This is a genomic window from Burkholderia sp. Bp9016 (assembly GCF_003857765.1).
GTDB lineage: Bacteria > Pseudomonadota > Gammaproteobacteria > Burkholderiales > Burkholderiaceae > Burkholderia.
Genome location: NZ_QTPY01000016.1, coordinates 113,730 through 170,953 on the forward strand (window position 1 = coordinate 113,730; position 57,224 = coordinate 170,953).

General features: G+C 66.5%; 46 protein-coding genes, 1 tRNA gene, 1 pseudogene and 2 riboswitches (2 of these 50 cut by a window edge). Of the genes and pseudogenes, 22 read left to right on the forward strand and 26 right to left on the reverse strand.

Annotation, left to right across the window (positions count from 1 at the left end; genetic code table 11):
* On the reverse strand, positions 1 to 237 hold the 5' portion of the coding sequence (locus tag DIE13_RS20530; RefSeq protein WP_244097724.1) for a PepSY-associated TM helix domain-containing protein. It extends 1,077 nt beyond the left edge of the window; only the first 237 of its 1,314 coding nucleotides appear in the window; the start codon lies at positions 235 to 237; its stop codon lies beyond the left edge, outside the window.
* 228 nt (positions 238 to 465) lie between these two features.
* Here DIE13_RS20530 and DIE13_RS20535 point away from each other — a divergent pair, with 228 nt between their 5' ends.
* On the forward strand, positions 466 to 2,589 hold the full coding sequence (locus tag DIE13_RS20535) for a TonB-dependent siderophore receptor (protein ID WP_124828800.1): 2,124 nt from the start codon (positions 466 to 468) through the stop codon (positions 2,587 to 2,589).
* A 121-nt stretch (positions 2,590 to 2,710) separates the two neighbouring features.
* Here DIE13_RS20535 and rpsU read toward each other — a convergent pair whose 3' ends face one another.
* Together rpsU and DIE13_RS20545 are read right to left on the reverse strand one after the other, a co-directional pair.
* The gene (gene rpsU, locus DIE13_RS20540) at positions 2,711 to 2,923 is read right to left on the reverse strand and encodes a 30S ribosomal protein S21 (protein WP_006401410.1); all 213 of its coding nucleotides are present in this window, start codon (positions 2,921 to 2,923) and stop codon (positions 2,711 to 2,713) included.
* Positions 2,924 to 3,158: 235 nt separating this feature from the next.
* Entirely contained in the window at positions 3,159 to 3,443 is a 285-nt protein-coding gene (locus DIE13_RS20545; protein ID WP_124828801.1) for a hypothetical protein, read from the reverse strand.
* Here DIE13_RS20545 and DIE13_RS20550 point away from each other — a divergent pair.
* From DIE13_RS20550 to DIE13_RS20560, 3 genes are all read left to right on the forward strand, one after another.
* Complete coding sequence (locus DIE13_RS20550) at positions 3,442 to 4,983, forward strand: flagellin (RefSeq protein ID WP_124828802.1); 1,542 nt, start codon at positions 3,442 to 3,444, stop codon at positions 4,981 to 4,983. The two genes, DIE13_RS20545 and DIE13_RS20550, sit on opposite strands and share 2 nt — an antisense overlap.
* A gap of 170 nt (positions 4,984 to 5,153) precedes the next feature.
* Positions 5,154 to 6,656 carry a flagellar filament capping protein FliD gene (gene fliD, locus DIE13_RS20555; protein ID WP_124828803.1) on the forward strand — a complete coding sequence of 501 codons (1,503 nt, stop codon included), beginning with the start codon at positions 5,154 to 5,156 and terminating at the stop codon, positions 6,654 to 6,656.
* Positions 6,657 to 6,678: 22 nt separating this feature from the next.
* Positions 6,679 to 6,978 (forward strand): flagellar protein FliT, encoded by a 300-nt coding sequence (locus DIE13_RS20560; RefSeq protein ID WP_124828804.1) that lies wholly within the window; start codon positions 6,679 to 6,681, stop codon positions 6,976 to 6,978.
* 148 nt (positions 6,979 to 7,126) lie between these two features.
* Here the strand turns inward: DIE13_RS20560 and DIE13_RS20565 are convergent, their stop codons facing one another.
* On the reverse strand, positions 7,127 to 8,716 hold the full coding sequence (locus tag DIE13_RS20565) for a TIGR04222 domain-containing membrane protein (RefSeq protein WP_124828805.1): 1,590 nt from the start codon (positions 8,714 to 8,716) through the stop codon (positions 7,127 to 7,129).
* Between the two features lie 246 nt (positions 8,717 to 8,962).
* Positions 8,963 to 9,038 (reverse strand) — tRNA-Arg (locus DIE13_RS20570).
* Positions 9,039 to 9,288: 250 nt separating this feature from the next.
* On the opposite strand from DIE13_RS20570, the gene DIE13_RS20575 reads away from it, so the two are divergent.
* On the forward strand, positions 9,289 to 10,188 hold the full coding sequence (locus DIE13_RS20575; protein WP_124828806.1) for a cytochrome c5 family protein: 900 nt from the start codon (positions 9,289 to 9,291) through the stop codon (positions 10,186 to 10,188).
* Between the two features lie 108 nt (positions 10,189 to 10,296).
* Here DIE13_RS20575 and DIE13_RS20580 read toward each other — a convergent pair whose 3' ends face one another.
* On the reverse strand, positions 10,297 to 12,384 hold the full coding sequence (locus DIE13_RS20580) for a UvrD-helicase domain-containing protein (RefSeq protein ID WP_124828807.1): 2,088 nt from the start codon (positions 12,382 to 12,384) through the stop codon (positions 10,297 to 10,299).
* Positions 12,385 to 12,661: 277 nt separating this feature from the next.
* Here DIE13_RS20580 and DIE13_RS20585 point away from each other — a divergent pair, with 277 nt between their 5' ends.
* From DIE13_RS20585 to DIE13_RS20620, 8 genes are all read left to right on the forward strand, one after another.
* Positions 12,662 to 13,372 carry an SGNH/GDSL hydrolase family protein gene (locus tag DIE13_RS20585; RefSeq protein WP_124828808.1) on the forward strand — a complete coding sequence of 237 codons (711 nt, stop codon included), beginning with the start codon at positions 12,662 to 12,664 and terminating at the stop codon, positions 13,370 to 13,372.
* Between the two features lie 214 nt (positions 13,373 to 13,586).
* Positions 13,587 to 14,639: an oxidoreductase gene (locus DIE13_RS20590; protein WP_124828809.1), complete on the forward strand. Its 1,053-nt coding sequence runs from the start codon at positions 13,587 to 13,589 to the stop codon at positions 14,637 to 14,639.
* Positions 14,640 to 14,852: 213 nt separating this feature from the next.
* Positions 14,853 to 15,218: a hypothetical protein gene (locus DIE13_RS20595; RefSeq protein ID WP_124828810.1), complete on the forward strand. Its 366-nt coding sequence runs from the start codon at positions 14,853 to 14,855 to the stop codon at positions 15,216 to 15,218.
* 111 nt (positions 15,219 to 15,329) lie between these two features.
* Positions 15,330 to 15,433: riboswitch (glycine riboswitch) on the forward strand.
* 31 nt (positions 15,434 to 15,464) lie between these two features.
* Positions 15,465 to 15,596, forward strand: a riboswitch (glycine riboswitch).
* Between the two features lie 85 nt (positions 15,597 to 15,681).
* On the forward strand, positions 15,682 to 16,800 hold the full coding sequence (gcvT, locus tag DIE13_RS20600) for a glycine cleavage system aminomethyltransferase GcvT (protein WP_124828811.1): 1,119 nt from the start codon (positions 15,682 to 15,684) through the stop codon (positions 16,798 to 16,800).
* Between the two features lie 114 nt (positions 16,801 to 16,914).
* Entirely contained in the window at positions 16,915 to 17,295 is a 381-nt protein-coding gene (gene gcvH / locus DIE13_RS20605) for a glycine cleavage system protein GcvH (RefSeq protein WP_124828812.1), read from the forward strand.
* Between the two features lie 61 nt (positions 17,296 to 17,356).
* Positions 17,357 to 20,284 carry an aminomethyl-transferring glycine dehydrogenase gene (gene gcvP, locus DIE13_RS20610; RefSeq protein WP_124828813.1) on the forward strand — a complete coding sequence of 976 codons (2,928 nt, stop codon included), beginning with the start codon at positions 17,357 to 17,359 and terminating at the stop codon, positions 20,282 to 20,284.
* Positions 20,285 to 20,436: 152 nt separating this feature from the next.
* Complete coding sequence (locus DIE13_RS20615; RefSeq protein WP_124828814.1) at positions 20,437 to 21,573, forward strand: alginate lyase family protein; 1,137 nt, start codon at positions 20,437 to 20,439, stop codon at positions 21,571 to 21,573.
* Between the two features lie 27 nt (positions 21,574 to 21,600).
* The gene (locus DIE13_RS20620; RefSeq protein ID WP_124828815.1) at positions 21,601 to 22,989 is read left to right on the forward strand and encodes an L-serine ammonia-lyase; all 1,389 of its coding nucleotides are present in this window, start codon (positions 21,601 to 21,603) and stop codon (positions 22,987 to 22,989) included.
* Positions 22,990 to 23,056: 67 nt separating this feature from the next.
* Here DIE13_RS20620 and DIE13_RS20625 read toward each other — a convergent pair whose 3' ends face one another.
* Both DIE13_RS20625 and vapB read right to left on the reverse strand, forming a co-directional pair.
* Complete coding sequence (locus tag DIE13_RS20625) at positions 23,057 to 23,458, reverse strand: type II toxin-antitoxin system VapC family toxin (RefSeq protein WP_124828816.1); 402 nt, start codon at positions 23,456 to 23,458, stop codon at positions 23,057 to 23,059.
* On the reverse strand, positions 23,458 to 23,694 hold the full coding sequence (gene vapB / locus DIE13_RS20630) for a type II toxin-antitoxin system VapB family antitoxin (protein ID WP_124828855.1): 237 nt from the start codon (positions 23,692 to 23,694) through the stop codon (positions 23,458 to 23,460). The genes DIE13_RS20625 and vapB overlap by 1 nt, the downstream gene beginning before the upstream one ends.
* Before the next feature lie 304 nt (positions 23,695 to 23,998).
* Here vapB and DIE13_RS20640 point away from each other — a divergent pair, with 304 nt between their 5' ends.
* Positions 23,999 to 25,702 carry a thiamine pyrophosphate-binding protein gene (locus tag DIE13_RS20640; protein WP_124828818.1) on the forward strand — a complete coding sequence of 568 codons (1,704 nt, stop codon included), beginning with the start codon at positions 23,999 to 24,001 and terminating at the stop codon, positions 25,700 to 25,702.
* A complete protein-coding gene (locus tag DIE13_RS20645; protein WP_124828819.1) occupies positions 25,699 to 26,790 on the forward strand; it encodes a glycosyltransferase family 9 protein in 1,092 nt (363 codons plus the stop codon). The genes DIE13_RS20640 and DIE13_RS20645 overlap by 4 nt, the downstream gene beginning before the upstream one ends.
* 49 nt (positions 26,791 to 26,839) lie before the next feature.
* Here the strand turns inward: DIE13_RS20645 and DIE13_RS20650 are convergent, their stop codons facing one another.
* The 3 genes from DIE13_RS20650 to DIE13_RS20660 form a co-directional block, all read right to left on the reverse strand.
* On the reverse strand, positions 26,840 to 27,874 hold the full coding sequence (locus DIE13_RS20650; protein WP_124828820.1) for a helix-turn-helix domain-containing protein: 1,035 nt from the start codon (positions 27,872 to 27,874) through the stop codon (positions 26,840 to 26,842).
* A 206-nt stretch (positions 27,875 to 28,080) separates the two neighbouring features.
* Complete coding sequence (locus tag DIE13_RS20655) at positions 28,081 to 28,620, reverse strand: hypothetical protein (protein ID WP_124828821.1); 540 nt, start codon at positions 28,618 to 28,620, stop codon at positions 28,081 to 28,083.
* A gap of 324 nt (positions 28,621 to 28,944) precedes the next feature.
* Entirely contained in the window at positions 28,945 to 30,471 is a 1,527-nt protein-coding gene (locus DIE13_RS20660; protein WP_124828822.1) for an aldehyde dehydrogenase family protein, read from the reverse strand.
* A gap of 322 nt (positions 30,472 to 30,793) precedes the next feature.
* Between DIE13_RS20660 and DIE13_RS20670 the strand changes: the two genes are divergently transcribed.
* On the forward strand, positions 30,794 to 31,222 hold the full coding sequence (locus tag DIE13_RS20670) for a pyridoxamine 5'-phosphate oxidase family protein (protein WP_124828824.1): 429 nt from the start codon (positions 30,794 to 30,796) through the stop codon (positions 31,220 to 31,222).
* A 244-nt stretch (positions 31,223 to 31,466) separates the two neighbouring features.
* On the opposite strand, the gene DIE13_RS20675 is transcribed toward DIE13_RS20670, so the two are convergent.
* A complete protein-coding gene (locus tag DIE13_RS20675; RefSeq protein ID WP_124828825.1) occupies positions 31,467 to 33,089 on the reverse strand; it encodes an MFS transporter in 1,623 nt (540 codons plus the stop codon).
* 146 nt (positions 33,090 to 33,235) lie between these two features.
* On the opposite strand from DIE13_RS20675, the gene DIE13_RS20680 reads away from it, so the two are divergent.
* Complete coding sequence (locus DIE13_RS20680) at positions 33,236 to 34,120, forward strand: LysR family transcriptional regulator (protein WP_124828826.1); 885 nt, start codon at positions 33,236 to 33,238, stop codon at positions 34,118 to 34,120.
* 42 nt (positions 34,121 to 34,162) lie between these two features.
* On the opposite strand, the gene DIE13_RS20685 is transcribed toward DIE13_RS20680, so the two are convergent.
* The 9 genes from DIE13_RS20685 to DIE13_RS20720 form a co-directional block, all read right to left on the reverse strand.
* Complete coding sequence (locus tag DIE13_RS20685) at positions 34,163 to 34,603, reverse strand: hypothetical protein (RefSeq protein WP_124828827.1); 441 nt, start codon at positions 34,601 to 34,603, stop codon at positions 34,163 to 34,165.
* Between the two features lie 179 nt (positions 34,604 to 34,782).
* Positions 34,783 to 35,070, reverse strand: a complete 288-nt coding sequence (locus DIE13_RS20690) for a PAAR domain-containing protein (RefSeq protein WP_124828828.1) — start codon at positions 35,068 to 35,070, stop codon at positions 34,783 to 34,785.
* 1 nt (position 35,071) lies between these two features.
* Complete coding sequence (locus DIE13_RS20695; RefSeq protein ID WP_124828829.1) at positions 35,072 to 36,454, reverse strand: hypothetical protein; 1,383 nt, start codon at positions 36,452 to 36,454, stop codon at positions 35,072 to 35,074.
* A 130-nt stretch (positions 36,455 to 36,584) separates the two neighbouring features.
* Positions 36,585 to 40,142 carry a type VI secretion system Vgr family protein gene (locus DIE13_RS20700; RefSeq protein WP_124828830.1) on the reverse strand — a complete coding sequence of 1,186 codons (3,558 nt, stop codon included), beginning with the start codon at positions 40,140 to 40,142 and terminating at the stop codon, positions 36,585 to 36,587.
* Between the two features lie 133 nt (positions 40,143 to 40,275).
* The gene (locus DIE13_RS33460; protein WP_260435085.1) at positions 40,276 to 40,398 is read right to left on the reverse strand and encodes a hypothetical protein; all 123 of its coding nucleotides are present in this window, start codon (positions 40,396 to 40,398) and stop codon (positions 40,276 to 40,278) included.
* 378 nt (positions 40,399 to 40,776) lie between these two features.
* A complete protein-coding gene (eutC, locus tag DIE13_RS20705; protein ID WP_124828831.1) occupies positions 40,777 to 41,568 on the reverse strand; it encodes an ethanolamine ammonia-lyase subunit EutC in 792 nt (263 codons plus the stop codon).
* Complete coding sequence (locus DIE13_RS20710) at positions 41,565 to 42,962, reverse strand: ethanolamine ammonia-lyase subunit EutB (protein ID WP_124828832.1); 1,398 nt, start codon at positions 42,960 to 42,962, stop codon at positions 41,565 to 41,567. Before DIE13_RS20710 ends, eutC begins: the two co-directional genes overlap by 4 nt.
* Positions 42,963 to 43,054: 92 nt before the next feature.
* The gene (eat, locus tag DIE13_RS20715) at positions 43,055 to 44,467 is read right to left on the reverse strand and encodes an ethanolamine permease (RefSeq protein WP_124828833.1); all 1,413 of its coding nucleotides are present in this window, start codon (positions 44,465 to 44,467) and stop codon (positions 43,055 to 43,057) included.
* Between the two features lie 188 nt (positions 44,468 to 44,655).
* Positions 44,656 to 46,119 carry a mechanosensitive ion channel gene (locus tag DIE13_RS20720; protein ID WP_124828834.1) on the reverse strand — a complete coding sequence of 488 codons (1,464 nt, stop codon included), beginning with the start codon at positions 46,117 to 46,119 and terminating at the stop codon, positions 44,656 to 44,658.
* Positions 46,120 to 46,452: 333 nt separating this feature from the next.
* Here DIE13_RS20720 and DIE13_RS20725 point away from each other — a divergent pair.
* A pseudogene (locus DIE13_RS20725) lies at positions 46,453 to 47,013 on the forward strand (GyrI-like domain-containing protein); the annotation flags it as partial.
* A gap of 83 nt (positions 47,014 to 47,096) precedes the next feature.
* Here DIE13_RS20725 and DIE13_RS20730 read toward each other — a convergent pair.
* Together DIE13_RS20730 and DIE13_RS20735 are read right to left on the reverse strand one after the other, a co-directional pair.
* Positions 47,097 to 47,444: a zinc ribbon domain-containing protein gene (locus DIE13_RS20730; protein ID WP_124828836.1), complete on the reverse strand. Its 348-nt coding sequence runs from the start codon at positions 47,442 to 47,444 to the stop codon at positions 47,097 to 47,099.
* 10 nt (positions 47,445 to 47,454) lie between these two features.
* Positions 47,455 to 50,034, reverse strand: a complete 2,580-nt coding sequence (locus DIE13_RS20735) for a heavy metal translocating P-type ATPase (protein WP_124828837.1) — start codon at positions 50,032 to 50,034, stop codon at positions 47,455 to 47,457.
* Between the two features lie 81 nt (positions 50,035 to 50,115).
* Here DIE13_RS20735 and cadR point away from each other — a divergent pair, with 81 nt between their 5' ends.
* Positions 50,116 to 50,547 (forward strand): Cd(II)/Pb(II)-responsive transcriptional regulator, encoded by a 432-nt coding sequence (gene cadR / locus DIE13_RS20740; protein WP_124828838.1) that lies wholly within the window; start codon positions 50,116 to 50,118, stop codon positions 50,545 to 50,547.
* A gap of 68 nt (positions 50,548 to 50,615) precedes the next feature.
* Complete coding sequence (locus DIE13_RS20745) at positions 50,616 to 51,188, forward strand: PadR family transcriptional regulator (RefSeq protein ID WP_124828839.1); 573 nt, start codon at positions 50,616 to 50,618, stop codon at positions 51,186 to 51,188.
* 81 nt (positions 51,189 to 51,269) lie between these two features.
* On the opposite strand, the gene DIE13_RS20750 is transcribed toward DIE13_RS20745, so the two are convergent.
* The 3 genes from DIE13_RS20750 to DIE13_RS20760 form a co-directional block, all read right to left on the reverse strand.
* Positions 51,270 to 52,058, reverse strand: coding sequence for an ABC transporter substrate-binding protein (locus DIE13_RS20750; RefSeq protein ID WP_124828840.1), 789 nt, complete (start codon positions 52,056 to 52,058; stop codon positions 51,270 to 51,272).
* A 112-nt stretch (positions 52,059 to 52,170) separates the two neighbouring features.
* Positions 52,171 to 53,325: a pyridoxal phosphate-dependent aminotransferase gene (locus DIE13_RS20755; RefSeq protein WP_124828841.1), complete on the reverse strand. Its 1,155-nt coding sequence runs from the start codon at positions 53,323 to 53,325 to the stop codon at positions 52,171 to 52,173.
* Between the two features lie 212 nt (positions 53,326 to 53,537).
* On the reverse strand, positions 53,538 to 54,218 hold the full coding sequence (locus tag DIE13_RS20760; protein WP_124828842.1) for a TetR/AcrR family transcriptional regulator: 681 nt from the start codon (positions 54,216 to 54,218) through the stop codon (positions 53,538 to 53,540).
* A 119-nt stretch (positions 54,219 to 54,337) separates the two neighbouring features.
* Here DIE13_RS20760 and DIE13_RS20765 point away from each other — a divergent pair, with 119 nt between their 5' ends.
* Both DIE13_RS20765 and DIE13_RS20770 read left to right on the forward strand, forming a co-directional pair.
* A complete protein-coding gene (locus DIE13_RS20765; RefSeq protein WP_124828843.1) occupies positions 54,338 to 55,990 on the forward strand; it encodes an acyl-CoA dehydrogenase family protein in 1,653 nt (550 codons plus the stop codon).
* A gap of 43 nt (positions 55,991 to 56,033) precedes the next feature.
* Positions 56,034 to 57,224 carry the 5' portion of a class I adenylate-forming enzyme family protein gene (locus DIE13_RS20770; protein WP_124828844.1) on the forward strand. Its footprint extends 327 nt past the window's final position, so the window shows 1,191 of its 1,518 coding nt (coding positions 1-1,191); it begins with the start codon at positions 56,034 to 56,036; its stop codon lies beyond the right edge, outside the window.

The window sequence follows — 57,224 nt, forward strand, 5'->3', positions numbered from 1 at the left end:
CAGGTAGGTCACCTGGACGCGCGGATCGGCAGCTTCGATGCGCGCCGCGAGCGCGAGCGGCGTCAGCGGTGCGACATCGCTGCGCGCGACGTAGAAATCCGGGTTCAGCGCGGCGTCGAGTTCGTGATCCCAGGCGATCAGCGCACCGGTGAGGCCCGCGACGCACAGGAGCAGCGCGATCGCCAGGCCGAACCAGCGGTGCAGGCGAACGAGGAACGGTCGCAGGAGCGCATTCATCGCGCGCTCCGCGAAAGAAAGGCGGGCCGGCGCGAACGGCGGCTCCGAATCGACGTGATGCAGGTCATTGGCTGTAAGGCGCCGCGACAACCGTCCCGCCGTGACGATGCGTGGCCGGAAGTCCTTGCGTGCGGTATGGAATTGTTGCGCGTGACGCGAGTTTTGATACGATGCGCGACATTTTAACGCAACGCGAATGATTCTTAATCGCATTTTTATTAACTTCCCATGACCGCCTGCCTCGCCTGCCCTCCCGTTCGCCCGCGCCGCATGGCGGCCGTCCTCGCCTGCTTCGCCGCGTCGCTCGCGCACGCGGACGATTCGCCCGGAGATGCCGCGCTGCTGCCGGCCCTCAACATCACGGCCGCACACGATTCGCCTCAGCACCTGACCGACGAGCTGTCGGCCGGCGCGCTGGGCGCGCGCCGCCAGCTCGACACGCCGTTCTCGACGACCATCGTGACGTCCGAAGAACTCGAGGCACGTCAGCCGTACAAGCTCGGCGACGTGTTCGCGAACGATGCGGCCGTGTCCGACAACAGCGGTGCATACAGCGCGTGGGCCAACTACGTGACCGTGCGCGGGATGCAGCTCGACTGGCAGAACGGCTACAAGATCGACGGGCTGCCGTTCATCTCGTACGGCGTCACGATGCCGTACGAGCAACTCGAGCGCGTCGAACTGCTGAAAGGGCTCGGCGGCTTCCTCTATGGCTTCGTGACGCCTGGCGGCGTCGTCAACTACGTGACGAAGCAGCCCACCGCCGAACCCGTGCGCAGCATCGATGTCGGCTATCGCAGCACCGCCGTATGGACCGAGCACGTCGATCTCGGCCAGCGCTTCGGGCCGGACAACATGTTCGGCGCACGGCTGAACGCAACGCACGAGGAAGGCAAGACGTACAACGACGGCAACATTCGCCGCGACAGCGTGTCGCTCGCGCTGCAGGCGAACCTCACGCGCGACCTGTCGGTAACGTTCGGCGCGCTGTATCAGGAGCGCCGCGCGTCGGGCCAAACGCCGTCGATCTTCGTCGGCGGCTATCCGGGCGGCGCGCTGCCCGCGACGATCAGCGGCGGCACGCCGAATCTCGGCGGCAAGGACCAGTACCTGAACACGAACCTGCAGCTCTACACGGCCGGGCTGCAGTACCAGCTTGCGCCCGACTGGCAGCTCGACGTCGCGTACAGCTACAGCCGGTCGACGCGTGACCGCAACGAAAGCACGCTGTCCCTGGAGAATGCGGCCGGCGACTACTCGGACAGCCGTTATGCCGGGCTGGAGGACAACCGCTTCAGCCAGTGGCGCGCGATGGTCGAGGGCAAGGTACGCACCGGCCCGTTCAGCCATCAGATCGTGCTCGGCGCGTCATGGCAGAAACAGACGAACGACTATTCGGCAAACAGCGTGTACGTGCCGCTCGGCACGGGCAATCTCTACTCGCCGAACCCGTACCGCTACGAGAGCCCGCACGGCTTCGTCCAGTACCGCACGAGCGAGATCACGCAAAAATCGCTGTTCGCGAGCGACACCGTGCAACTCACCGAGCGCTGGTCGGTACTCGCCGGCGTGCGCTACATGAACTACGAGCAGCGCTCGTTCGAGTCGAGCGGTGCCGAGGATCCCGGCTACAGCCAGAACGGCGTCATGACGCCCACCTTCGCGGTGATGGTCAAGCTCGCGCCGACCACTACCGCATACGCGAGCTACGCCGAATCGCTCGAGCCCGGCAGCCGCGTGAACGACGTTTACGCCAACGCCGGCCAGACTCTCAAGCCGCTGCGCAGCAAGCAGTACGAACTGGGGATCAAGAGCGAGCATGCGCGCTGGAGCGCGACGGCCGCGCTGTTCCGCGTCGAGCGCAGCGCCGAATATGCGAACGCCGCGAACGTGTACGTGCAGGATGGAGAATCGGTGATCCAGGGGATCGAATTCGGCGCGCGCGCGAAACTCGGCGCGCGCTGGCACGCCGGCGTCGACGCGATGCTGCTCGACGCGTGGTATGCGAACGGGATCGGCAACAACGGCAACCGCGTCGCGGGCGCACCGCGCTTCGTGCTCGCGGGCGACCTCGGATATGCAGTGCCGGGCGTTCCGGGCCTGACGCTCGGCATCGACGCGAAATTCACCGGCGCGACGCCGCTACGCGCGGCGGGCGGGCTCGACGCGCCCGGCTTCCTCGTCGTCAACGCAGGCGCGCGCTACCTGACGCGCATCGGCCGCCACGACGTGACGCTGCGCGCATCGATCGACAACGCGTTGAACCGCCGCTACTGGGAATACCAGTACGCCGATTATGTGAAGCCGGGCGATCCGCGCACGGTGAGCCTGAACGCGAAAATCGACTTCTGAGCGAGGCGACCGGCGGCCCGGACCGCCGGTCGAAACCGCCAAACCGGCGCCAAAAAGCAAAACGGCGGAGCGGCTTCTTTCGAAGCACACTCCGCCGTTTCGCGGCGAACCGGAGACGCTCTTAGTGGAGCTTCTTCGGCAGCATCTGGCTGCGCAGGCGCTTGTGCAGGCGCTTGACGGCTGCTGCCTTCTTGCGCTTGCGGACTGCGGTCGGCTTTTCGTAGGACTGGCGTTCGCGCAGTTCAGCGATCAGGCCATTTTTTTCGATAGCACGGCGAAAGCGGCGAATCGCCACTTCGAACGGCTCGTTTTCTTTCAGAAGAATCGTCGTCATGTCGTTCCTAAATTGCTTAAACGGTCAAAAACGTAGCGGCCAAGCGCCACGCACCGGCCATCCGGGCGTTCCCACAACAGGCGAAACGAGCGGAAATACGGCCTCGGAGGCCGGAAATGAGAGGCGGAAAGCACCGCGAGTACGCTTCACAAGCCGCGTGCAGCGCCGCGTTTGACTGCCAGCAGGAATGCCGTAACGGCATAGGCGTGACAGAAAATCTCAATTCAGCCCGCCATCATAGCAGGGAATCACAGACAAAACCATCCTTTTGTCGATTGCACGTGCGCATCCGCGCCACATCGTAGCCGAGCCATTCCGCCCCCGTTTTTATCCGGCGCCGTGTCGGGTCCGGTCGAAATGACAAAGAACGACAAAAAATCGGGCCGAATGACAACGGTGCCCTCAAGTTTTGTTTTGGGCCGCCGAAATCCTGCTCTGAGGCGGCCAGCAATGAACGAGTGCTTCCGCCGATGCCAAAACGGCTTTCCAGGGCTTTCGGCTTAAACAGGAGAATTTCCATGCTCGGAATCAATAGCAACATCAACTCGCTGGTTGCACAGCAGAACCTCAACGGCTCGCAAAACGCCCTGTCGCAGGCAATCACCCGCCTGTCCTCGGGCAAGCGCATCAACAGCGCGGCCGACGACGCGGCAGGCCTCGCAATCGCGACCCGCATGCAAACGCAGATCAACGGCCTGAACCAGGGCGTGTCGAACGCGAACGACGGCGTGTCGATGATCCAGACCGCATCGAGCGGCCTGTCGCAGATCACGTCGAGCCTGCAGCGTATCCGCCAGCTGGCGGTGCAATCCTCGAGCGGCTCGCTGTCGCAAAGCGACCAGCAGGCACTGCAGACCGAAGTCGCACAGCAGATCTCGGAAGTGAACCGTATCGCTTCGCAGACGAACTACAACGGCAAGAACCTGCTCGACGGTTCGGCCGGCAACATCAGCTTCCAGGTCGGCGCGAACGTTGGCCAGACGATCAACCTGAACCTGTCGCAAAGCCTGTCGGCTGCGTCGCTCGGCAGCGGCGTCGCGACCCAAGGCTCGACGCTGGGATCGTACACCGGCATCGCTCTGAACAGCGACGGCACCGCTTATACCGGCTCGGGCACGGCAGCGATCACCCAGATCAACGTGATCGCCGACGGCAACGGTGGCTTCCAGTTCACGGATCAAAACAATCAGGCACTGAAGAGCGGCGCCGTCTCGAACCTGTTCGGCGCGAGCACGACCGGCAATGCGACTACGCCGGCACCGCTGACGCTGTCGCCGCAAGGTGCCCTCGCAGCAACGTCGAACACGCAGTCTCAGGCTGCAAGCCTTGCAGGCGCGACGCAGAACATTGCTGCACTGAGCGCAACGAGCAAGGCAACCGCGACGGCGGATCTCGCGACGAGCGGCACGAAGCTCGGCGAACTGACCGGCCTGAGCCTGAACGCAGACGGCACGGCCTACACCGGCAGCGGCACGCCGGCCATCACGTCGCTGCAAATCTACGCGGACGGCAACGGCGGCTTCCTGATCGGCTCGAATGGCGCGGACATCTCGCAAGAGGCCACGCCTGCCAAGGCCGGCGACGCGACCGGCATTGGTTCGCTGTTCACGGAATCCGCCAACGCCGGCTTCGGTGACACGCTGGGACTCGCTAACGCGCTGACTGGCGGCACCGCCTATGCCGTTCCGTCGAACCTGGCAAGCGTCACCGGCACCACCGCCTCGATCAACGCAGCGAACAAGCCGGGCACGGTCGCAAGCATCGACATCAGCTCGACCGCAGGCGCAAACCTCGCGATGGAGTCGATCGACAACGCGCTGGCAGCCGTCAACAACCTGCAGGCAAACCTCGGCGCCGCGCAAAACCGCTTCACCGCGATCAGCACGACGCAGCAAACGCAGTCGACCAACCTGTCGCAAGCCCAATCGCAAATCCAGGACGCGAACTTCGCGCAGGAAACCGCGAACCTGAGCAAGGCACAGGTGCTGCAGCAGGCCGGTATCTCGGTGCTCGCGCAAGCGAACTCGCTGCCGCAGCAGGTCCTGAAGCTCCTGCAGTAATATCGCTTTCCGCTGTCACGCCCGGGGCCTCGCGCAAAGCAACGCGCGGCGCCCCGGGCGCTTTGGCCTGTACGGGCCGGAATCAACCGAATCGCAACACCGCAGGCCTTCTCGCACTACGCGTTCGATAACCACATACGCATCGCTCATCCGGGGCACGGAGCCATCATATGTCCACCGTCAACACCAGTACGTCCAGCGCCAGCGCGGACAGCGCGCTTCAGCAAGCCGCGCAGTCGATCATCAGCGGCTCGACCGGCAACACGACGATGGACGTCAACTCCCTCGTGACGGCGCTCGTGAACGCGAAAACGGCAGGCCAGACATCCGCGCTGACCACGCAGCAAACCTCCGACAACACCCAGATTTCCGCGTACGGCACGCTGTCGGCCGCATTGAGCGCGCTGCAGGCCGGCCTCGCGACGCTCACCAACGGCACGCTGCAGAGCACCTTCACCGCGACGCCAAGCGGCAACGGCCTCACCGCGACGGCCGGCCAGGGCGCGGTCGCCGGCACCTACACCGTGAACGTGAGCCGGGTCGCATCCGCGCAGGCACTGTCGTCGGTCGGCTTCACCGACCCGACCAAGGGCCTCGGCAGCGGCACGCTGGCCCTGTCGCTCGGCAACCAGTCGTTTTCCGTCAACATCGACAGCTCGAACAACACGGTGGCCGGCATCGCGGCGGCGATCAACGGCGCATCGGGCAACCCCGGCATCACCGCCACGGTCGTCACCGGCACCGACGGCGCCCACCTGGTGCTGAGTTCGGCGTCGACCGGCGCGGCCAACACGATCAGCGTCGCAGTCAGCAATCTGAGCGGGGACGCCGGACTGTCGAATCTCGGCGTCACGTCCGCCCCCGGCCAGAACGGCGGTCCGTCGACCTACACGTCCGCCAACACCAATGCCGCATGGTCACAGAGCACGCCCGGGCAGGATGCCGCATTCTCGATCAACGGCATCGGCGCAACGAGCGCGACCAACACGGTCAATACCGCGATCGCCGGCGTCACGCTGAACCTGACGTCCGCCGCGGTCGGCGACGCGCAGGCGCAGACCCTGACGATCGCGCCCGACACGAAGTCACAAGCCACGGCGATCAACAATTTCGTGAGCCTGTACAACACCCTCGTCACGACGATGGGCACGCTCACCCAGTTCACGTCCGGCGCGACTACGCAGGGCCCGCTACTCGGCGACTCGACGTTGAACACGATCAAGAACACGCTCGCATCGCTCGTCACGACCGGCGTGAAGAGCGGCAACTCGACGCTGACGCTGTCGTCGATCGGCATCACGCTGCAGGCCGACGGCACGCTGCAGGCCGACAGCACCAAGCTCAATACCGCGCTGCAGAACAACGCGGCGGGCGTCGCCGCACTGTTCAACTCGACAAACGGCATCGGCGCGCAAATGTCGACGGCCATCACCCAATTCACCCAGACGGGCGGCCTGATCGACGTGCGGACCTCCGCGCTCAACGCCGACCTGAAGAGCATCGCGCAACAGCAGTCGAATCTGGCGGACTACACGACTCAGCTGACGAACCAGTACCAGGCGCAATTCACCGCGCTGAACACGCTGATGGCGACGATGAACAACAATTCGCAATACCTGACGCAGTTGTTCGGCGGCACGAACAGCGCCGGCGCATTGTCGAACAACAAGTAAGCAGCGCGTACGAGGCGGACAAATGGAACAGCACGAACTGATCGGGCGGCTGAACGCGCTCACCAACGCCATCGAACACGCAGCGTCGATGGCCGACTGGGCGGAAGCCGCGCGTCTCGCGGAAGTCCGCTCGCCGCTGCTCATGGCGATGACGGCGAACCAGCCGCCGGAAGGTCTCGCCGCGATGCGCCGCATTCAGGCCAGCAACGAGCGCATTTTTGCCGAAGCCCATCTCGCGCAGCGCGAACTCGCCGACGAATATCACGCGGCCATGGGACGTGTGCAGGCCGTCAGCGAATATCACCACATGGCGCGCCTGTAACGGCGCCCGCGAAGCCGTACCCACGGACAACAAGCACTACACGCCGAAGTGAGGGCGTGCTCGTTCGACTCATGCCCGCGTTCGCGCGGGCATTTTTTTGTCCGTCGATCCAGTACACGCCGATGGCACGGCGCAACGCGAAGCGCGTTCAACTACTCGACGAACACCCGCCGCAACTGCTCGAACTGCACGAGCTCGAGCTGCATGAACTCGACGACGAGCAACTCGACCCGAAGTCGCTCGAGCCGCTGCCGACCGACGCCCCGGTCGATCCGCCCATGCGCGCCGCCGCGACCATCATCGGCGGCGGCTCCATCAACGCGCTCGCATGCATCGCCCACGCGGTGCCGGCCAGCGCGCCCGCACCGAACAGCGCGGTGGCCCACAGCAGGTCGTCCGGCGTATTGCGCTCGTCTCGGCGATCATTCCGGTGCGCGGCGAGCGTCGCCTGCCCACCGACCGACAAGCCGCCGCGCCCGAAACCCGTCATGCGCCGCGCGATAACGCGATAGGCGATCGCGAACACAGCCATGCTGATGCCGAGCAGCAAAACCGGTCGCCCGCGACTGAGCCCGACCGCGAGTTTCGCGATGCCCGTGCCCAGCACGACCAGCACGATCGCGCGCGCAGCCAGCCGCGCCGTGCGCATCTCGCCAGGTGCCCACGACCAGCCGCGCCGACGCATCGCGTCCGCATACTCGGCCACGCGGCGCGCCAGCAACTGACGAAACGCGCCGAAGCTCGCCTCGCCGCCCGGTTGCGCGGCCAGCCATTCGCACTCGTCCGCATATCCACCGGCGCGGGCCGGATCGCCGATCTGTACACGCGCGCCCAGCCGTCCGGCCATCCGCAGGTCGATCGCGCCTGTCTGGATCAGCGACAGCGTCATGACCTGCACGACCCGCGACGCGTCACCCGCGATATAGGCGAGTTGCTCGGCAGTCAGGTCCGGCATCGCTTCGCGCGTGAATACGCCCCTGCGCCGGCAACGGTATTCGATCTGCTGCAGGCCGACGATCAACAGCAGCGCGACGATGCAGGCCGGTATATAGAACGCGAGAAACCGCGGCCCCGTGTAGTTCAGCACATCGAAGTCCTGCGCCGATGCAGCGGTCGCGGCGACGCTTGCGACAGCCGCAGGCCACAGCAGCTTCGACAGCCGGTTGCGCCAGCTTCTGCGCGCCACGGGCACGGGTGCCGCCGCAGCCTCGCGCTCGTCCGGCGCGCCTGCGGCCGGCCTGCTGCCCGCAGGCACTGGTTCGGCCTCGACGCGCGAACGCGCGGGGCGAGGCCAGATCGATTCGGGCGGCTCGCAGCCGAACAGCCGACGATAGCTGTCGAGCGTGTCGCGATAGCGCTGCTCGTACACGACAGCCTCGTCCGGCGCGCCGGTGCCGGGCATATGATGCAGCCGCGCCTGCAACACGCCGGCACAGAACACGTCCCAGTATTCGACCGTGTATTGCAGGTGGAAATGCCACGCGGCATCCACCGCGACCGACGGCGTGACGGGATGCCCGGCCGCCTGAGCAAGGAACGCGAAGCGCTTGTATTCGTCGATCACGGCGAACGCGTGCGCATGCGTCCAGCCTTCCGCGTCGGCAAGGCGCCGGCTGTACGGCAGCGCGGCATTCCGGTCATCGGGGGAATAGGCTTGCAGGCGCGCGAGCAGCGCCTGCTGCGCGTCGGTCGGCACGCAGGCGTCGCCGGCGGTCGGAGAGGACGGAATGGCTGCCATCGGAAGTCGGCGCGATGCGCGGACGGCCGCCGCGATCGACGCTTGAGCTGTCGTTGCGGGGGATTCTCGCATAACGGCGCGGCGGGGCAGTCATGCAGGAAACGGCCGGCTGCCGCCGATACGCCATTGCATCGACGTGACTGCGCCGCGCCGGGAAGCCATGCGGACTCGACCGATTACGCAACGCTGTACTGCGGGCACTTCAGGAAACGATTCGGGTAATACGACGCCTGGAATCAGGCAATTTGGCGCGCCCGGCTGGGATCGAACCAGCAACCCCTGCCTTCGGAGGGCAGTACTCTATCCATTGAGCTACGGGCGCCTGTGACAGTGAAACGACCCCAATAAACCGGCCGCCCACCATTGGCAAGACGGCAAGGATACCCGGTTTCCCATGACGCGTCCACCTTCCCGCCGAATCCCTGCCAGTGCGCCATTCGTGCGGGTAAACACGCGCCATCGCGCCGCTCGCCGTGATGTAAACGTTCCGTCTATAATCGACCGTGCTTCATTGGATTGCCATTTGCCGTTGCACCGCGCTCACAATTCCTATTCACGGAGACGAGGCAAGCATGAGCGAAGCACCCCACGAATCTCCCGTCAAAACTCCCGGGCAGTTGATTGCCGTCATCATCGCGTCGTTCGCGATTCCGATCGCCCTGATCGTCCTCTTTGCCAACTATGCCAACCATGCGTTCCGTTCGGGCGCCGGCACGGATGCGCTATCCGACGAACAGGTCGCCGCGCGTATCGCGCCGATCGCACAGGTCACCGTGAAGGACGCCAATGCGCCGCGCACGTACAAGACCGGCGAGGAGGTCTACAAGGCGGTCTGCGTGACATGTCACGGCACGGGCGCCGCGGGCGCGCCAAAGTTCGGGAACAAGGATGACTGGGCGCCGCGCATCGCGCAGGGCTTCGACACGCTGCTGAAAACGGCGCTGTCCGGCAAGGGCGCGATGCCGCCGCGCGGCGGCACGAGCCCCGACGACGTCAGCGACTATGAAATCGCCCGCGCGATCGTCTACATGGCGAACAACGACGGCGCGAACTTCCCCGAACCGGCCGCACCGGCCGCGAATGCAGCGCCGGCGGCAGGCGGAGCATCGGGCGCAGCAGGCGCATCGGGCGCCGATGCATCGAACGCGCAAGCCGCCGCCGCGATGGCCGCGATCGCCGCGATTCCGAAAGCCGGCGAAACGCCTGCGGCCGCGCCGACCAGCGCCGACGCCGCATCGGCCGGCAAGGCGCTGTACACGCAGGTGTGCCAGGCATGTCACGCAGCCGGCGTGCTCGGCGCGCCGAAGTTCGGCAGCAAGGATGACTGGGCGCCGCGCCTGAAGGATCCGATGGACACCATCTACAACTATGCGCTGCACGGCAAGGGCGCGATGCCGCCGAAGGGCGGGTCGAACGCGTCCGACGCCGACGTGAAGGCGGCCGTCGACTACATGGTCAACGCGGCGAAGTAACGCCCGCCGACTCACCGGCCAGAAAAAACCCCCGCGGTGCACGCGCATCGCGGGGGTTTTGTTTTGGCGGCGAGTCGACCGGACGTCAGGCCGCCGCGGCAAGCCGCGTCACTTCTGCAGCAGCGCCTTCAGGTTCGCGAGCCGATCCTTCGGCGTCATCGGCGCCTCTTCCGGCGTGGGCGGCGGCGCTTCGTCGAGCCCCATCTCCGGGATGAAGCGCGACGGCTCGCACACGACCGTCTCGCGCGCCCGCTTGCGCTTCTTGCACCAGTTCAGGTGCAGGCTGCGCTGCGCGCGCGTGATCGCGACGTACATCAGCCGGCGCTCCTCCTCGATCCGCTCGCTGTCGATCGGGCCGTCGTCCTCGCTGCCGCCGCGGTGCGGCATGATGCCCTCCTCGACGCCGACCAGGAACACGTGCGGATATTCGAGCCCCTTCGACGCATGGACGGTCGACAGCCGCACGGCGTCCGGATCCTCGTCCTTGCCCTCGAGCATCGACATCAGCGCGACGGTCTGGATCAGGCCAAGCAGGTTCTTGCCGGTGTCCGCCAGCCCGTCCGCGTTGTGGAAACCTTCGGCCTCGCCGTCGACGGCCTCCGTCTCGGGCTTGGTGCCCTTGCGCTTGAGCCACTCGAGGAATTCGAGCACGTTCTGCCACTTCGACTGCGCCTGCCGTTCGTCGAACGCGTCGTACAGGTAAGCCTCGTAGTGGATGGCTTCCATCATGTCGTCGAGCACGACGGTCGCGGGTTCCTTGTCCGCGCGATCGGTGAGGCGCTGGATGAAGTCGCAGAACATCCGCAGCGGCTCGACCTGGCGCGCGGACAACCGCGCCTCGATCCCGCCCATGTACACGGCCTCGAACAGCGACACCTTGGCCTGGCCCGCGAACGAGCCGAGCGCTTCGAGCGTGGTGTTGCCGATCCCGCGGCGCGGCGTCGTGACCGCGCGGATGAACGCGGGATCGTCGTCGGCGTTCGCGATCAGGCGCAGGTATGCGCACAGATCCTTGATCTCGGCCTTGTCGAAGAACGACTGGCCGCCCGACAGCACGTACGGGATCCGCTCGCGTCGCAGCACCTGCTCGAAGATCCGTGCCTGGAAGTTGCCGCGATACAGGATCGCGTAGTCGCGAAACTGCGCGCGCCGCTCGAACTTGTGCGCGGACAGCCGGAACACGACCGACTCGGCTTCATGCTCCTCGTCGTTGCACGGCGTGACGGTGATCGAATCGCCCATCCCGTGCTCGGACCACAGCTTCTTCTCGAACAGCTTCGGGTTGTTCGCGATCACGTTGTTCGCGGCGGTCAGGATCCGCACCGTCGACCGGTAGTTCTGCTCGAGCTTGATCACGTGCAGCTTCGGGAAATCCTTGCCGAGCTGCGCGAGGTTTTCGAGCGTCGCGCCGCGCCATCCGTAGATCGCCTGGTCATCGTCGCCCACGGCCGTGAACGCGGCGCGCGGGCCGGCAAGCAGCTTCAGCAGCTCGTACTGGCACGCGTTGGTGTCCTGGTATTCGTCGATCAGCAGATAGCGCAGCTTGTTCTGCCAGCGGTCGCGCACCTGCTCGTTCTTCGCGAACAGCTCGGCCGGCAGGCGGATCAGGTCGTCGAAGTCGACCGCCTGGTACGCATGCAGCGTCGCGACGTAGTTGCGGTAGACCAGCGCCGCCTGGTGCTCGTCCTCGTTGGCCGCGATCGTCATCGCCTCCTCGGGCATGATCAGGCCGTTCTTCCACAGCGAGATGGTGCTCTGGATCTTGCGGATCAGGCCCTTGTCGGTCGTGCCGATCTGCTCCTGGATCATCCCGAAGCAGTCGTCCGAATCCATGATCGAGAACTGCGGCTTCAGGCCGACGTGCTCGGCCTCCTGACGCAGGATCTGCACGCCGAGCGAGTGGAACGTGCACACGGTGAGCTGGTTGACGGGCACCTTGCGGCCTTCCTTGCCGGGCGTGGTGAGCGTCTTGCCCTCCAGCAGCTTCGAGACGCGCTCGCGCATTTCGGCAGCCGCCTTGTTCGTGAACGTGACGGCCGCGATGTGGCGCGGCTCGAAGCCTTTGGCTTCGATCAGGTGCGCGATCTTCTGCGTGATCACGCGGGTCTTGCCGCTGCCCGCGCCGGCGAGCACGAGGCAGGGACCGTCGAGGTAGCGCACCGCTTCGTTCTGAGCGGGGTTGAGGCCTGCGGACATGATGGCGGATGATGTTGCGGTTGACGGCGGGACGCCGGGAGGATGCCGCGCGCGGCGGGCCTGAAATGCAGGCGGACACACGGGCAGGACGCGCATGTTAACACGTCGGCGGCGCGGATTTCGGGAGCGCCGCCGGACGGGGCCGCGCAGGCAGGGGGCCGTTCCGTCCCCTATCCGAACGGTCAATCCGGCCCCGAGTGCGGCGCGATCGGCCACAATGCACGGACGTCGGCGCGCCCCCGCGCCGCGCCCGCATGCACGCCACCGGATCGACTTCATGGGATACCCGCTCGCCACCGCCGCCCTCGGCCCGCTGCTTTTCCTCCAGGGGCGCCACGTGCGCCGCGTCACGCCGCGCCTGCCCGAAGCGGCAGGCCCGCGCGACGGCGTCGCCGGCGACGGCCCGCCGCTGCGCGTGCTGGTGGTCGGCGATTCGGCCGCCGCGGGCGTCGGCGTGGCGACGCAGCACGATGCGCTGTCCGGGCAGCTGGCGCGCACGCTGGCGGCCACGCACCGGGTCGGCTGGAAGCTGCTCGCGCGCACGGGCCTCACCACGCGGGAACTCGTCGACTGGCTCGCGACCGAACCAGCCGAGCCGTTCGACGTGGCGGTGACGTCGCTCGGCGTCAACGACGTGACGGGCGGCGTGCCGCCGGCGCGCTGGCAGGCTCAGCAGGCCGAGCTCGTGCGGCTGCTCGCGGCACGCTTTCAGGCGGGGCACGTGATCCTGTCGGCGGTGCCGCCGATGGAGCGCTTTCCGGCGCTGCCGCAACCGCTCGCGTGGTATCTCGGGCTGCGCGCGAAACGGCTCAACGCGGCGCTCGCCGATTGGGCCGCGACGCAGCCTCACTGCACGTTCCTGCGCGTCGCGCTGCCGCTCGAGCGCCACCTGATGGCCGCCGACGGCTTCCATCCCGGCGCAGCGGCATGCTCGGCCTGGGCCGCGCAGGTCGCGAGCGCAGTACTGCGGCAGCGGGCCGGTGCATGACGCGGGCCGGCGCCGCCCCACCGGCCGGAAGCGCCCGGCACCATCCGGCGTCACGCAAAATGCCAGCCTCATCCGCGCATGCCCCGTGCCGAACCGCGCGTTTTGCCGAACGCGCCGGTACACGCCGTCGCGCCGTGCCAAAATAGCCGGTCGTGCCCGCGCCTTCGCGGCGCGCCATCCATCCTTTCGTTTCGTTCGCAGCCAGGGATTTGCCATGTCGTCATTGCTCAGGATTGGTTTGATGGGTTTCGGTTTCGCCGGCGCGACGTTCCACGCGCCCGTGATCGCCACGAGCGGCCGCACCGAGGTCGCCGCGATCGCGACGGGCCAGGCCGATCGCGCGCGCGCCGCGTATCCGGGCGCGCGCATCCTCCCCGATCTCGATACGCTGCTCGACCTCGATGACATCGACTGCGTGGTGATCGCCACGCCCAACGACACGCACTTCGCGCTCGCGCGTCAGGTGCTCGAAGCCGGCCGCCACGTCGTGGTCGACAAGCCCGTCACGCTCACCGCCGACGAAGCGCTCGCGCTCGCGCGGCTCGCGAATGCACGCAGCCGCCTGTTCGCACCGTTCCACAACCGCCGCTGGGACGGCGACTTCCTCACCGTGCGCCGCATCGTCGAATCGGGCGAACTCGGCCGGCTCACTTATTTCACGTCGCACTTCGACCGCTTCCGGCCGACCCCGCGCACGCGCTGGCGCGAGGAACCCGCGCGCGGCGGCGGCCTGCTGCTGGACCTCGGCCCGCACCTGATCGACCAGGCGCTCGCGCTGTTCGGGCTGCCCGAGACGGTGAGTGCGACGGTCAAGACGCGCCGCGACAACGGCACGGCGCCCGACTTCGTGCACCTGCTGCTCGGCTATCCGGACAAGGACGTCGCGCTGCACGCCAGTGCGCTGTCGGCGATCGAGCCCGCCCGCTTCACGCTGCACGGCACGCGCGGCAGCTATCAGAAGTTCGGGCTCGACACGCAGGAAGACCAGTTGAAAGCCGGCCTCACGCCGGACGACGTCGAATTCGGCGGCGGCAATCCCCCCGGCGTACTGCGCGTACTCGACGGCGAAGTCGAGATCGAACGGCCGGTGCCCACGCTCGACGGCCAGTACGCAGAGTTCTACCGCGCGCTCGCCGCGTCGGTCCACGACGGCGCGCCGTTCCCGGTCACGCCGCAGGACGCCGTCGACGTGATGACGATCATCGAGCTCGCAGCACAGAGCGAGCACGACGGCCGCCGGGTACCCTTCGTGCGCCGGATGGTCTGACGGCTGCCGGCCGGGTCAGTGCCGATCGGGCCGCACGCTGCCCCCGCCCCGTGCGTTGCCGCACAGCACGCGGGCAGACCCCACGCGGCGCCACTGCGGTGGCGCCGTTCCGAACATTCCGTTACAAATGGTGCGGGAACGCAAGTCAGCGGTGAGCCGGTCTGACGCGTTTCTCAAAAAGTCGATCCGACACCAAACCGTCAGGAGAATGTGATGCAACGGTTGATTCGCGCAGCGGCATGCTGCGTCCTGGTTTCCTCGCTCGCGGCCTGTGTCGTGCAGCCGCAGCGGCCGGCGCGACAGGCGCCGCCACCACCGCGGCCGAACCCGCAAGTCGTCGCGAACGATCGCCTGCAGGAGATCCAGGGCCGGATCGACAACCTGCACCGCCGGATCGATGCGCGCGTGAACGGCGGCTACTACCCGCCGCCGTACGGTGCGCAGCTGCACCACCGCCTCGACGTCATCCGCCAGGAGTCGAACGACATGTCGGCGCAGCACGGCGGCGGCCTGTCCGGCGACGAGCAGCGCGTGCTGAACCAGGAACTCGACACTGCCGCGCGCGCGATCGGCGAGTAACGCCGGCGCCCGCCGGCGGCGAAAAAGCGGCGGCACCCCATGCCGCCGCTTGTCGCAAAGCGACATTTTTTTGCTCAAATTGACAATGCCCACCCGCTCGCGTACAGTCGCCCGCACGCGTCGGGAGAGCGTGTGACCGCGTAGCTGTAACGCCGGTCGCGCCGCCGAAGGGGCACACCCGCAAACTCTCAGGCAAAAGGACCGACCGCGTCGGGGAATCCCGTCCGCGCATCGCGCGGGCCGCACTCCCTGCACTCTGGAGAGCGGCAGTAGCCCGTTGCGCATATGCAGCGCGGGCAAGCTGCCCACCGAAGGGGCGCGCGTTCGCCGGCTTTGCCGCAGCGCAATCTCTCAGGTATCGAGGACAGAGGGGCATGTACCGGATCGCTCGCAGGCCACACGGCCGCAGTGGTCGGCACATGGCCGTTCTGACCCGCGCGCAAGCGCCTTGCCTGAGGCCTCGATGACTGCACTGAATCACACCCCGCTCAACGCCGCGCACCGCGCGCTCAATGCCCGCATGGTCGACTTCGGCGGCTGGGACATGCCCGTCAACTACGGCTCGCAGATCGAAGAACACGAAGCCGTGCGCACCGACGCCGGCATGTTCGACGTGTCGCACATGTGCGTCGTCGATTTCACCGGCAGCCGCGTGCGCGCATTCTTCGAGCACGCGATCGCGAACAACGTCGGCAAGCTCAGGATCCCCGGCAAGGCGCTCTACTCGTGCCTGCTCAATCCGCAGGGCGGCGTCATCGACGACCTGATCGTCTATTACTTCACCGAAGACTTCTTCCGCGTCGTCGTCAACGCAGGCACGGCCGAGAAAGACATCGCGTGGTTCAACCAGCTCAACGAACAAGGCGGTTACGGCCTGACCATCGCGCCGCGCCGCGATTTCGCGATCGTCGCCGTCCAGGGCCCGAACGCACGCGAAAAAACCTGGACGACGGTGCCCGCCGCACGCGCCGCGACCAGCGAACTGAAGCCGTTCAACGCCGCGCAGGTCGCCGGCACGCCGTTCGGCGATCTCACCATCGCACGCACCGGCTACACCGGTGAAGACGGCTTCGAAGTGATCGTCCCGGCCGTGCACGTGGAAGCGCTGTGGAACGCGCTGCAGCAGAACGGCGTGCGCCCGTGCGGGCTCGGCGCGCGCGACACGCTGCGCCTCGAGGCCGGCATGAACCTGTACGGCCAGGACATGGACGACAACGTGTCGCCGCTCGACGCGGGCCTCGCGTGGACGGTCGACCTGTCGGCGCCGCGCGAATTCGTCGGCCGCGCCGCGCTCGAGCGCGACGGCTCGCGTGCCGCATTCGTCGGCCTGATCCTGCAAAAGGAAAACGGCAAGGCGGGCGGTGTGCTGCGCGCACACCAGAAAGTCGTCACGCCGCACGGCGAAGGCGAAATCACGAGCGGCACGTTCTCGCCGTCGATGCAGGAATCGATCGCGTTCGCACGCGTGCCGGCAGCCGTCCAGGTCGGCGACACCGTTCATGTGCAGATTCGAGACAAGCAACTTCCCGCGCGCGTGGTAAAACTGCCGTTCGTGCGCAACGGCAAGGTCCTCGCTGCGTAACGACCGGGGGCGCCGACTCCCGGAAAGCCGGGAAATGGCGCCCGGCGCAACCACACCCGGCGCGCCCGGCGGCGCGCCAGCATAACGAACACACCTTTTATCCAGGAGCATCCGATGAGCAACGTCCCGGCCGATCTGAAGTACACCGACGAACACGAGTGGATCCGCACCGAAGCCGACGGCACGCTGACGGTCGGCATCACCGATCACGCGCAGAACACGCTCGGCGACATCGTCTTTCTCGAGCTGCCGCAAGTCGGCAAGTCGGTGCAGGAAGGCGACGCCGTCGGCGTCGTCGAATCGGTGAAGGCGGCATCCGACATCTACTCGCCGGTGTCCGGCGAGATCATCGCCATCAACGAAGAAGCCGTCGACTCGCCGGAAGAAGTGAACAGCGACGCGTACGACACGTGGCTCTTCAAGATCAAGCTCGCGGCCGGCGCGTCGACCGACAAGCTGATCGACGCTGACGCCTACAGCAAGCTGATCGACTAATTTTCCTTACCCGAACCGCGCGGGCCGGCCAGCCGGCCTCGCGCGGGACCAGAGTCACGCCATGAAGCTCGAACACCCGGACCGCCTGATGAACCGCACGCCCCTCTCGCTCGCCGCGCTCGAAACGCACGACGCGTTCGCAGAACGCCACATCGGCCCCGATGCCGCCAGCCAGCAGGCCATGCTCGACACGCTCGGCTTCGCGTCGCGCGCCGCCCTGATGGACGCCGTGATCCCGGCCTCGATCCGCCGCGCCGAAACGCTGCCGCTCGGCCCGTTCGCGCAACCGAAGAGCGAGGCAGAAGCCCTCGCCGCGCTGCGCGCTCTCGCGGACAAGAATCAGGTGTTCCGCTCGTATATCGGCCAGGGCTACTACGACTCGCACACGCCGGCCGTGATCCTGCGCAACGTGCTCGAAAACCCGGCGTGGTACACGGCTTACACGCCGTACCAGCCCGAAATTTCCCAGGGTCGCCTCGAAGCGCTCCTGAACTTCCAGCAGATGGTCGCCGACCTGACCGGTCTCGCGATCTCGAACGCGTCGCTGCTCGACGAAGCCACCGCCGCGGCCGAAGCGATGACGCTGCTGCAGCGCACCGGCAAGCCGAAGTCGAACGTGTTCTACGTCGCTGACGACGTGCTGCCGCAAACGCTTGAAGTGATCCGCACGCGCGCGCTGCCGGTCGGCATCGAAGTGAAGACCGGCCCGGCCGCCGATGCCGCGCAAGCGAACGCGTTCGGCGTGCTGCTGCAATACCCGGGCGTCAACGGCGACGTGCGCGACTACCGCGCGCTCACCGAGGCCATCCACGCGGCCGGCGGCCATGTCGTCGTCGCGGCCGACCTGCTCGCGCTCACCGTGCTCACGCCGCCCGGCGAATGGGGGGCGGACGTCGCGGTCGGCAACACGCAGCGCTTCGGCGTGCCGATGGGCTTCGGCGGCCCGCACGCCGCGTATCTCGCGGTGCGTGACGAATTCAAGCGCCAGATGCCGGGCCGCCTCGTCGGCGTGACCGTCGACGCGCAGGGCAAGCCCGCGCTGCGCCTTGCGCTGCAGACGCGCGAACAGCACATCCGCCGCGAGAAGGCGACGTCGAACGTGTGTACCGCGCAGGCGCTGCTCGCGATCATGGCGAGCATGTACGCGGTCTACCACGGCCCGCACGGCCTGAAGACGATCGCGCTGCGCGTGAACCGCATCGCGGCGCTGCTCGCCGCCGGCGTGAAGCACCTCGGCTTCGCGACCGTCAACGATACGTTCTTCGACACGCTGACGATCGACACCGGCGCGCGCACCGCGCAGGTCCATCAACTCGCGAAGGACAAGCGCATCAACCTGCGCCGCGTGAGCGACACGCAAGTCGGCGTGTCGGTCGACGAAACGACGACCCGTGACGACCTCGCCGATCTCCTCGCCGTGTTCGCACAGGCGGCCGGCGGCACCGCGCCGACCGTCGACGCGCTGGACGCAGGCCTCGCCGGCGTCGCCGCGCTGCCGGCCGGCCTCGAGCGCACGAGCACGTACCTGACGCACCACGTGTTCAACCGTCACCATTCCGAAACCGAAATGCTGCGCTACCTGCGCAGCCTGTCGGACAAGGATCTCGCGCTCGACCGCTCGATGATCCCGCTCGGCTCGTGCACGATGAAGCTGAACGCGACGTCGGAAATGCTGCCCGTCACGTGGCCCGAATTCGGCCGGATCCACCCGTTCGCACCGGCCGAGCAGACCGTCGGCTACCGCGAGATGATCGACCAGCTCGAGCAGATGCTCGTCGCGGCCACCGGCTACGCGGCCGTGTCGCTGCAGCCGAACGCCGGCTCGCAGGGCGAGTACGCGGGCCTGCTGGTCATCCACGCTTACCACGCATCGCGCGGCGAAGCACATCGCGACGTGTGCCTGATCCCGGCATCCGCGCACGGCACGAATCCGGCCTCCGCGCACATGGCCGGCATGAAGGTCGTGGTCGTCGCGTGCGACGCGCAGGGCAACGTCGACATCGCCGACCTGAAGGCGAAGGCCGAACAGCATTCGAACGACCTCGCGGCGATCATGATCACGTATCCGTCGACGCACGGCGTGTTCGAACAGAACGTCCGCGAGATCTGCGAGATCGTCCATGCGCACGGCGGCCAGGTGTACGTCGACGGCGCGAACATGAACGCGATGGTCGGCCTGACCGCGCCGGGCCAGTTCGGCGGCGACGTATCGCACCTGAACCTGCACAAGACCTTCTGCATCCCGCACGGCGGCGGCGGCCCGGGCGTCGGCCCGGTCGCGGTCGGCGCGCACCTCGCGAAGTTCCTGCCGAACCAGCGCTCGACCGGCTACACGCGCGCGGAAGACGGCATCGGCGCGGTGTCGGCGGCACCTTACGGCTCGGCGTCGATCCTGCCGATCTCGTGGATGTACATCGCGATGATGGGCGCGAAGAACCTGACCGCAGCCACCGAAACCGCGATCCTCAACGCGAACTACATCGCGAAGCGCCTCGCGCCGCACTACCCGGTGCTGTATTCGGGCCCGGGCGGGCTGGTCGCGCACGAGTGCATTCTCGACCTGCGTCCGATCAAGGAAACCAGCGGCATCAGCGTCGACGACGTCGCGAAGCGCCTGATGGACTACGGCTTCCACGCGCCGACGATGAGCTTCCCGGTGCCGGGCACGCTGATGGTCGAGCCGACCGAATCGGAATCGCAGGAAGAACTCGACCGCTTCATCGCCGCGATGATCGCGATCCGCGACGAAATCCGCGCCGTCGAGGAAGGCCGCGCCGATCGCGAGGACAACCCGCTGCGTCACGCGCCGCACACGGCAGCCGTCGTCACCGCGAACGAATGGCCGCACGCGTACTCGCGCGAGCAGGCTGCGTACCCGGTCGCGTCGCTGGGCACGAACAAGTACTGGCCGCCGGTCGGCCGTGCGGACAACGCCTACGGCGACCGCAACCTGTTCTGCTCGTGCGTGCCCATGTCGGAGTACGCATAACGCCTGCCTCACCCCGGAGTCCGGCCGTGACCACACCGCACGCAACCGCCGGTTGCGTGCGGTTTTTGCGTTCATCTCCCGACCATCCGGTTCACGCTCGCCCGCCAATCCGGCTAACATCAAACGCGATCCAGCCAATCAAGGAGTTCCGCATGGTGCGTCCGATGTTTCCGGGCCATGGTGCAGTGCCGAAGCGGGTGCGCACGCGCCGTTTCGCGCCGCTGCTCGTCGCGTCGCTGTCGTTTGCCGCTGCCGGCCTCGGCGCGGCCGGCAATGCACATGCCGCGATGAATTTCTGCGCGGCGCCCGCATTGCAGGCAAGCGAGACGACGCAGGCAGAGCCGGGCGTGCAGGCGCTGATCCGCAGCGTCGACGCGCACATCGGCGACCAGCCGAAGGCGATGGCGCGCGTGCACACCGAGGACACGCTGCCGCACGAAGGGATCTACGACCAGAGTGCCGAAGCGCTGAAGGACATGGAGCTGATGCGCGACGCCGCGCTCGCATGGCGCGTGACGAATGCGCCGCGCTATCTGCAGCTCGTCGACCGTTTCCTGTCCGCGTGGGTTTCGACTTACCAGCCGAGCTTCAACCCGATCGACGAGACGCGCCTCGACAGCCTGATCATCGCGTACGACATGACGGCGAGCGCGCTGCCGGTCAAGACGCGCAATGCGACGGCGACCTTCATCGCGAAGCTGGGCGCCGGCTACGTCGCGCAGGTGGACGCACAGAAGCGGCCGCTCACAGGCACCTGGCGCAACAACTGGCAGAGCCACCGGATCAAGCTGATCGCGCTGTCCGCGTTCACGCTCGGCGACCGCAAGATGATGAACGCCGCGCAACGGCTGTTCGTCGAGCATCTCGCGGACAACATCGGCCCGGACGGCAAGACCTGGGATTTCGACGAGCGCGACGCGCTGCATTACGCGGTGTACGACCTGCAGCCGCTGGTGACGGCCGCGCTGGCCGCGCGCCGCTTCAACCGCAACTGGCTGCGCGAGCGCGGCTCGAACGGCGCGACGCTCGCGGCGGCGCTCGACTGGCTCGTGCCGTATGCGCTCGGCGAGAAGACCCACGAGGAATTCGTGAATTCGCCGGTGCCGTTCGACGCGAAACGTCGCGAAGCCGGCCTGCCCGGCTACACAGGGCAGTGGGACCCGAAAAACGCCACCGAACTCTTTCATCTGGCCGCGCGGCTCGACGGGCGCTATGCCCGCGTCGCGCGGCAGCTATCCCCCATGCCGCCCGCATGGCTCGCCGCGTGCCTGCCATTGCAGGCGCGGTAGTATTTATAAAGCAAGGCAGGAATCGAAATGGCAGTCAGCGTGTTTGACCTCTTCAAGATCGGCATCGGTCCGTCCAGTTCGCATACGGTCGGACCGATGCGTGCGGCGCTGTTGTTCGCCCAGGGCCTCGAGCGCGACGGGCTGCTCGACGCGACGGCGCATGTGAAGGTCGAGCTGTACGGCTCGCTCGGAGCAACCGGCAAGGGCCACGGCACCGACCGCGGTGTGATGCTCGGCCTGCTCGGCGACGCGCCCGACACCGTCGACCCCGAGACGATCGACGCGCGGCTTGAAGACATCCGCAAGACGAAGCAGCTCGCGCTGCTCGGCACGCACCCGGTGCCGTTCGTGCTGAAGGAGAACATCGCGTTCTACCGGCAGGCGCTGCCCGAGCATCCGAACGGGATGAAGCTGCGCGCGTCCGACGCGAACGGCTCGGTGCTGGTCGAGCGGACCTACCTGTCGGTCGGCGGCGGCTTCGTCGTGACGGCCGGCGCGCCGAACACGAAGGTGCTGAGCGCGGCCGAGCAGATGACGCACCCGTTTCGCACCGGCGCCGAGTTGCTCGCGCTGACCGAGTCGACCGGCAAGTCGATCGCGCAGCTGATGTGGGAAAACGAGCGTGCATGGCACACCGAGGAACAAACCCGCGACGGGCTGCTGAAGATCTGGGCCGTGATGCAGTCGTGCGTGTCGCGCGGCTGCGGGATCAGCAACCCGGAGGCCGACGGCAACCTGCCCGGCCCGTTCCAGGTCAAGCGCCGCGCGCCGCAGTTGTACCGCGCGCTGACCAGCAACCCGGAGCGCGCGCTGCAGGATCCGCTGTCGATGGTCGACTGGATCAACCTGTACGCGATCGCGGTCAACGAGGAAAACGCGGCCGGCGGCCGTGTGGTCACCGCGCCGACCAACGGCGCGGCCGGCATCATCCCTGCCGTGCTGCATTACTACACGCGTTTCACGCCGGGCGCGAACGAGCAGGGCGTGATCGACTTCCTCCTGACGGCTGCCGCGATCGGCATTCTTTACAAGCTCAACGCGTCGATTTCGGGTGCGGAGGTGGGCTGCCAGGGCGAAGTGGGCGTCGCGTGCTCGATGGCGGCCGGCGCGCTTACGGCAGTGCTCGGCGGCACGCCGCGTCAGGTCGAGAACGCGGCCGAGATCGGGATGGAGCACAACCTCGGCCTCACCTGCGATCCGGTCGGCGGGATGGTGCAGATTCCGTGCATCGAGCGTAACGCGATGGCGTCGGTGAAGGCCGTCAATGCGGCGCGCATGGCGCTGCGCGGCGACGGCTCGCATTACGTGTCGCTCGACTCGGTGATCAAGACGATGCGCGAGACGGGTGCCGACATGAAGACGAAGTACAAGGAAACGTCGCGCGGCGGGCTGGCGGTGAATATCGTCGAGTGCTGATTGCCGGCTCCGGCGGTAACGCGGGCGGATCGATATCCCGCGTTACCGCCGGACATGACACCCGACGCTAGTTCTTCAGCCAATTCTCCAGCCGCAATCCCGGATAGCTGACGAAATCCTGCTCGTTGTTGGTCACGAGGACGACGTCGAGCGACACCGCATGAGCGGCGATCAATTTGTCGGGGTGATCCTTCCTCCGCTCGCGCGCGGCCTCGCGAACCGGGCCATATGCTTGCGCAGCCGCGACGTCGAACGGCGCGACAGGAATATCGTCGATCAGCGCGGCAAGATTGCGACGCTCCCGCGCAGGACTCGCGCACACGGCGACACCGTACTCCAGCTCGGCGTACGTGATCGCCGACATCGCGACGTCACCCGTGTAGCACTGCACAAATCGTCTCGCGACCGACTCCGGCTGATGCCTCATCAAATAGATGCACATGTTGGTGTCGAGCATGTAGCGCGGCATCACCAACCCTCGCGTTCGGTCTGCTCCTGATCCCCACGCCCTTCGGCCATGAAGTCCGGCCCGAACTTCGCGAATTTCTGGAGTACATCGGTCAAAGGCCGCCGCATCGGCCGAATAAGGATTTCGTCACCGACGCGCTCGATTTCCAGCTCGATATCGCTGCGCTCATAGGCGAGGTCGGCAGGAATCCGCACGGCCTGCGAGTTGCCGTTCCGGAATACCTTTGTAGTATGCATGTCAATCTCCGCCCGGATGTACATTGTCCAACGCGGGCTGCGATGTAAATCCATGTGTGTACATAAGCCTTCCGATGGCGTTCCGTTCGTCGATTGGCCGTGAAGCATCGATTCGCCGCCGAACGCCCACTTTTCACCATCGCCTCCGTGTGCACAAGCTGGCCGTTCGGCCAGCTGAAGCCGGCGCGTGGAACACGTGCTGCCCGAATCGCCCCGCGTTCCGACACTTTTCAGCGGCCGGCGTACCGGCGGCCGGCCAACGGGCGTAAGCTGTACGTCCCGCTACCCAGGGAGACGGCAGCCCATGTCGCATTCCAAGGATCTCGAGCCACGCGCCACCACCGGCGCACGATTGCTCGTCGATGCGTTGCTCGCCAATCACGTCGAACGCGCGTTCTGCGTGCCGGGCGAGAGCTTTCTCGCCGTACTCGATGCGCTGGCGGACGACACCGCGCACATCCAGACGGTCGTCTGCCGCCACGAAGCGGCGGCGGCGAACATGGCGGAGGCGGTCGGCAAGCTGACCGGCCGCCCCGGCATCGCATTCGTCACGCGCGGGCCGGGCGCGACCCATGCGTCGATCGGCGTGCACACCGCGTTCCAGGATTCCACGCCGATGATCCTGTTCGTCGGCCAGTGCGCACGCGAGCACCTCGACCGCGAAGCCTTCCAGGAAATCGACTACCGCCGGATGTTCGGCCAGATGGCGAAATGGGTCGCGCAGATCGACGACCCGCGCCGCATTCCCGAATACCTGAGCCATGCGTTCCACGTCGCGACCTCAGGCCGTCCCGGCCCGGTCGTGATCGCGCTGCCGGAAGACGTGCTGTCCGAAGCGTGCGCGCCGCAGCCGGTCGCACCGGCCGCGAAACGCATCGCGGCATCGCCGTCGGCCGCGCAGCTCGACGAGCTGCGCGAACGGCTTGCGCGCGCCGAGCGGCCGTTCGCGATCGTCGGCGGCAGCGGCTGGACACCCGATGCGTGCGCGCACCTGCGCACCTTCGTCGAGCGCTGGCAGTTGCCGGTCGCATGCGCATTCCGCTTCCAGGACACATTCGACAACGCGCACCCGAACTACGCGGGCGACGTCGGCCTCGGGATCAATCCGGCGCTCGGCAAGCGCATCCGCGACGCCGACCTGCTGCTCGTGATCGGGCCGCGCCTGGGCGAAGCGACGACGGGCGGCTACACGCTGCTCGACATCCCGAAAACGCGCCAGACGCTGATCCACGTGCATCAGGGCGCGGATGAACTCGGCCGCGTATATGCGGCGGACCTGCCGATCGTGTCCGGGATGCCCGAGATCGCGGCGCCGCTCGCCGTGCTCGAGCCGCCGGCACAGCCGGTGTGGGCCGGCACGGCCGCCGACGCGCATCGCGCGTACCACGAATGGCATGCGCCGCTGCCGATGCCGGGCGACGTCCAGCTCGGCGACGTGATGGTGCAACTGCGCGAACGCCTGCCGCACGACGCAATCCTGACCAACGGCGCCGGCAACTACGCGATCTGGCTGCATCGCCACTTCGCGTACCGGCACTTCCGCTCGCAGCTCGCGCCGACCAGCGGCGCGATGGGCTACGGGCTGCCCGCCGCGCTGGCCGCGAAGTCGCTGTACCCGTCGCGCGCCGTCGTCGCGCTCGCCGGCGACGGCTGCTTCATGATGGCCGGCAACGAGCTCGCGACCGCGATGCAGTACGGGCTGAACATCGTAGCCATCGTCGTCAACAACGGGCATTTCGGCACGATCCGCATGCATCAGGAGCGCAACTATCCGGGTCGCGTGCACGGCACCGGGCTCACGAACCCCGATTTCGCCGCCTATGCGCGCGCGTTCGGCGCGCACGGCGAGACGGTCGAGCGCACCGCGGACTTCGCCCCCGCGCTGGAGCGCGCACTGACCTGCGGGCTGCCGGCGCTGATCGAGATCCGCATCCCGCAGGACGCCAGCACGCCGGCCGCGACCCTCGAGCAGATCCGCGAACAGGGCCGCCGCGCGCGCGGCGAATGATCGTGGAGATGCGTGCCGCGCCGGCTGGCCCCGCGTTGTCGCACGACGACGCGCTGGCCCACCCCGGCACGCTGCTTGCGCCCGACGGCACGCTCGTCGCGCCGTACGACGTCGAGCACGGCGCCGGTCGTGCGGAAGGCCACGTTCCGGCCGCGCCGGCGCTCGGGCTGCTGCACGCCGTGCATCGCCCGTTCCGGCTCGACTACGACCGCGCGACGGATGTGCACGTGATCAACGGCATGGGCGTCGCACTCGGCGACTCGGTGATCGGGCTGACCGCGCTCGCCGCCCTGCGCGCCATGCATCCGGGCCTGCGCTTCACGCTGTACCGGCCGGCCCGCGCGCCGCGCTACGTCGACGCGCTGTATGCGCTCGCCGCTGACGTCGTCGGGCCGTCGCGCCAGCTGCCATGCGCCGTCGAAACGCTGCCCGCACACGCGCCGTGCATCGATCTCGGCAATCACCTGTACTGGCCCTCATTCGCGCGGCTGCCGATGGTCGACTTCTTTCTCGACGCGCTGGGTGCGGATCCTGCCGCCGTGCCGGCCGCCGCTAAGCGCAATCGCTGGCTCGCGCAGTTACGCCTGCCCGCGCTACCGATCGAATGGCGGCGACCGTACGTGCTGTTCTGCCCGAACGCGAGCACCGCGGTGCGCAGCGTGCCGCCCGCGCTGCGCGCGGCGTTCGTCGAACGGCTGGTACGGCGCTACGGGCTGCCGGTGGTCGGATTCGGCCCCATCGCGCACCCTGCGTACGTCGACGTGAGCCGCGATGCGGCCGACACCGCGTGCTTCATTGCATGGGTCAAGGGGGCGAGCCTGCTGTTTGCGCCCGATACGGCCGCACTGCATCTCGCCGACGGCTTCGACGTGCCGACGCTCGGCTGTTTCACGACGATCGCGCCGGCGCTGCGCGTGCGCGACTATCCGCACTGCGTGCCGGTAACGCTCGACCTGCCGGACGCATTGCACGGACTGCATCGCAGCGAGCGGCCGGACGATCTCGCCGCGGTCGAAGCCGCTTACCGGGCGATCGACTGGGACGCGCTGCCGTGGCCGGCGCCACGCGAAGCGGGGGCCAGCGCCTGACAGGGAAACGGAACGCGGTAGCGGCGGCATCCACGCGCCGCCGCGTGGCTCACCCGGCAGCCACCATCGTCGCGCGCTCGCGCAGCGTTTCCGACGGTCGCTTGCCGAACAACCGCCGGTAGTCGGTCGCGAACTGGCTCAGATGCCAGAAACCCCACGCTTCCGCGACATCCTGCACCGAACCCGCCACCCGCCCGCACAGGTCGCGCCGCGCGCCGTTCAGCCGCAGCGTGCGCAGATAGGTCGCGGGCGCCATGCCGAGCACGTCCTGGAAACAGTACTGCAGCGTGCGCCGGCTCACGTGAAACTGCTCGCATAGCTCGGGCACGCCGACCGGCCGCGTGCGATGGGCGAGCACGTATTCGCGTGCCTGCTCGACGATCCAGCGCCGCGTCGACGGTGCGCCCCCGGCCCCGTCGTCCGCCGGTTGCGCGCACGCATCGAACAATGCCGCCAGCACCTCGGCCTGCAGGTCGTCGCGCTGCGCGTCCGGCAGCGGGCCGCCCACGGCCGCCGCACCGTCGAGCCGGCGGCCGAGCAACGCACACAGACGCGCGAGCCGCGTGTCGCCGACCTGGATCACGTGCTGCGTGAACAGCCGCTCGTCGAGCGCGCGGTGTTCGACCTCCTCCGCATAACGGCGCAGCACGTCGCCGCGCACGACGACGCCGTAGATCGAGAACTGCGCAGGCGTCAGCAATTCGAATTCGACGTTGCCGGGCCGGAACGCGAGCGCACCGGGCCCGATGCGGCACGCATCGACGCGCGCCGTGCCGTCGCTCACCAGCGGGACGCCGAACCAGTAAGCGTCACCGCGCACCTCGCACGCCTGGCGCAGCAGGTGGCTGGTCGATTCGCGAAACAGCTTCATCGTGTCGAGCGGCAACTCGGTCAGCGTGCCGACGAAGCGGCCGGCCGCGAGCTGGTCGTAGGTCTGTCGCCAGCCGATCAGGTTGCGCGCCTGCTCGTCGGCGTCATGCGCGACGCTGACGACGGCCTGGCCGGCCAGCGCGTCGTCGCCCTGCGCGCTGCACCGCGTATCCTCGGCCGTCGGCTCGCCGATGCACGCCACTCGTTGATCCATCGTGTTCTCCTCACCTGCCCGGAACCGCGTCCATCACGCAAATCCCGTGCCGAACCGCTCGGTCCGGCGACAAGCCCGTCATTCCACGCTGCCCGGGCGACGCGCGCCATGCGGGCGCACCCGGAGACGGCGTGCCGCGCACCATGCGGGTGCGACATATGCACGACCGGCGGCTGGCGGCTGCGAGAGGCCGCGCGGGCCACGGGCTACGCGCCGGGCCGCAACCGCACGACCCGCGTGCCGCAGTTGCCGTATGCCTGCCCGACCGCCAGTTCGACGATCGGGCTGCCGGCCGGCCAGGGCGCCGCGTCCGCTTCCGGCAGATCGGTACGCAACGTCGCGCGGCCATTGATCCGGTAGCGGATGCCGCGCACGAAATCGATGAACAGCAACCCGACGCCGCCGTCACAAGCACGCGCATCGATCCGCTCGCCTGCGCCGCGCATCGGCAGCGCGAAGCGCAGCGTCTTCGTGTCGATCACGCGCACGACCGGCCACAGATCGCCGTTCGCGTCGCGCCTGCTCTGCACGATGTCGCAGGTCACGAGCGCCGGCCCGCCGCTCGTCGCGCCGACGAACATGAACGGCTGCGACTCGACGAACTGTCGCACGCCGATGCTCAGCCGCGTCGTCACGACGTCGCTCATCCGCTCGGCTTCGTCGGCGACGCCGAACCGGCGATGCGCGTCGAGCTCACCGGCGTGGAACACCGGGTGGCGCGGATAGGATCGGGGTGGTTCTGCCATGCGGGTTTCCATCAGGCCCATCGGTGCGCGATGCGACGACCGATGCCGTTACCGACACCGACCGCCGGCAACGCGCAGCCGATGCCGCGTATCGAATGTCGAATGTCGAATGTCGAATGTCGAATGTCGAAAGGCGAAAACGGCGAAGTGCCGGACGAACGCTCACCGGCGCATTGCGTCGGCGCGGGTGCCGCCTGACGGCCGGACAGGCATCGTCCGGCCGTCGAACCTTCCGCGAAATCCGCCGCCGGCCGCAACCGTCAACCGCACCGGCCAGCGTTGCGCTGCTGGCCGGCTCCGGCACTTCGCCGCCTGCTTCGGCGATCAGAAGAACCCGAGCGCCTCGGCCTGGTAGCTGACCAGCAGGCACTTCGTCTGCTGATAGTTCGACAGCGCCATCTTGTGCGTCTCGCGGCCGATGCCCGACTGCTTGTAGCCGCCGAACGCCGCATGCGCCGGGTACAGGTGGTAGCAGTTGGTCCACACGCGGCCGGCCTCGACCTCGCGGCCCATTCGGTACGCACGCGTGCCGTTGCGCGTCCAGACGCCCGCGCCGAGCCCGTAGAACGTGTCGTTCGCGAGTTCGATCGCTTCCTGCTCGTCCTTGAACGTCATCACCGACGCGACCGGCCCGAAGATCTCTTCCTGGAACACGCGCATCTTGTTGTTGCCGAGCAGCATCGTCGGCTTCACGTAGTAGCCCGTGCCGAGCTCGGCTGCCGGCGCCGTGCGCTCGCCGCCCGTCAGGCATTGCGCGCCTTCGTCGCGGCCGATGTCGATGTACGACAGGATCTTGTCGAGCTGCTGCTGCGATGCCTGCGCGCCAATCATCGTCTGCAGGTCGAGCGGGTGGCCGGCCTTGATGCGCTCGACGCGCGCGACGGCCTTCTCGATGAAGCGCTCGTAGATCGATTCCTGGATCAGGATCCGCGACGGGCACGTACACACTTCGCCCTGATTCAGCGCGAACATCGCGAGGCCTTCGAGCGCCTTGTCGAGGAACGCGTCGTCCTGGTCGAGCACGTCCGCGAAGAAGATGTTCGGGCTCTTGCCGCCCAGTTCGACCGTCGACGGAATCAGGCTCTCGGCCGCCGCGCGCAGGATGTGTTTGCCGACCGGCGTCGAGCCGGTGAACGCGATCTTCGCGATCCGCTTGCTGGTCGCGAGCGCTTCGCCCGCTTCCTTGCCGAAGCCGCTCACGATGTTGATCGTGCCGGCAGGGAACAGGTCGCCGATCAGCTCCATCAGCACCATCACCGACGCAGGCGTCTGCTCGGCCGGCTTCATCACCACGCAGCAACCGGCCGCGAGCGCCGGCGCGAGCTTCCATGCGGCCATCAACAGCGGGAAATTCCACGGGATGATCTGGCCGACGACGCCCAGCGGCTCATGGAAGTGATACGCGACGGTGTTGTCGTCGATCTCCGAAATGCCGCCTTCCTGCGCGCGGATGCAGCCCGCGAAATAGCGGAAGTGGTCGATCGCGAGCGGCAGGTCGGCTGCCATCGTCTCGCGCAGCGGCTTGCCGTTGTCGATCGTCTCGGCCACCGCGAGCAGCTTCAGGTTCTTCTCCATCCGGTCGGCGGCGGCGAGCAGCAGGTTCGCGCGCTCGGCCACCGACGTCTTGCCCCACTTGCGGCGTGCGGCGTGCGCGGCGTCGAGTGCGATCTCGATGTCGTCGGCGCTCGAGCGCGGCACGCGGCAGAACGGCTTGCCGTTGATCGGCGACACGTTCTCGAAATACTCGCCCTTCACCGGCGGAACCCACTTGCCGCCGATGTAGTTGTCGTACTGCTGACGATACGGATATTCGACGTCGAGGCCCAGTTGTTTCAGGTCAAACGGGTTCATACATGTCTCCTGTTCATCGTGCTTGGCTTGTGTGAATACAGCGCCGGTTGGATCGCGCTGCACCGGTTACGCAACATGCGTGCCAAACGGAGCCGAGAGGGAACAGGAACGGTGCGCCCGGCCGCTCGCGGCTGGCGGGGCACGCGCGCGATGAACGGGTGTACCGATTCTGAACACCGCGCCGGCACATCGCCGCGGCAGGTGTTCGGATTTTCCACAGTGCCGATGCACGGCGGCGCACCGTGTGTGACGCCCGATGCATGGCATGTCGCTTGCGTGCTGACGCCGTATTCGCAACATCGGCCACCCACCGACCGACACCATGAGCGACCCCGCCCCCCTGAGCGACGACGCCATCGCGTTCATTCGCGAGCAGGCATTCCTGATCGTCGCGACCGCCAATACGGCGGGCGACAGCGACTGTTCGTACCGCGGCCGGCAGCCGCGCGCGGACGGTTCGTTCTGCCCGCTCGTCGACCTGCCCGATCGCCGCACGCTGGTGCTGCCCGATTTCGCGGGCAACAAACTGTTCAACACGATCGGCAACCTGCTCGTGAATCCGGCAATCGCGCTGCTGTTCGTGGATTTCGTCGGGCGGACGACATGGCTCGTGCAGGGACGCGCGACGATCGACGAGGATGCGGGAAGCCGTGCGCATCTGTGGCCCGATGCGCTGCGCCATGTGGTCGTTGACGTCGAGCGTGCGCACATGCGGGCTGATGAAGCCCTGCCGCCGCTCGTGCTGGCGTGACGCGCGGCGTTCTCGCTCTTTGCCGCTGTCGAAACAAGGCCGACGACACTGCGTTACCGCTGCGCGTACCGACGCGATGCGTCGGATCAATCATCGGTACGACGACGCAACGCAACGCAACGCTCGATGGCTCGAGGATGATTCGCACAGGGAGCGGATCGTCGATGCGCGGTTACGGTGAAGACGAAATGCACGAACGCCCCGCACGCCGTCACCGTCATGCCAACCCTCTACGACACACCACTCACCGCCCGCTCGCCTCCGCGCAATCCGGTTCGGTCCGGCGGCACGCTGGCGCGTCGACATGCGGATGGGCCTCTCCATCCTCCCGCGCGTCGGCGTCACCCACCGCCGGCCGCGCGCCAAGAAACGCGAACACCACGCCCGCACACAGCACCGTCACGACCGCCAGCCCGATCAGCAGCCGATCGAACGCATGCGTATAGCTCGCGAGCAGCGCCGCACGACCGATACCCGGCAACACGGCCGCCGCACCGGCGAGATCGCCGGTCGCGAGCCGCGCGGCCGCGCGCAGCGTCGCGTCGGACGCGTCTGACGTGCCGGTCGTCGCCAGCGACAAGCCGGCATGCGCGAGCGCCGCCAGCACCGCCCCGACGATCGCGAGCGCGATCCCTTCGCCAGCCACGCGCGTCGTGCTGAAGATCCCCGTCGCCATCCCCGCGCGCTCCTTCGGCACGACGCTGACCGACAACCCGTCCATCAGCCCCCACGGCATGCCGGCCCCGACGCCGATCGCGAGCATCGGCGCGATCGCGGCCGGCCCCGCGCCGCCGCGCAGCGCGATGCCCAGCCATACGAGCCCCATGGCCGCGATCAGCAGCCCGATCCCGGAAATCACGCCGGGCGACAGCCAGCGCGTGAGCGTCGCCGCGACGAGCGGGACGACCAGCATCGGCGCGGAAATCGCGAGCATCAGCCAGCCCGCGTCAATTTCGCTGAAGCCGTCGATGCCGATGAAGCGCAGCGGCAGCACGACCAGCAGCACGATGTAGCAGCAGCAGGTCGACACCGGCAGCACCTGCACGCCGACGAAGCGGGCAATGCGAAACAGCGACAGGTCGAGCATCGGCCGCGCCACGCGCGTCTCGATCGCGACGAACGCCGCCGCGCCGAGCGCCGCGCCCGCCAGCAGCGCGACGACGAGCGGATCCGCCCAGCCGCGCGCGGGCGCCTCGATCACGCCGAACGTGAACGACGTCAGCGCCGCGGTGAACGCGGCCGTGCCGGGCCAGTCGAGCCCCGTCGCATGCGGATCGCGCGACTCGTGCATGCGCGGCAGCCCGACGCCGAGCGACAGCGCGCCCGCTACGGCGCCCGTGACGAAGATCGCGCGCCAGCCGTAGTGTGCGATCAGGCAGCCGGCGAGCACGGGCCCGAAAGCGAGTCCGATCCCGAACGTCGTGCCGAGCAGGCTGAATGCGCGCGTGCGCGCCGCGCCGTCGAACTCCTGCGCAAGCGCCGCCGTGCCGCCCGCGAGCGCCGCGGCCGCCGCGAGCCCTTGCGCGGCCCGCAGCAAATCGACCGCGAGCATCGACGGCGCGAACGCAAGCGCAACCGACATCAGCGTGAAACCGCCGACGCCGATCGCGAACACGCGCTTGCGTCCGAACTGGTCGGCGAGCGCGCCCGTCGCCATCAGGAAGCTGCCGAACGCGAGCATGAATGCGTTGGTGATCCAGTTCATCGCGACCGGCCCGCCATGCAGGTCACGGCCGATCGCGGGTGTCGCGACCGCCCCGCCCGAAAACGACAGCGGCAGCGCAACGGCGGCCATGCAGACGGCGGCCAGCACCCACGCACGCCGGCGTGCCGACTGCGTCGAAGCGGCTGAAAAAGGCTGATACATCATCGCTCCTCGAAAAGCCGCGCAGACGCGCCGCCAGAGCGACAGAAGATAAATCCGATTCAATCCACGAAAAACCACGCGAAGCTCCGGATATAACGGACTAAAATTCTGCAATCATCCTGCACCGAACCAGCTCGCTTACGTCGATGGAAAACCTGAACGGCATCGCCGCCTTCGTGCGCACCGCAGAAGCGCTCAGCTTCGTCGCGGCCGGCCGCGCGCTCGGCATCTCGGCATCGGCGGTCGGCAAGACGATCGCACGGCTGGAGCAGTCGCTCGGCGTGCGCCTGTTCAACCGCACGACGCGGCGCGTCACGCTGACTGACGAAGGGCGCCATTTCTACGAGCGCTGCCAGCGCATCCTCGAGGATTTCCGCGATGCCGAAGCCACCGTGACGGCGTCCGCGCAGCGCCCGCGCGGCAAGCTGCGCGTGAGCCTGCCGGTAATCGGCTACCGGTTCCTGCTGCCGGTGCTGCCCGAATTCAAGCAGCACTATCCGGACGTCGAGCTCGACCTGGATTTCAACGACCGGATGGTGGATGTCGTCGAGGGCGGCTTCGACGCGGTGATCCGCAGCGGTCCGCTGTCGGATTCGAGCCTGATGTCGCGGCGGCTCGGCCCGTTCGCGTTCGTGCTGTGCGCGACGCCCGCGTATCTCGCGCAGGCCGGCACGCCGCACGCACCGCGCGATCTCGAAGCGCACGATTGCGTGCGCTACTGCTTCCCGACCACCGGCAAGCTGCAGGACTGGGCGCTCGCGGCCGACGACGGCACGCCGCTGAAACTGCGCACCGCGATGACCTGCAACAACATGGAAGCGCTGCGCGGCGCCGTGCTCGCCGGGCTCGGTATCGGCTACATGCCCGACTTCCTCGCGCGCGACGCGCTTGAACAGGGCGCGCTCGTCACCGTGCTCGACGACTACCGGATCGCGCCGGGGCAGTTCTCGATCGTGTGGCCGTCGAGCCGGCAGTTGTCGCCGAAGCTGCGCGTGTTCGTCGATTTCCTGTGCGAGCGGCTGTTCAGGTAGCGTTCAGTCCGGCGCCTGTGAATCAGGAACGCCGATGCGACGTCATACCTCGTGGTTTCGGGCCGCGCGTATCTGCCGCTTCATCGCACGGTCATACGCCTCAAAACGCTGCCACGCATCCGCCGTGCGCACATGCGGCCGTTCCCGATGTGAACTGATCCACCACGGCTTGCCTCGATGCTCATACCAGCGCCACACCGCCGCCTGCGCAATCTCGTGTTCCCGGTCAGGACACACGCCGTCGACGACATCCTCTATATGAAGGATGCATGCGAGATGCCATCGCCAGCGATCGCACAGTTCGTCTGCGATCAGCCCCACCGTGAAGCCCAGAAAGATCAACGCATATTGCAAGGGAGTTGCCGTACCCAGTACTTCCGACGCATACCAGTAACTCGCAGTCATCCAGACGGCACACGCCAGCAGCGAGAGCCACCACAACGCCACGAACCGGGGAATGCTGAATTGCCGAAATGCCTTCATCGCTGCTTACCCGTATTGGCGCCACACGTCGTCGGCATAGAGCCGCTGCGCCAGCCACCGCACAAGATCACGAGGAACAAGACGAGGTAGACCCATACAGGCGGCGGTTTGGGGTGCTGCCACTCGGGCGGCACGCGTTGATCCCAGCGATATTTCATCGCGTCTTCGTGAATATCGCGTCACGCTTCGATCATCGAGTGGCGCTGCGATGCAATCAGCCGCGGCGAGGGATTACACGCGCACCGGCAAAAGTCGTCTTCGAGCGCGGGCTGTTTGTCGCTCAGTTCATGGTCCAAGCGCTCACCGACCGGCTCGATCCGGCCAATGGTGTTGCACGCAGCACATTGGACCCGCGCGCCCACGTGGCTCAACTTGCGATCGTCGAGTTCGACGTCATCGAGGCCGTCAAGCACGACGCCGTTCGCCGTCGTCCGGTTATGCTGATAGATCAGGGCACGTTCGCACATTTCAGACTCCCACCCATTCCCATTCGGCGTTGCCGGCGTTGCCGGCGTCGCTCGGAATCGACGGCATCGGCTGACCGCGCCGCATCGTGACGATGCGGGACAGGTCATAGCGGTATTCCGGCGTCGGGTAGCCCGCATTCGCGCGAACGCGCGCCACCCAACGGCCGCCACGCGGACACGTCGCGCCGGGCGAGCTGAACTGCTCCGTGCCTTCGACGTAGGCCGACGAGAATGGCTTCGTGGGGGTCGGGGCACTGCCTTCCCATATCCACTGTACCGGCCCATTGAGATGGACACCGTCTCCGGACTCCAGCGGCATCTTCACGCTGTCGGTCGTGGCGACGTCGCCGGCCTTGAATGGCATCACTTGCAAGCTGCGGTAGCTGCCGCCGGCATTCAGACGCACTGCGCGATACAGGCCGTCCTCCGCGAACGTCTCACCGGGCTTCACCGCGTGATATGACATGTTTGCGCGATGCGTGGTCTCCCACTGCTCACGCTCCTGTGGCGTTGAAGGATAGTCCTGGTCGAAAGTTATTTGGCTTTTAATCGGACTGAAATCGACGTGCGTTGACAGCCCCCAGCCATAGCCCTCGTATTCTATTTCCATAAAAGCCACACCGGAAAGTTCGTACACACCTTTTAAAATTTTATTATCCGGAACAGCCTCGATCTTCAAAATCCTACCTTCACCAGGATTGAGCACGACAATCCCATCCGGAAATTCATTTTTATTTATCAGTGTTTTACCTGCCAAATTAAATCCCCAATCATCGCGAAGCTGCATCTTCCCAATCTCACTAATCGGCGCAACGGCAATCCCTCCACCCCGAGTATTGCCTGGCAATAGATCTGGTGTTTTAAATTTAATCCATCGATTGCCGGAATTGATAAATTCAATCGACACGATGTAATGATCGCCTTTATGCTCGATACTCACGGTCTCGAAATCCAACTTGATGATCTTTCGACCATCCGAGCGTGCCTGCTCGGATAGCCTGAGAGGCGTGTCAAAAACCTGACGCCTGAAGCGCTCTGGAATCAGACGCAATGAACCGGATCTCCGTACGGTTTTGCCTTCGTCTTGGCAGATAACGCTAAATGTTGCGGCAGGATCATGAGTTTCTGGTCCGCCTGACTGAATATCCTTGTCACACAAAGTGTGAGCTACGTCTTTCAGTTGCTGCGCATCTTTATGCTGTAGACTGAGAACAAAAACACCCACGCCCGTTTGCGATTTATCGTTGATAGTATCCCCTTTGGCAAAATAAAACCTTCCTTCGCCATCAAAAGTCATTTCTCTCGAGCCATACTCAAGGCCACCAGACCACGAAAGGGAAAACGCACCAGGCTTCATGGAACCGTTGCTGAAATCATTCGCCATAACGAATCCACCCCCCATCCATACAAGAATTATCAACAGAGCCAGCTTTCGAGCTACGTCAGAAAACTGCAAACCACTCCTGCCCGACAAGAGTAGTCCCCATATTGGGGACTCACCTTTCGTTATCTGTTCATGCTTTCTTGACTGACGCGTCATAGCCGACCCTCCACAACTTGTTGGTATGAGCGGAGAACCACCTCCGGATGTATTCGAGGTAATACGGGGAGATCGTCGCCGTCGGCTGAAGACATCCACCGCCCATCAGATTGGTTTCAGTTTCAATAATCCAGAACGTATTCTTATCTTTATTTGCATCAGCAAGCGCAAAATCAATATTCACGCCATCCCAGACATAAATCGAGTGCACAAATCCCCCTTGCTGCCAGTATTCGTCAGGAAAATTAAAGAGATGCCCGATTTCATGCGCTTTTGTTTGCGCAACCCTTTCCGTATATCGCCCTGTTGCCACCTGCTTCTGATACTCTTTTTCTGGCCAATTCATAGCATCTGCCCGTTCAGTCGTCGGATACAGGCTAATGGTGATGTTCGGGTTGAGCGCTGGCGCGTCAGCCGCCCTTACCACACGCACATCAGCACAGAATTTGACGGCGATTCGACAACCGCAGGCGCCTCCCTTCTGACAGCCATCAAGAATCAGCTTGTAATTACCCTGATTCAATGTCTTTTCAATCTGGTTCTTGTAGGTTGAAGCGTCAACTTCCTTCGGGTCACGTTCGACCTGCATCAAGCCATGCTCGGCAAACGATTTTCCGGAATTGGCTCCATTCCTGAACGTTTCATATTGCACTACAATGTACCGGTTATTTTCGTCGCGCAACGGCTCCCCTGTTGCCCGATTCATTTTCACCAGCAGCCGCGGCACCAATGCGGTAACGACCTTCGCCGTCAGCGTTTTATTACTCGAATCGTAGGCGAACTGGCATGTGGTGATCGCTGTTCCGGCACACATAACCGGATCGTCACCATTATTAAGTCGCTCAGTTCTCGTCCAACCGTATTTCTGATACGTCGGCGTCTCCCGCATCATGCTGACTGACTCACTAAAATCAGCCAGTTGCCAATTACATGGAGCGGGACTTAATAGCTGAATCGGATCAGGCCTGATGCACTTTTGTTGCTCATTGTCCGGATCGTTAACTGTCAGGCCGCGATTGCTCGACACTCCTGCTTTCGCACTTGATTTCCCACCGAAGATGTCCCCCAGGAATGATGGCGGTACTGTTGCGCCGGTATCTGACGCAGGAACGGGCGGCACGGCCCCAGTATTACCCTGTGACTCCCATTGCGACCCGTTCGGCTCAGGTGCCGAGGCTGGCGGCTGTACAAAATTCGGATTGGTACGCCAGACCTCACACTCCGTCTTGAACGGCACGAAAGCCGGCGCGAACGCCGCGCCGCTCAGATCCAGTTGCGCTGACCCGGTCTTCTTCAAGCCACTTGTCCTGAAGTGCACACGACCGCGCGAGCCCATCTCGATCCCTTCCGGATTCAGGCGGATATACGAGCCGCCGACGTTGAGCAGGATTTCCTTCGGCGACTTCACGTGCAAAACGCCATTGACCGTTTCGACCGTCATGTCTTCCTGCGCCGCAAGCTGCATGCGGCCTCGCTGGGCCTGCACAACGACCTCGCCGGCCGACGCGATCAGGCTCATGCCCTTCCGCGCGAACAGTGACAACTGACCGCCCGCAGCGGCGGTGATCCTCTTGAGCGCGCTAAAGTGGATTCCTTTCTTCGCGGTCCCGATGATCGAACCATCGGCGGCGAGTTGCACACCGTCGCCCGAGACCACGCCAACCGGTCCCGGTGCAGTCACGACCGCGCCCGGCCTTTTCAATTCGTCCAGCCCGTCGCTGATCGCCTTTTGCGCCTGGGTATCCGCAGGCGATGCCTTCGACGCCTCGACCGACTTCGCCAGCGATTCGGCCAGCGCCAACATTTCCTTGAGTTGCGCGATCGTCTCGGCCATATCAAGCTGCTTGCCCGCGCCGCCCGGCCGGTCGTAGGCCGTCACCATCACACCTGCGCCGCCTCGCGCGACCGCATGCCCTGAAGTCCGCAGTTCGGCACCCGCGCCTCGCTGGTTCAGTGCGCGGTCCACCATATGGCCGAGATGGAGTTGCGAGCGGCCGGAGTGCTCCGTACCGAGTTCGATGCCTTCCTGATTGTCCCAATCGTCCATCCAGAACTTGTTGCCGGATTGCGTTCGGATCTCGTTACGCGACATGCGCCGTCGTGACGAATTAATCAGGTCGGGGCGCTCGCTATTGTGGATAAAGGCCGCAATAAAGGGCTTGTTCGGATTGCCTTCGCGAAAGCCGATCAGTGCTTCGTCGCCGTCCAACGCGGGCATGTGCATGCCCGTATGGTTCCTGCCTGCGAACGGCTTGGCGAGCCGCAACGGAACGCTTTCCCCACCCTTGGGCCAGTTGCCGAAGTCGCAGTGAAACCGCGCAACGTACTCGCCTTTGTCGGTCAGGTAGGCGAATTTGTACTTGTCAGGCGACGTAATAGTCGCGCCTAGCGTGCCCGGAATTTTCGGCCACCGACGCTCGTCAATTTCCCGCCGGTACGGGCGATCGGCCGGAATCGCCGTGAAGCTGTTCACGTAGCTCGCGTTCCGCGCGCCGCGATGCACGACCGTTGTCACGAACATTGCCGCGCCGGCATCCTCGAGCGCCCGATCAGACTGCACGATGCTCCCAGGCCGGATGGCCAGCACGGTCGACTCCACCGAGTAACGAATCTGGCTGGCGCATGCCGCTTCATGGCGCAACTGCGCCTCGCGTTTGGCCCCTTCGGCGTCGTCGTGATGCGTGCCCCAGACATAGGGCTTGCCGATCATGGTCTCGTCGTCCGATACGGCGCGGTCCTCGGCACGGAAGCGCTCCCACGCCTGCTCTGGGTTGTAGTCAGCAACCAGGTAGGATTCCGGCACGACGCGCGAGCGGACCTTGAAGGAAAAAATCGATTCCTCGAAGGTCGCCAACCCGGCAGTGGGACGATCCAGTACGGGTACTGCGGGGCGCATATAGCCGTCAACGTCGTCCGCGATCACCAGCACGTCGCCGTGCTCGCCGGTCTTTGTGTAGCAGTACAGGCCCGCTTGCTCCATCTCGAGCTTGATGTAGTCCCAGTCGCCCATGTTGTACTGGAAGCGGAATGGGTGCCTGGGATGCTCGCGGCGCAGATTGAATTCGACCTGTATCCAGAAGCGGAGGTCGTAACGCGCCAAAATCTCCTTGATGATTTCCCACGAGGCCATTCCCTGGTACGTGGCGCAATTGCTCGGGCCGTCCATGACGGCCAGATGCTGGCGCATCACAATACGGTAGGTGTAACCGTCACGGGATTCCGATACGGAGTCGAACTGCGTCACGAAGCCGGCAAATTCGCGCTTGGCGCGTCCGTCCTCGGGTTGAACCGAAAACTTCGCGAGTTGCCCGAGCACCGTCTTTCTCGGAATCGCAATTGGTGCGGCAACTACCGCCTTGACGCTGTACGGCTCGCAGATCGCCTCGCGCACGACCCACGATACGACCGACACCGTGGGCATGGGAGGCGGTTCGCCCGTCTCCGGATCGCGCTTCGACTTGCGCCGCATCAGCTTCAGATACGCCGATTGCCGCCCCGTCAAATAACTTGTCACGCGATCGAATTCCGCCATTCTTACCCTCGTTATATCGGGCGCCGGCCATATCACATCGAAACGCGGCCGCTATCCATGGACAAACATTGCGGAAAATCCGCAACAAATGAAATGAGGCCAACCGAATCAACCGATCCGATTTAATCGTGCGTCAATCCAACAATCGCTTTCGCCTTGGCATCACCCGAATGGTGCTGCTGGCCTTGGTCACGCGTGCAGCAAATGAGTTGCCGGTGAAGGAAAGATGGGGCGGTGCATTCGACTCGTCACTCATCGGGTCTCCTTTCTCGACAAATCGGTGATGATTGCGCCACACGAAATTTGCGCGAATGAGAAAGATGAATCAATCAGACGAATTCGAAATTCGCAATGCGAATTTTCAAGCGTGCTGACCGGCGTCAAATGCGCCAGTAGTCGCGCGCTTTCAGGGCCGATGAGCCCGGAAGCCGTGCAAACGATCGAGGTAGTGGTTTGCCAGGTGCGCGAAACCTGTTCGACGGACCGATCGAGACAGAGCGCAGCAATGCCAAGATGCGCGGCGCTTGCAACGCTCGCGCCGTCCCGCGTGCGGCAAGCAATCAACGTGTTGCGCCAAGCCGGCAGTTGTCGCCGAAGCTGCGGGTGTTTATGGACTTTCGATGCGAGTGGCTATTCAAGCAGCCCCGATCCGCTCCGCATGAGCCGGCGGCGCCAGTGCATCGCTGTCGTCCTTCAGCCCGACGCCCGTCAGCCCGAGGCGGCGCGCGTGCGTCATCAGGTAATGCAGCTTGTGCGCGGCGGCCGCGTGCGGCAGCCCTTCGGGCCGCACGTTCGAGATGCAGTTGCGCAGTGCGTCGTGACAACCGACCTTCGGCGCCCAGGTGAGGTACACGCCGAGGCTGTCCGGCGAGCTGAGCCCCGGCCGTTCGCCGATCAGCATCGCGACGACCTGCGCACGCAGCAGCTCGCCGATCTCGTCGCCGAGCGCGACGCGCGCCTGCGTCGCGACCACCACCGGCCCGATCCGCCAGCCGTCCGCGTCGAGCCGCGGACGCATGGCCTCCAGCAGCGGCAGCGCCTGCTTCGCGGCCGCGAACGCCGACAGCCCGTCGCCGACCACGAACACCACGTCCGGCGCGTCGTCGAGCGCCGCGCCATAACCGGCCAGCAGCGCACGCCCGTCGTCGGACAGCTTGCGGCCGAGGTCGGGCCGGCGCAGGTAATGCTGACGGTCGGGCGCGGCGCTCTGCACGCCGAGCGTCGCGAAGCCGGCCGCATCGATCTCGCGCCGCAGCGCGTCCGCGTCGAGCGGCTGGTGCACCGCGTCGCGCGCCTGCGCGTGCGACAGGTTGAACGCAAGCAGCGGCGCGGTCGGCAGACTGTTGCCCGCGCGGCCGAGCGCGATGCGCGCGTTGGTGAACGACTTCAGCTGCGCCCACGGGTTCTTTTCGACGGCGTCGCTCATGCGGAAATCCCCATCCAGTCGTTCGCACCCGCGAGCAGCGGAACGCGCGAGTTCGCGGCGCGCAGCGCACCGTGCGCGTCGGCGATTTCCATCGTCTCCAGCCACTCCTCGAACTCGGGCGCGCGGCGCAGGCCGAGCACCTCGCGCACGTACAACTGATCGTGAAACGACGTGCTCTGGTAGTTCAGCATCACGTCGTCCGCGCCCGGAATCCCCATGATGAAGTTGATGCCGGCCGCGCCGAGCAGTGTCAGCAGCGTGTCCATGTCGTCCTGGTCGGCTTCCGCGTGGTTGGTGTAGCAGATGTCGCAGCCCATCGGCACACCGAGCAGTTTCCCGCAGAAGTGGTCCTCGAGCCCCGCGCGGATGATCTGCTTGCCGTCGTACAGGTATTCGGGCCCGATGAAACCGACCACCGTGTTCACGAGGAACGGGTCGAACTTGCGCGCGACCGCGTACGCGCGCACTTCGCAGGTCTGCTGGTCGACGCCGAAGTGAGCATTCGCCGACAACGCACTGCCCTGCCCGGTCTCGAAGTACATCAGGTTGTTGCCGACGGTGCCGCGCTTGAGCGACAACGCGGCCTCGTGCGCCTCGCCGAGCAGCGCGAGCGAGATCCCGAAACTCGCATTCGCCTTTTCGGTGCCCGCGATCGACTGAAAGACGAGATCGACCGGCGCACCCTTCTCGATCGCCGCGATCGTGTTCGTCACATGCGTCAGCACGCACGACTGCGTCGGCACGCCGTAGCGCTCGCGAAACGCGTCGATCATCGCGAGCAGCTTCACGATCGCCGCGAGGCTGTCGGTCGCCGGGTTGATGCCGATCATCGCGTCGCCGCAGCCGTACATCAGCCCGTCGAGCATCGACGCGGCGATGCCCTTCACGTCGTCGGTCGGGTGGTTCGGCTGCAGCCGCACCGACATCCGGCCCGCGAGCCCGACCGTGTTGCGAAAACGCGTGACCACGCGGCGCTTGCGCGCGCCGGCGATCAGGTCCTGGTTGCGCATCAGCTTCGACACGGCCGCGACCATCTCGGGCGTGAGGCCCGGCGCGATCCGTTCGAGCGCGGCGCCGTCGGCGACCGGCGACAGCAGCCAGTTGCGGAAATCGCCGACCGTCAGATGCGAGATTTCGGCGAACGAGGCCGCATCGTGATCGTCGAGGATCAGGCGCGTGACTTCGTCGTGTTCGTACGGAATCACCGCTTCGTTCAGGAACGCTTTCAGCGGCACGCCCGCGAGCGCGATCTTCGCGGCGACGCGCTCCTCCTCGCTCGCCGCCGCGACACCGGCGAGCTGGTCGCCCGAGCGCAGCGGGCTCGCCTTCGCGAGCAGCGTCTTCAGGTCCGCGAAGCGGTACGTGCGCGGGCCGATCGTCTCCGTATAGGACATCGTTCGAATCTCCTTGCCAAATGCCGACGGCGCACCCTGCTCGGCAGGGCACGCCGGATGCCGTCAGGAACGGCTGTTCGCGTTCGCCATGCTCATTCCTCGAGCACCGCGTCGCCCGGCGCGCTCGCGCGCTGCGAACGCGTCGCGAGGAAGTACGCATAGCCGAGCGCAAGGAACGCCACGAACACCATCGCCACCAGCCCATTGAAGTACACCATCGTGCCGAGGCATATCAGGGCCGCAACGATCGCGAACGCCGGGAAGAACGGGTACAGCGGCGCGCGGAACGGCCGCGCCATGTTCGGCTGCGAACGGCGCAGCTTGAACAGCGACGCCATGCTTACGATATACATCACGATCGCGCCGAACACCGACATCGTCACGATGTTCGCGGTGAGCGTCTGGCCGCCGAACTGGATCAGCTCGTCGCTGTAGATCGCCGCGATGCCGACCACGCCGCCCGCGAGGATCGCGCGGTAAGGCGTCTTGAAGCGCGGATGCACCTTCGCGAGCCATTCGGGCAGGTAGCCTTCGCGGGCCAGCGCGAAGATCTGGCGCGAATAGCCGAGGATGATCCCGTGGAACGACGCGACGAGTCCGAACAGCCCGAGCCACACGAGCATGTGCATCCAGCCGCTGTTCGCGCCGACGATGTACTTCATCGCCTGCGGCAGCGGGTCGTTGATGTTCGCGAGCCGGGTCCAGTCGCCCGCGCCGCCGGCGAACACCATCACGCCGACCGCCAGCGTGACGAGCGTCAGGATGCCGGCCACGTAGGCGATCGGAATCGAACGCTTCGGGTTCTTCGCCTCCTCGGCGGCCATCGCGACGCCCTCGATCGCGAGGAAGAACCAGATCGCGAACGGGATCGCCGCGAACATCCCGTGGAATGCGCCGACGCTGAAATGATCGGCGCCCGACCAGCCGCCCTTCAGGAAATTGCTCCACGCGAAGCCCGGCGACACCACGCCCATGAACACCAGCAATTCGAAGATCGCGAACAGCGTGACGATCAGCTCGAACGTCGCGGCGATCTGCACGCCGACGATGTTCAGCGCCATGAACACGAGATACGCGCCCATCGCCGCGTTTTTCGGTTCGAGTCCCGGAAACTGCACGTGCAGGTACGCGCCGATCGCCAGCGCGATCGCGGGCGGCGCGAACACGAATTCGACGAGGGTTGCCACCCCGGCCAGATAGCCGCCCGCGGGGCCGAATGCACGCCGCGCATACGCGAACGGCCCGCCCGCGTGCGGGATCGACGTCGTGAGTTCGGTGAAGCTGAAGATGAAGGTCGTATACATCGCCGCGACGAACATCGCGGTGATCACGAAACCCAGCGTGCCCGCACTCGCCCAGCCGTAGCTCCAGCCGAAGTACTCGCCGGAAATCACGAGGCCGACCGCGATGCCCCACAGCTGCCAGGTCCCGAGCGTCTGCTGCAGCGCGGGCTGGCCGGACGACTTGGCGCCGGCGACGGGCCGGCCATTCGACTCTGCTTTCATCGGATTCTCCTGAAAGGTGCGGGCCTGCCGGCCTGCTCGACTGAGAATCGATGCTAGAGAGTCATTAAACGACGTGTTATCGAAATTCGGCAAAGATGGCCGCTGACGTTTCGCCGACGGCAACGCCGCCGCGCGCAGCTTGACCGCCCCGGCTACCCTCCTCGGGCAGCCGGGGCGCCGTGGCCTGCTTACTGGCCGCCGCCGCGCTGGTTGAACCAGCGGTCGAGCAGCTTGCCGGCCGCTTCGCGGCCGCCAAGGCCGAACGACAGCGCGACCGCCACCGCGATCGCGCCGAGCACGAGGCCGAACGCGAGCTGCACGATCTCGTTGGCAATGCCCATCGCGCGCAGCCCCATCGCGAACACCAGGCCGAGGATCGCGAATTGCGCGATCCGCGCGAACAGCACGCTGTGTTCGCGGTCGGCCTGCTCGATCACGCGACGCGCGAGGCCCGCGAGCCACACGCCGATCACGAGAATCACGCCGCCCATCAGCACGTGGCCGCCGAATTCGATGAACAGCGTGACAACGTCGCGCACCTGCGTGAAACCGAGCCGGTTCGCGGCTTCGACCGCGGCGAACAGCATCGCGAAGAACACGATCAGCCGTCCGACCAGCACCGACGGCTGCAGCATCCCCGAGAACACGCGTTCGACGCCGAGCACGGCCGGCAGCCCGTCGGCGCCGGCGGCTTCCAGCAGCTTCTGTGCGAGCGATGCGACGAAGCGCGCGAAATAGAACGTGACGAGCACGATCACGATCGCCGCGACGATGTCCGGCACCGCGCCGAGGAACTGGTTCAGCATGTTGGTGGCGGGAATCGAGATCGCGTCGATCTTCAGCGCATCGAGCGCGGAGATCAGCGTCGGCACGAACACGAACACGTAGACGATCGTGCCGATCAGGCTCGACACGCGCACCGGCGTCGGACTGTCGAGCCGCGCGGTGAGACGATCCGCGCCGGCGGCAACCAGCAGGTTCGTCACGAGGCCGCGCAGCACGCGCGCGACGACCCAGCCGACGAAGCCGATCACCGCGGCCGCAAACAGGTTCGGCACGATCGCGAGCAGCTTGTCGATCATCCCCTGCACCGGCGACAGCAGGCCGGACAGCGCGAACGACGCGAGAATCGCCGGCAGGAACATCAGGATCACGAGCCAGAACAGCACGTCGCCGAGATAGCCGCTCATCGGCTGCATGCCCGCGCTTTCGGACAGCTTGTCGTCGACCTTGCTCGCCTTCAGCGCGCGGTTCGCGAGGCTGCGCAGCAGCGACGCGATGAGCCACGCGATCAGCGTCAGCGCCGCGCCGCCGATCAGGTTCGGCAGGTAGTTGACGATGTGCGTGACAAGCAGCGAGAACGGATTGGAGACCGCGTACAGATTCAGCACGTTGAAGATGCCCACCGCGGTGACGAGCAGCACGAGCCAGAACAGCCCGCCGGCGACGATCCGCTCGACGCAGGCGCCCTGGCCGGTGCTTTCGTTGATGCGCTGGTCGACCTTCAGCGCGTTGAGCAGCCGGAGCGTGCCGGCCCGCACTACCACGGCGACCAGCCAGCCGATCACCAGGATGCCGATCGCGCCCGCGATCTTGGGCAGGTAGCCGCCTAGCGTGGTCTGCAGCGACGTGATGAAGCTGGAAGCATCCATTTCTTCTTCTCCCGAAAAACGTGGCGTTGCGATTGAACATCGACGAACTACCTGCGTACTTCGAAAACCGTGCTGTGCCGCCCCAGCAACTTACCCGAGAAAAATGACGCATTCATCGGATTTCACCGTCTTTAACTTTAGTCATAGATCGCAGGGGCGGAACCCCATTTCGACGAAATAAAAAAGGGACGGATTCGGCATGCTTACGCATCTCCGCAAGATTTATTCAGCACGCGCGTGCTACCGTGACGTCGATTCCTGCCGCGGCATGCCGATGCCCGTCGCCACGAAAGCCGGCACGCCCGCGTGGCGGAGCCATGCGGCGCGAGTCGCGCGCCTGAATTTCGCGATGCTTACGGTGTGCCGCCTCTGCAGCACCGGCCGATCTATCCGTTACAGCGAGGAGAAGAAGGCATGTTCAAACATGAAGTGGAGATCCGGCGGCTGCCGGAACTGCGCGGGTATGCGGTTGCGCACACGGGTGCGTACCTGAAGGTCGTCGACGCGTTCGGGCACGTCGGCGCGTGGGTCGCGCAGCATGGACTGACCGGCCCCGGCGCGATGATGATCGGGATCTTCTATGACGATCCGGATACGACGCCCGAAGCGCAATTGCGGGCGAAAGCCTGTTTCGTGCCGGCCGCCGGCGCGCCGGATGTCGCGCCGGCGCCGCCAGTCGAGCGTGTGACGATCGCGGGCGGCGATCATGCGGTGCTGCTGCACACGGGACCGTATGCGGATCTGAAAACGGCCTACCAGTGGCTGTACGGCGACTGGCTGCGTCGCTCGGGCCGCGAAGCCGCCGATGCGCCGCCGTTCGAGCTGTATCTGAACACGCCGATGGATGCGGCGCCAGCCGACCTGCAAACCGAGATCTATTTGCCGCTGCGGTGAGTGCAGGAGCGCGGTCCGGTCGGCGTACGTTGAGGCCAGGATGATGCGTCCGCCTGGTCCTGCGGCCGGCCAAGGGCTGGCGATCAGGCGCGGCCGGCTTGCGTCCCGCAGCTCGGGCAAAAGCGTGCATCGGCCGCCAGCGCCGCGTGGCAGCGGCTACACGCGTTGCCACGCTGTGAGGTACCGCACTGCGCGCAGAATCGCGCGTCCGCCGCGTTGAGCGCGCCGCAGCCCGCGCAGGCGAGCTGGCGCAGCGGCGCGTTGCCGCCCTGGGCGTCGGGCTGCGACTGCCAGCCCCAACCGTGACGGTCGCGGCCGCGCGCATCGTGGCTGCCATGACCTTCCGCACCGTGCCCGCCGTGATGCCCGCCACCGTGGTTGCCGCGATGCCCGCCGCCGTGGCCACCCAAGATCCGTTTCAGAAAGCTCATCGCCCGCTCCTCATCGCTGCGTCTGCGCGCCATCGAACACGCCGGCCTTCGACAGCAGCCGCAAACCGTTGCCGACGACGATCAGGCTCGCGCCCGCATCGGCGAACACGGCCATCCACATCGTGCCGATCCCTGCGACCGTCAGGCCGAGGAACACGATCTTCAAGCCGAGCGCGAAACCGATGTTCTGCACCAGCACGCGATGCGTCGCGCGCGACAGCCGCACGAACGCGGGAATCTTGCGCAGGTCGTCGTCCATCAGTGCGACGTCGGCCGTCTCGATCGCCGTGTCGGTGCCCATCGCGCCCATCGCGAAACCGATGTCGGCACGCGCGAGCGCCGGCGCATCGTTGATCCCGTCGCCGACCATCCCGACCGCGCCCGCGCCGCCGGCTGCCAGCTCCTCGACCGCCGCGAGCTTGTCCTCCGGCAACTGGTTGCCGCGCGCGTCGTCGATGCCGGCCTGCCGCGCGATCGCCTGCGCGGTGTGCGGGTTGTCGCCGGTCAGCATCGCGGTGCGGATGCCGAGCGCATGCAGGTCGGCGATCGCCGCGCGGCTCGTGTCCTTGATCGTGTCGGCCACTGCGAAAATGCCGAGCACGCGCGTGTCGTCGACCAGCATCACGACGCTCTTGCCCTGCCGCTCGAGCACGTCGAGCTTCGCCTCCAGCACCGGCGAGCAACGTTCGAGTTCCTCGACGAGCCGGTGGTTGCCGAGCCAGTAGCGTGTGCCGTCGATCGTGCCGCGCACGCCGCGCCCGACGATCGCTTCGAATTCCTCTACATTGGCGAACGCTGCCGTCTGCGCATCGCGTGCTGCCGCGGCGATCGCCTGCGACACCGGGTGATCGGAGCGTGCCGCGAGGCTCGCGCCGAGATGACGCACCTGCGCAGCATCGACGTCGACGGCATGCAGGTCGAAATCGGTCTGCACCGGCTTGCCGTGCGTGATCGTGCCGGTCTTGTCGAGCGCGAGCCACGCAAGCTTGCGGCCTTCTTCCAGATAGACGCCGCCCTTCACGAGAATCCCGCGCCGCGCCGCAGCCGCGAGGCCCGACACGATCGTCACCGGCGTCGAGATCACCAGCGCGCACGGGCACGCGATCACGAGCAGCACCAGCGCGCGGTAGATCCAGTCGTGCCAGGCGCCGCCCAGCACGAGCGGCGGCGCCACCGCGACCAGCAGCGCGATCGCGAACACGATCGGCGTATAGACGCGTGCGAACTGGTCGACGAAACGCTGCGTCGGCGCCTTCGCGCCCTGCGCTTCCTCGACCGCGTGGATGATCCGCGCAAGCGTCGAATTGGCCGCAACCGCCGTCACGCGATAGTCGAACGATCCCGACTCGTTGATCGTGCCTGCATACACCGCGTCGCCGGCTCCCTTCTCGACCGGCAGGCTTTCGCCGGTGATCGGCGCCTGGTTCACCGTCGAGCGGCCCGCGACGACTTCGCCGTCCAGCCCGATCCGCTCGCCCGGCTTCACGCGCACGACCGCGCCGAGCGCCACCTGCGCGGCTTCGACGGTGCGCCAAGCGCCATCGGCGTCCTGCACGGTCGCGGCGTCGGGAGCGAGCCGCATCAGGCCCTGGATCGCATTGCGCGCGCGATCGAGCGACTTCGCCTCGATCAGTTCGGCGATCGTGAACAACACCATCACCATCGACGCTTCCGGCCACTGGCCGATCGCCATCGCGCCAGTCACCGCGATGCTCATCAGCGCATTGATGTTCAGGTTGCCGTTGCGGATCGCGATCCAGCCTTTCTTGTAGGTGGTCAGCCCGCATGCGAGCACCGCCGCGAGCGCGAGCACGGCCGATAGCCACACCGGCAGGCCGACCCAGTTCGCCGCTTCGGACGCGATCGCCGCGACGCCCGCCAGCGCGAGCGGCCACCACGGCTTCGCGGGCGCGTCAGCGACCCGGGCGGCCGGTGCATCGGCCGACGCGGCCTCCGGCGTCATCCCGAGCGTGCGGATCGCGCTTTCGATCGCGGGCTGCGCGCCGGGCACGTGTTCGACGGTCAGCATCCGCTGCATCAGGTTGAATTCGAGCGCCGATACCTGCTGCATGCCGCCGAGCTTCTTGCGGATCAGCGTTTCCTCGGTCGGGCAGTCCATCTGCATGATCCGGAATGCGGAGCGCACGTGCCCCGACGCGGTGGCCTGCGCGACCGGGAGCGGCGCGAGCGTCAGCGCGGCGGGCGCGCAGCAGTCGCCGGCCGCGTGGTCGTGGTCGTGGTCGTGGTCGTGGTCGTGGTCGTGGTCGTGGTCGTGGTCGTGACCGGCATGGTCATGTGCAGCGTGATCATGCGCGGCATGGTCGTGCAAACATGCCGCGCCGTGCCCATGCCCGTCGCCGTGTGCGTGGCTGGTGTGGTCGTGCCCCGTGCCGTGCGCAGGTGCATGATCGTGGCCGCATTCATGCGGCTGCGCGCCGCGCGATGCGCCGTCGCCGTGCGCGTGCTCGCCGGCCGCCGGCGCCGTGTCGTCGACGGTCGCCGCCTGCGTGTCGCACGCGTCGGCGCAGCAGGTCTCGGCGCCGCCGGCATGACGGTGTCGTGGGTCGTGGGTACGCTGGGCGTCGGTCATGACAACCTCCTCAATGGCTTGACGGTGTAGAGTTAACACCTTGAAGCCACTACAAGGTCAAGCCTTACAACGGAGAAAGCCATGAAGATCGGCGAACTGGCCAAGGCGGCCCGCTGCACGCCCGAAACGATCCGCTTCTACGAGAAGGAGGGGCTGATGCCGGATGCGGAGCGAACCGATTCGAACTACCGGAACTACACCGACGTGCACGTCGAACGGCTGCGCTTCATTCGCAACTGCCGTGCGCTCGACATGGCGCACGACGAAATCCGCGCGCTGCTGCAGCTCACCGACACGCCGGCCGACCCGTGCGATTCGATCAACTCGCTGCTCGACGAGCATATCGGCCACGTCGACGCACGCCTCGCGGAGCTCATGCATCTGCGCGATCAGCTCATCGAGTTGAGGCGTCAATGCGTTGGCGAACATTCGGTCGAAGACTGCGGCATCGTGCATGGTCTGGCGACGATGGAAACCGTCGCACCAGCTGCGAAGCGCTCGCACCTCGGCTGAAACCCTTGTGGAATATGATAGTCTAGTCGATACTAGTTATATTTCAACTAGACACAATATAACTATTCATGACATCGAGCCGCCCGTCTCCGCTTGCGCTCGCGGTCCTCGCGACGCTCACCGAAACGCCGATGCATCCGTACGGAATGCTGCAGCAGTGGAAGGCCCGCGGTTACGACGAAGTCGTCAACGTGCGGCAGCGCACGAGCCTTTACCAGACGATCGACCGGCTGCTGCGCGACGGGCTGATCGCCGTGCACGATACCGAGCGCGACGGCGCGTTTCCCGAGCGCACGCTGTACACGCTGACCGAAACCGGACACACGGCCGGGCAGGCGTGGCTGCATGCGCTGCTCGCCGAACCCGCGCGCGAATTCCCGGCGTTCGGCGCCGGCCTCGCATTCCTGCCGCTGCTCGACGCCGAAGATGCGCGCCACCAGCTCGAGCGCCGCATCGCCGCGCTCGAAGCCGAGCGCGAACGCCTCGAATCGCTGCGCAACGCCGCGCAGAACGATCAGGTGCCACGCCTGTTCCTGCTGCAGAACGAGCATGCGCTCGTGCTGCTCAACGCGGAGCTCGACTGGGCCCGCAGCGTCGTCGAACACCTGAAGATCGGCGCGCTGAGCTGGGTCGACGGCTGACTTGACGGCGAACGCGCAAGCGCCGCACGTCTACGGTCCGTCATGCATCGCAGCGGCCATCGCGGCCGCCGCTTTCCCCGTTTACTGCGTCGAGATGTCGATATTGCCGAAGTACTTCTGGCCCAGCGACTTCACCGTGCCATCCGCCTTTAGCTTGTCGATCGCCGCATCGAGTTTCGTCTTCAGCGCGTCGTCGCCCTTGCGCAGCCCGAACGCGATCCCGCTGCCGAGAATCTTGTCGTCGCGCACCGGCTGACCGACGAACGAGAAACCCTTGCCGTCCGGACGCGACAGGAAGCCGCGCTGGCCGGCCGGCGCGAGCACCAGCGTCGCGTCGAGACGGCCTGACACGAGATCCGCGTACGCCTGGTTCTGATCCTGGTACGCGACGATCGACACGCCGGCCTGCTCCCAGTGCGCCTTCGCATAGGTTTCCTGGATCGACGCCTGCAACACGCCGACGCGCTTGCCCTTCAGCGATTCCGGCGTCGGCAGCAGGCCGCTGCCGGTGCGCGCGATCAGCTGCGTCGGCACGCGGTAGATGATCGTCGTGAAGTCGATTGCCTGGCGCCGCTGCTCGGTCGCGTTCATCGCCGAGTTGATCGCGTCGAACTTGCGGCCCTTCAGCGCGGGAATCAGTCCGTCGAAGGACGTTTCGACCCACTTGCACGACAGCTTCGCCGTCTGGCAAACGGCATTGCCGACATCGATGTCGAAGCCCTGCAGGTCGCCGTTCGGCGCTTTCGACTCGAACGGCGGGTATTGCGCCTCGAGGCCGAAGCGCAGCGTCTGCCCGTCGGCGAGCGCCGCGCCGGAGCCGAGCGCGCACGCAAATGCGAACGCGAGTTTCAGGGTGTGTCCATGTTTCATCGTGATCTCCTGACTTGTCGACCGCAGCCGTGCTTCGACACATGCTGCAGCCCATCGGTGGCTTTCCGGGCGACGTATACGTCGCCTTCCTGGGTACGGGCCGCACCCGCGATTACAGCGAACGCAACCGCCGCGCGCCCTCGATCAGCGTCGCGTCGTCCTTCGAGAAACTGAGCCGGATCACGCCCGCGTCGGTGCCGTCGGTGTAGAACGCCGACAGCGGAATCGTCGCGACGCGCGCATCCCGGATCAGGCGCAGCACGAAATCGCTGTCGCTTTCGTCCGAGAAGTGCCGGAACCGCGCGAGCATGAAGAACGAGCCTTCGCTCGGCAGCAGCTCGAAGCGCGAATCGGCCAGCTCGTGCGCGAGCAGGTCGCGCTTGGCCTGGTAGAACGCCGACAGTCCGAGATAGCTTTCCGGTCGCGCGAGGATTTCCGCGAACGCGACCTGCATCGGCGTATCGGCCGAGAACACCATGAACTGGTGCACCTTGCGGATCTCGTCCATCAGCGCGGCCGGCGCGATGCAGTGGCCGACACGCCAGCCCGTCACGTGAAACGACTTGCCGAACGACGACACGATCACGCTGCGCTCGGCCAGCTCGCGGTGACGCGCGACGCTCTGATGCTGCGCGCCGTCGAACACGACGTGCTCGTAGACCTCGTCGGACAGCACCACGATATCGGTATTGCGCGTGAGCTGCGCGAGCCGTTCGAGATCGTCGGCGGAAAACACCGTCGCGGTCGGGTTGTGCGGCGTGTTCACGACGATCATCCGCGTGCGTGGCGTGATCGCCGCGGCGACCTCGTCCCAGTTCACGCGGAAATGCTCGGGCGACAGCTTGATCGCGACCGGCGTTGCGCCCTGCATCCGCACGATCGGCGCGTAGCTGTCGAACGACGGCTCGAAATAGATCACTTCGTCGCCCGGATGCACGAGCGCGCTGATCGCCGCGTAGAGCCCTTCGCTCGCGCTCGCGATCACCGTGATCTCGGTGCCCGGGTCGTAGCGCGTGCCGTACAGCGCCTCGGTCTTCTCCGCGAGCCGCTCGCGCAGCGACACGATGCCGGCCATCGGCGCGTACTGGTTGTGGCCGTCGCGCATCGCGCGTGCGACGCCCTCGACGAGCGCCGGATCTGGCGCGAAATTCGGCGCGCCCTGCGACAGGTTCAGCGCATCGTGCTGCGCAGCAAGCTGGCCGATCACCGTGAAGATTGTCGTCCCGACGTCGGGCAGTTTCGAACGGGGCGTGGTGGCGCTTCGCATGACTCCTCCTTCTGATGTCCTTCGGGCGGGCCCGCACGAAACGCGCGGCCCTGCACATGCCGCATGATTTAGCCCCAGCCAATATCGGCGGACAATCGAAAGTTCGTCATGGCGGCCATGCATTTTTCTCATGGCTCTTGGCACGAAAGGCTCGGCGGGACGGTGGCGCCGCCCACGCCGCATGCGAATCGGGCATTACCCCTAGGGTCTGTTCACGCGGATGACGGGCTGGCGCCGGCCGCCAGATACGCGCCCAGCAGCGTGTGCAGCTCGCCGCGCAGCGCGCCGAAGTCGAGTGCCGGCCCGAGCGTCAGCAACGCCTGCGACACGCCGCCGTAACAGACCGTATGCGCCATCCGCGCGAGCCCGTCGAGCCGCTCGGCCGGCGGCGGATCGGCGGCCTGTGCGAGCGCGTCGCGCCACAGCGCGACGTAGGCATCGTAGTGCCGGCGGTAGGCGACGAGCTGCGACACCTGCCGCTCCAGCGCGAACAGCGCGCTCCATAGCGCAGCGTCCGCGCCGATTGCGTCGAGTTGCAGGTCGACGAGCGCGGCCGCGAGTTCGGCGCGCGGCGCGCCGCGCAACCCGTGCGCCGCGTCGCGCAACCGGTCGGCCAGCGCGAGCACGCGCCGGTGAATGCACAGCGCGGCGAGGCTCTGCTTGTCGCCGAAGTATTCGTAGAAGGTGCCGATGCTCACGCCTGCGACGGCCGCGATCTCGCGGATCGTCGCCTTTGCATAGCCGCGCTCGAGCAAAAGCTGAACGAATGCCTGCTGAAGCGCATCGGACGTGGCCTGCGCGCGCGACTGGCGCGGCCGGCGACGCAATGCGGGCGCGGGTTGCGCCGCCGGCTGGCCGGGCGGCGCCGGAACCTGAACATGTCGCGACGGCATATTTGCTACTCTGAAATTCAGCGGAAACACGTTTGACCGGAAGCCGGCACCGGCATGCACGCGCCGGCAGCGCGGCACCCGGCCGGCCGGGCGCGAAGCATGAGACCGGAGACAACCCGATGACCGAATCGACCCATGCCGTCACGAACCAGTTCGACGAACTGGTCGACTATAACCTCTTCGCGACGGACGCCGCGCTGCGCGAGGCGCTCGCCCGCGCCGGCGCCGACTGGGCCGTGCCGCGGCTCGACGCGTACGGCGCGCGGCTCGGCAGCGCCGACACCGCGCGGCTCGCCGACGAAGCGAATCGCCACACGCCGGAGCTGAACGCGTTCGACCGGCGCGGCCGGCGCATCGACCGCGTCGACTTCCATCCGGCGTGGCACACGCTGCTCGGGATGTACCGCAACGAAGGCTTCGTATCGCTCGCGTTCCGCGATACGCGCCCCGGCCGGTGGGCCGCGACCGCGGCCGGCTTCTACCTGCACGGCCAGATCGAGGCCGGCACACTGTGCCCGGCCACGATGACGCAGGCCGCGATTCCCGTGCTGCAGAAGGAGCCCGCGCTGTGGGCGCTGCTGCGCGACAAGCTCTACAGCGACGACTACGACCCGCGCGACGTGCCGGTCGCCGACAAGCGCTCGATCTGGTTCGGCATGGGGATGACCGAAAAACAGGGCGGCTCCGACGTGCGCGCGAACGCGACGCTCGCGACTGCCGTCGGCGCGGGCGGGCGCGGCGGCGAATACCGGCTGCGCGGCCACAAGTGGTTCTTCTCCGCGCCGATGTGCGATGCGCACCTCGTCGTCGCCCACACCGAAGCGGGTAGCCCGTCGTGCTTCTACGTACCCCGCTGGCGGCCGGACGGCACGAAGAACGCGGTCGAGATCCAGCGGCTGAAGAACAAGGTCGGCAACCGCAGCAATTCGAGCAGCGAGATCGAACTGAACGACGCGTGGGGCATCATGCTCGGCGACGAAGGCCGCGGGATTCCGACCATCATCGAGATGGCCACCTACACGCGGCTGAACTGCGTGCTCGGCAGCGCGGCGATGCTGCGCCAGGGCGTCGTGCAGGCGATCGCCTATACGCGTCAGCGCCACGCGTTCGGCCGCGCGCTCGCCGAGCAGCCGCTGATGCGCACCGTGCTCACCGATCTCGCGCTCGAAAGCGAAGCCGCGCTTGCCCTGGCGATGCGCCTCGCCGATGCGTTCGAGCGCGACGACTCGCCGCGCGAACGCGCGTGGAAGCGGATCGTCACGCCTGCCGCGAAATTCTGGGTCTGCAAGCGCGCGGTCGAACTGAGCGGCGAAGTGATGGAAGTGTTCGGCGGCAACGGCTACGTCGACGACGGGCCGATCGCGCGGCTGTTTCGCGAAGCGCCCGTCAACTCGATCTGGGAAGGCTCCGGCAACGTGATGTGCCTCGACGTGCTGCGCGCGGTGTCGCGCGAGCCCGACGCGGCCGCCGCGCTGCTGGCCGAGCTGGACGACCTCGGCGCGGGCGAGCCGCGCATCCGTGCGGCGCTCGACACGCTGCGTGCGATGCTCGCGGCGCCGGCCGACACGCTCGAGGCATCGGCGCGCGTGTTCGCGCAGCGGCTCGCGCTCGTCGCGCAGGCGTGCCTGCTGCGGCGCGATGCGCCTGCGGCCGTCGCCGATGCGTTCATCGCGACGCGGCTCGCCGCACCCGACTGGGGCCGCATCGTGGGCGGCTTCGATCCGCACGCGCTCGACGTCGGCGCGCTGCTGCAGCGCGCGTACCCGGCCTGACGCCTGTCCGCCCGCTCATCCGTCACGCCCGCCCGGAGCCCTGATGAACCTCGTCGCCGCCCTCGATCGCGCCGCCCGCGCGACGCCCGACAAGCCGTTCCTGATCCACGACGACACGGCGATCACGTACGCCGCCGCACGCGAGCGCTCGCATCGCGCGGCGGCCGTGCTGAGCGCGCTCGGCGTCGCGGCCGGCGACCGCGTCGCCGCGATGTGCGTGAACACGCCCGCGTTCGTCGACCTGATGTTCGGCGCATGGCGGCTCGGCGCCGCGTTCGTGCCGGTCAACCACAAGCTGCAGGCGCCGGAGGTCGACTACGTGCTCGAACACAGCCGCAGCAAGGTGATCCTGTTCGATGCGGCGCTCGCGCCGGTGCTGTCGCGCGTGATCCATCCGGCGCAACGGCTCGTCACCGAAGGCCATGCCGACGGCGTGCCGGACTTCGACGCGATGCGCACGGAAATGGACGGCATCGCGGGCATCGAGCCGGCCGACAACGACGTCGCGCAGATCCTCTACACGTCCGGTACGACCGGCCGTCCGAAAGGCTGCGTGCACAGCCACCGCACGGTGACGTTCGCCGCGATGGCCGCCGCGCTCGCAACCGGAATCGGCCGCAACGAACGTACGCTGATGGCGATGCCGCTCTGGCATTCGTCGCCGCTGAACAACTGGTTCGGCGGCACGCTGTATGCGGGCGGCACCGTCGTGCTGCTGCGCGAATACCATCCGCTGCGCTTCCTGCAGGCGATCGAGCGCGAGCGCGTGACGTTGTATTTCGGTGCGCCGGTGTCGTACACGCTGCCGCTCGACACGATCGAGCACTTCGCGACGTTCGACCTGTCGAGCGTGCGCGCGTGGCTCTATGGCGGCGGCCCGATCGGCGCCACGCAGGCCGAACGGCTCGCACACGCGTATCGCAGCGATGCATTCTTTCAGGTTTACGGAATGACGGAGACGGGCCCGGCCGGCACCACGCTGTATCCGGACGAGCAGATCGCGAAGGCCGGCTCGATCGGCCGCCAGGGCGGCCCCGGCGTCGACCTGCGCGTCGTGTCCATGAACGGTGACGGAGCGCGCGATGCGCAGCCCGGCGAAACCGGCGAGATCTGGCTGAAGGCCGACAGCATGATGCTCGGCTATCTCGACGACGCGGCCGCGACGCGCGCCGCGTTCGCGCCGGACGGCTGGTATCGCACCGGCGACATCGCACGCATCGATCAGGATGGCTAT

Excerpts from the sequence above, each read along its gene's own strand:
- DIE13_RS20535 (WP_124828800.1), top strand. The coding sequence starts at position 466 with ATGACCGCCTGCCTCGCCTGCCCTCCCGTTCGCCCGCGCCGCATGGCG.
- rpsU (WP_006401410.1), bottom strand. The coding sequence starts at position 2,923 with ATGACGACGATTCTTCTGAAAGAAAACGAGCCGTTCGAAGTGGCGATT.
- DIE13_RS20550 (WP_124828802.1), top strand. The coding sequence starts at position 3,442 with ATGCTCGGAATCAATAGCAACATCAACTCGCTGGTTGCACAGCAGAAC.
- DIE13_RS20545 (WP_124828801.1), bottom strand. The coding sequence starts at position 3,443 with ATGGAAATTCTCCTGTTTAAGCCGAAAGCCCTGGAAAGCCGTTTTGGC.
- fliD (WP_124828803.1), top strand. The coding sequence starts at position 5,154 with ATGTCCACCGTCAACACCAGTACGTCCAGCGCCAGCGCGGACAGCGCG.
- DIE13_RS20560 (WP_124828804.1), top strand. The coding sequence starts at position 6,679 with ATGGAACAGCACGAACTGATCGGGCGGCTGAACGCGCTCACCAACGCC.
- DIE13_RS20565 (WP_124828805.1), bottom strand. The coding sequence starts at position 8,716 with ATGGCAGCCATTCCGTCCTCTCCGACCGCCGGCGACGCCTGCGTGCCG.
- DIE13_RS20575 (WP_124828806.1), top strand. The coding sequence starts at position 9,289 with ATGAGCGAAGCACCCCACGAATCTCCCGTCAAAACTCCCGGGCAGTTG.
- DIE13_RS20580 (WP_124828807.1), bottom strand. The coding sequence starts at position 12,384 with ATGTCCGCAGGCCTCAACCCCGCTCAGAACGAAGCGGTGCGCTACCTC.
- DIE13_RS20585 (WP_124828808.1), top strand. The coding sequence starts at position 12,662 with ATGGGATACCCGCTCGCCACCGCCGCCCTCGGCCCGCTGCTTTTCCTC.
- DIE13_RS20590 (WP_124828809.1), top strand. The coding sequence starts at position 13,587 with ATGTCGTCATTGCTCAGGATTGGTTTGATGGGTTTCGGTTTCGCCGGC.
- DIE13_RS20595 (WP_124828810.1), top strand. The coding sequence starts at position 14,853 with ATGCAACGGTTGATTCGCGCAGCGGCATGCTGCGTCCTGGTTTCCTCG.
- gcvT (WP_124828811.1), top strand. The coding sequence starts at position 15,682 with ATGACTGCACTGAATCACACCCCGCTCAACGCCGCGCACCGCGCGCTC.
- gcvH (WP_124828812.1), top strand. The coding sequence starts at position 16,915 with ATGAGCAACGTCCCGGCCGATCTGAAGTACACCGACGAACACGAGTGG.
- gcvP (WP_124828813.1), top strand. The coding sequence starts at position 17,357 with ATGAAGCTCGAACACCCGGACCGCCTGATGAACCGCACGCCCCTCTCG.
- DIE13_RS20615 (WP_124828814.1), top strand. The coding sequence starts at position 20,437 with ATGGTGCGTCCGATGTTTCCGGGCCATGGTGCAGTGCCGAAGCGGGTG.
- DIE13_RS20620 (WP_124828815.1), top strand. The coding sequence starts at position 21,601 with ATGGCAGTCAGCGTGTTTGACCTCTTCAAGATCGGCATCGGTCCGTCC.
- DIE13_RS20625 (WP_124828816.1), bottom strand. The coding sequence starts at position 23,458 with ATGCCGCGCTACATGCTCGACACCAACATGTGCATCTATTTGATGAGG.
- vapB (WP_124828855.1), bottom strand. The coding sequence starts at position 23,694 with ATGCATACTACAAAGGTATTCCGGAACGGCAACTCGCAGGCCGTGCGG.
- DIE13_RS20640 (WP_124828818.1), top strand. The coding sequence starts at position 23,999 with ATGTCGCATTCCAAGGATCTCGAGCCACGCGCCACCACCGGCGCACGA.
- DIE13_RS20645 (WP_124828819.1), top strand. The coding sequence starts at position 25,699 with ATGATCGTGGAGATGCGTGCCGCGCCGGCTGGCCCCGCGTTGTCGCAC.
- DIE13_RS20650 (WP_124828820.1), bottom strand. The coding sequence starts at position 27,874 with ATGGATCAACGAGTGGCGTGCATCGGCGAGCCGACGGCCGAGGATACG.
- DIE13_RS20655 (WP_124828821.1), bottom strand. The coding sequence starts at position 28,620 with ATGGCAGAACCACCCCGATCCTATCCGCGCCACCCGGTGTTCCACGCC.
- DIE13_RS20660 (WP_124828822.1), bottom strand. The coding sequence starts at position 30,471 with ATGAACCCGTTTGACCTGAAACAACTGGGCCTCGACGTCGAATATCCG.
- DIE13_RS20670 (WP_124828824.1), top strand. The coding sequence starts at position 30,794 with ATGAGCGACCCCGCCCCCCTGAGCGACGACGCCATCGCGTTCATTCGC.
- DIE13_RS20675 (WP_124828825.1), bottom strand. The coding sequence starts at position 33,089 with ATGTATCAGCCTTTTTCAGCCGCTTCGACGCAGTCGGCACGCCGGCGT.
- DIE13_RS20680 (WP_124828826.1), top strand. The coding sequence starts at position 33,236 with ATGGAAAACCTGAACGGCATCGCCGCCTTCGTGCGCACCGCAGAAGCG.
- DIE13_RS20685 (WP_124828827.1), bottom strand. The coding sequence starts at position 34,603 with ATGAAGGCATTTCGGCAATTCAGCATTCCCCGGTTCGTGGCGTTGTGG.
- DIE13_RS20690 (WP_124828828.1), bottom strand. The coding sequence starts at position 35,070 with ATGTGCGAACGTGCCCTGATCTATCAGCATAACCGGACGACGGCGAAC.
- DIE13_RS20695 (WP_124828829.1), bottom strand. The coding sequence starts at position 36,454 with ATGGCGAATGATTTCAGCAACGGTTCCATGAAGCCTGGTGCGTTTTCC.
- DIE13_RS20700 (WP_124828830.1), bottom strand. The coding sequence starts at position 40,142 with ATGGCGGAATTCGATCGCGTGACAAGTTATTTGACGGGGCGGCAATCG.
- DIE13_RS33460 (WP_260435085.1), bottom strand. The coding sequence starts at position 40,398 with ATGAGTGACGAGTCGAATGCACCGCCCCATCTTTCCTTCACCGGCAAC.
- eutC (WP_124828831.1), bottom strand. The coding sequence starts at position 41,568 with ATGAGCGACGCCGTCGAAAAGAACCCGTGGGCGCAGCTGAAGTCGTTC.
- DIE13_RS20710 (WP_124828832.1), bottom strand. The coding sequence starts at position 42,962 with ATGTCCTATACGGAGACGATCGGCCCGCGCACGTACCGCTTCGCGGAC.
- eat (WP_124828833.1), bottom strand. The coding sequence starts at position 44,467 with ATGAAAGCAGAGTCGAATGGCCGGCCCGTCGCCGGCGCCAAGTCGTCC.
- DIE13_RS20720 (WP_124828834.1), bottom strand. The coding sequence starts at position 46,119 with ATGGATGCTTCCAGCTTCATCACGTCGCTGCAGACCACGCTAGGCGGC.
- DIE13_RS20730 (WP_124828836.1), bottom strand. The coding sequence starts at position 47,444 with ATGAGCTTTCTGAAACGGATCTTGGGTGGCCACGGCGGCGGGCATCGC.
- DIE13_RS20735 (WP_124828837.1), bottom strand. The coding sequence starts at position 50,034 with ATGACCGACGCCCAGCGTACCCACGACCCACGACACCGTCATGCCGGC.
- cadR (WP_124828838.1), top strand. The coding sequence starts at position 50,116 with ATGAAGATCGGCGAACTGGCCAAGGCGGCCCGCTGCACGCCCGAAACG.
- DIE13_RS20745 (WP_124828839.1), top strand. The coding sequence starts at position 50,616 with ATGACATCGAGCCGCCCGTCTCCGCTTGCGCTCGCGGTCCTCGCGACG.
- DIE13_RS20750 (WP_124828840.1), bottom strand. The coding sequence starts at position 52,058 with ATGAAACATGGACACACCCTGAAACTCGCGTTCGCATTTGCGTGCGCG.
- DIE13_RS20755 (WP_124828841.1), bottom strand. The coding sequence starts at position 53,325 with ATGCGAAGCGCCACCACGCCCCGTTCGAAACTGCCCGACGTCGGGACG.
- DIE13_RS20760 (WP_124828842.1), bottom strand. The coding sequence starts at position 54,218 with ATGCCGTCGCGACATGTTCAGGTTCCGGCGCCGCCCGGCCAGCCGGCG.
- DIE13_RS20765 (WP_124828843.1), top strand. The coding sequence starts at position 54,338 with ATGACCGAATCGACCCATGCCGTCACGAACCAGTTCGACGAACTGGTC.